This is a genomic window from Luteibacter sp., from assembly GCF_035539195.1.
In the GTDB taxonomy this organism is placed as follows: domain Bacteria; phylum Pseudomonadota; class Gammaproteobacteria; order Xanthomonadales; family Rhodanobacteraceae; genus Luteibacter.
The window spans coordinates 1-56,120 of sequence record NZ_DATLIW010000029.1; the positions used below are offsets into that span (position 1 = coordinate 1).

A 56,120-nucleotide genomic window follows, 5' to 3' on the forward strand; every position below is an offset into this window, starting at 1 on the left:
AGGAAGCCGATTCGGAAACCCCCGGGCGGAGCCCGACCCGGCCCGTAGGGCAATAAGTACACGGCCGCGGCACGCGGCCCTTCCGACGCGGGTCGCCGTAGACGGTGCCCCGAGGGTGAGACCCGCCGGCTCTTGCGACGCAACGCGAGCCAAACGAAGGCGAGGCCAAAGGCGAGCCCGAGTGCGAGCCCGAGCCCCCGTTCCGATAGCAAAAAAAAAGCGCCCCGAAGGACGCTTTTCGTTACGCGGGGTTGCGAGGTTTATTTGTATTCGACCGCGCCGGAGATGACCAGCCCCTTGTCTTCCATGTGCGCTTCGCCGGTGACCTGGACCACGCGGGTGGCCTGGGCCTTCATGGCGTCGAACTGCGCCTTCGAGCGCTGGGCAGCCGCGGTGTCTTCGGCCTGGCTTTCCGGTGCGCCGTCGGCGCCTGCGGCCGTGGTCATCGCGTTGGCGTAGGTCTGCGCCTTATCCGCCATGACGTCAACCCAACTGCGGTACATGTCGCCGTTGAGATGCATGCGGCTGAGGCGGCCGGCATCGCCGGTGCTGGCCATGAGGACTTCATCGAGCTTTGCGTCTTCGCCGGGGCCCACGCCGATCGCAATGGCCTGACCGTTCATCGCGGCCCAGCCTGGCATGCCGAGCATGCCGACGATGTTCGCCGGCAGAGCGGCTGGCTTGCCATCGCCGGCGAGCTTGAAGTCGCCGCCGAGCACGGCCTGGCCCATCGCCAGCAGGCCTGGGGCGTTGCGCGTAGCGAGCACGACGCGACCGGTGACCTGCGGCATCTGCGCCGCGGATGCGGCCGGCTTGAACGTGTCGATGACGATACGGACGCCGCGAATGTCGCCGAACGGCGGAATGGCGGCCTGCTGCATGGTCGAACCGAGCTTGGTGAAACTGTCGTTCATGTTGGCGAACGCGGGGCACTCGAACGGCTTGGCCGCCACGGCTTCCGACTGCGCGGTCATGAACGTGCGGATCTGCTCGACCGGCAGTGCGAGGCTGACGTCGAACGGTGCTGCTGCGTCCTGGCCCAGGCCGGGCAGCTCCACCTTCAGGCCCGAGAAGGCCTTGGTGATGTCGTCGGCAAGAGCGACGTCGACGCGCTGGTCCTGGTGGTGCAGGTCGAGCTTGGTGTAGCCGAAGCTGATCGACGGGATGCGTGCCGCGATGCGCGTGGCTTCGGTCTGGCAGCTCGGCGGCAGCACCGGGGCAGGCTCGCCGGTCTTGGCCGACTGCGCCTTGATGAAGGCGGCGAAGAGGGGATCCTTGCCGGCTGCGATCAGCGGCAGGAGGCGGGTCAGGTCGACCTGGCCGACAGCGTAGTCCTTGTAGCCCTTGTCCTTGGCCAGGTCGGCGAGGCGACCGTCTTCCTGCAGGCTCTTCTCAGGACGGTCCGCGCCCAGGGCCTGGCGGATCGTCGGCTGCGCGGCATCCGCCGGTAGCAGCGAGACCACGGCCTGCTTGCCCACGGTGGCGATGACCATCTGGACGCCGGTATCGGAAAGGGTCACATGACGGTAGGCCTGGCCGCCGGCATCGGCGGTCTCCAGCTTCTTGCCGTAGGCGGTCTCGAGGCGGCCCACGAAGGCCTCCCAGGCGGCCGGATCGGCGAGCGACACACGGGCCACGGGGCTGAGGCCGAGGCCATAGATGGCCGAGCCGGTCTTGATGTCGAGGCCGAGGTTCTTCAGTGCCGCTTCGGCGGTCTTGCCGTCGAACTCGGCGGCGACGGCCTTCATCAGGTGGGAGCCGTCCACGTTGCCCTTGGCTTCCATGTCCTGCGCGAACGCCTTCATCTGGGCGACCTGGCCAGGCAGCTCGGTGTTGACCTGGTTGAGCATCGCCTCATAGGCATCGTCGTCCAGCTTGTCGAGGCTGGCGGCCACGTACGGTGTATCGGCTGGCACGAAGGCCAGTGGGGCGTCCTTGTCCTTGTGGCCGCAGGCCGCCAGCAGCACGCTGGCGACGCCGAGCGCGATGAGTCGCTTCGTCGGTCGCATTTCGTATCCCGTTGTTTGAGTTGTCCCTTGGTCCGACCATTATGCCGGAAGCCGGGCCGAGCGCGGGATCAGCGTCCCATCACTTCCGCCAGGACGGCCATTCGCACGAATACCCCATTGCCGACCTGTTCGAGAATGCGCGACTGAGCCCCGTCGGCGACGTCGCCGGCGATCTCGATGCCCCGATTGATCGGGCCGGGGTGCATGACCAGGCAGCCCTTCGCGGCACGGGCCAGGCGCTTCGTGTCCAGGCCGAAGCGCTCGAAGTAGGCGGCTTCGTCGGGCAGGTCCGTGGTGGCCATGCGTTCTTTCTGAAGGCGCAGCATGATCACTGCGTGGGCGCCTTCGATCGCCTCGTCGAAATCGTCGTGGAGGGTCACACCGTCCAGTTCGCCCTCGGCGGGCAGCAGGGACGACGGCCCCACCAGGCGGACATCCTTCGCACCCAGTGCCGTGAAGGCATGCACATCCGAGCGGGCCACGCGAGAGTGACGTACGTCACCGCAGATGACGATGCGCAGCTTGCGAAAATCCGGATGGTGGTTGCGGATGGTCAGCGCGTCGAGCAGGCCTTGGGTGGGGTGGGCGCGGTTGCCGTCGCCGGCGTTGACCACGGCCACGCCGCTCATCGCGTGCTTCACCAGCGAGTCCGGCGTGCCCGACTCCTTGTGCCTCACGATAATCGTGTCCAGGTGCATCGCTTCGAGCGTATGCAAGGTATCGAACAGTTCTTCGCCTTTGGCCGTGGACGAGAAGCCGATGTCGAAGTTGATGACGTCGGCACCCAGCCGGCGCGCGGCCAGCTCGAACGAGGTACGCGTGCGCGTGGAAGGCTCGAAGAACAGATTGAGCACCGTACGGCCGCTCAGCAGATCGAGCTTGCGCGTGCCATGCGCGGTCGCTTCGCGCATGCTGTTGGCGCGGTCGAGCAAGCGCTCGATGGTGTCGCGCGGCAGGTTCTCGAGGGTGGTCAGGTGGCGCAGGCGTTGTGACATGACGTCGACGTCCTCAAGGTGGATAAAGCGGTTTCAGAACTGGGCGAGATGCGATTCGAGAATCACCGCGGCGGCTTCGGCGTCGATCGATTTCACATCGGATTTCTTGCGCGTGCCGGCCGCGCGCGCCGCGGCAAAGCGGCGTGCCGCCTCCTGCGAACTCATGCGTTCGTCGGCGAAGGCGACAGGCAACCCATAGCGCTCGCCGATCCGCTCGGCGAAGCGGCGCGCGGTGCGTGTCATCGGTTGTTCCTTGCCTTCGTTGTCCAGTGGCAGACCGACAACGAGTTCCGCCGGCAGCCACTCGCGGCGCAGGTTATCCATGACCTGCCAGTCAGGCTCGCCGTCGCGGACGGGCACGGCGGCAAGTGCTCGCGCGGTCCCGGTGAGGCGATTGCCGACAGCGACGCCGACGATCTTCGTCCCGACGTCGAACCCGAACAGACAGCTCATCGCGCCCCGTGCTCAGGCATGGCCGGCATAGCCGGCGATCTGGGAGGGGTCGCTGACACCTAACTTGCGCGTGGCCGCGGTCCAGCGTTCGTCCAGCGGCGTGTCGAAGATGATGCGTTCGTCGGCGCGGGTGGTCAGCCAGGCGTTGTCCATCACTTCCTGCTCGAGCTGGCCGGCTTCCCAGCCCGCATAGCCCAGCGTGACGACGGCACGGCGCGGGCCTTCGCCCTTGGCCATGGCGACGAGGATGTCGCGCGAGGTGGTGACCGACCAGTCTTCGTTCACGCGGTAGCTGGAGTCCCAGTGACCCGGCTCGCGATGAAGCACGAAACCGCGCTCCTGCTGCACGGGGCCACCGATGAGCACCGGATAGTCGGCGATCTCCGGGTCTTCGCACTGCAGTTTCATTTGCGCGAGTACGTCGCCGAGGCGGTATTCGGAGATCTGGTTGATGAGCAGGCCGACCGCGCCGTCTTCGCCGTGCTGGCAGAGAAAGGCGACGCCGCGCGCGAACGGGGGTTCGGCGAGGGTGGGCATCGCGATGAGGAATTGCCCCGCGAAGGTGTTGGCGATCGTCATGGTCTCATTGTAGCCGCTACGAACATGACTCGTGCGCGAATATTCAGCGCCATGCAGCTAGCTTGTGGGCCTATGCCAAAGGAGGCTGTCGGATGAGGAAGATGATGTTTGCAAAGGTTTTTATCGTCGCCGCGGGAGGGCTCGTCGCGTCCTCGGCGCTGGCCTCGTCACCGACCGCCTGGAACGACTACGACCAGCGCCTGACGAAGGCCTGCATCGCAGCCAGCGGCCTGAAGGATGCGAAGCCGGTCGGCGGTCCGATCCGGTACGACGATCGCGTGCCGGTGACGGCGCTGGTACTGGCCGGACGTTATCCGCAGAAGCACATGAACAACCGGCCGGGACGGGAGCTGTGCGTCTGGGATCGCAAGGCCGGCAAGGCGTATATCAGCGAAGCCGACCAGCTGTTGCCCAAATAGAAGCTGTTGCCCAAACAGAAAATGTGGGAGCCGCTTCAGCGGCGAAAAGCCAACGGAGCGGGATAGCCGGAAGCTTCATCCCAAGGCTCGGCTGGCCCGCTGCCGCGGGATCGCCGATGAATCGGCTCCCACAACGATTCAGTAATTCCGCAGCACATTGCCCGGCAAGAACTGCCAGGTGCGCGTGATGTACAGCTCGTCCACTCGTGTCTTGTCCGCCGGCAGGGTGGGGAAGGGCGCGGCGAGGCGCACGATGCGCTGGGCGGCCTCGTCGAGCAGCTTGTGCCCCGAGCTCTTGATCACGTCCATGCTCTTGATCGAGCCGTCGCGGTTGAGGCCCACCGTGAGCACCAGCTCACCGTAGACACCCTGACGCCGGGCCTCATCCGGATAATTCAGGTTGCCGACGCGCTCCACGCGACCGACCCAGCCCTTCATGTAAGCGGCGTAGACGTACTCGCGGGTGTTCGACGAGATGAATTTCTTCTTCGGGCGCTTGGCATATGCCTGCGACTGCTCGCGGACCTCGGCCGACAGCTTCGCCATCTCGAGCTTGCGCTGCACTTCCTCGTCCGAGACCGGCACGGGCCGTTCCTTCCGCTCGACCTGCTCCTTGCTGGAGTCGACGGTGAAGCCCGTCTCCCCGGAGGTGGTCAGCAACTGGGCGGGGGTGCGCTCGGTGGGCGCCGGCGCCTGTGCGTCCCTGGGCTGTGCGGTCAGGCCCTGGTTGGGCGTCGGCAACGGGCCGGACACCGGCTCGGACGGGCGCGCGGCCTTGTCCTGGTCGCCGCCGCCCGAATTGCTCGCCTGGGCAAGGAAGTCGGCCTTGTCCGGCTGCTCCTGGTTGGCGACGTCCACAAGGGTGACGTCGAGCGTGGGAACGCTCGGTTTGGGCTTCTCCGCATCGAAGGTGATGCCGAGGATGACGACACCGTGCAGCAGCAGCGAAAACAGCAGGGTCGCGCCGAACAGGTCGGCGCCGGTGGTACGGGTCGTCATCGGGCCTCGATTGCGTCGAACAGCAGCCCCGCGATGTTAATGCCGAACTGGGCGTCCAGTTCGCGGATACAGGTCGGAGATGTGACGTTGATCTCGGTCAGGTAGTCGCCGATGACGTCCAGGCCGACGAAGCGCAACCCACGGCGGACCAGTTCCGGGCCGACCTGGGCGGCGATCCAGCGGTCGCGGTCGGAGAGCGGTCGGCCTTCGCCCCGTCCGCCGGCGGCCAGGTTGCCGCGGAATTCGTCGCCCTGGGGGATACGGGCCAGGGCATAGGGCACCGGTTCGCCATCGATCAGGAGGATGCGCTTGTCGCCTGCCGTGATTTCGGGAATGTACTTCTGGACCACCGTGAAGTTGCGGGAGCCATCGAGCAGGGTCTCCAGCATGGAGTTGAGGTTGGCGTCGCCGTGCTTGACCCGGAAGATGCCCCGGCCGCCCATGCCGTCCAGCGGCTTGAGGACCACCTCGCCATGCTCGGCGACGAAACGGCGAAGCTCGGCGGCATCGCGCGAGACCAGGGCCGGGACGATGCACTGGGGGAAATCGAGCGAAAAGAGCTTTTCGTTGCAGTCACGCAGGCTGCGCGGGTCGTTGATCACCTTGCAGCCGGCGCGCTGGGCGCGCTCCAGGACCATGGTGTCGTAAATGAACTGGGCGTCCACCGGCGGGTCCTTGCGGGCGAGGACGATGTCGACCTCGGCCAGCGGGCGCCATGTCGGCTCGCCCAGGGTGAACCAGCCGCTCGGATCCTCTTTCACCGTCAGGGGGCGCAGGCGTGCCCAGGCCTCGCCGCTGCGCAATGCCAGGTCGCCCTGCTCCATGTAGAACAAGGTGTGGCCCCGGCGGGAGGCCTCCAGCAACATGGCGAAGGTGGAGTCCTTGGCGATCTTGATGGCGCGGATGGGGTCCATCAGGACCGCAACGGAGAGCGACATGGGAGGTGTCCGGAAGAGCAGGAAAGGTGCCAAGTCTAGTGGGGGAGGGGTCGCAATTTCACAAGGAATTTTCCCTTTAAGAACAATTCATCTTGACGGCGACCCGGCCAACCATTAAACAGCGAACGGGAGGAACGCCGAAGAGCGGACCACCGGAGCCCAGGTTCCGGGAGACGACCCAGCGCACGGATCAGCCGGCATCAAACCAGCTATCCTGCGGTGGGATTTGCGGTTTTTTTGTGCGTGCTACGGGGGCGCAGTGAACGAAAACGGACGTGGTACCGATCTGACCGGCTTGCGGGTCATGGTCATCGACGATTCGAAAACCATCCGACGCACGGCCGAGACCCTGCTGAAGAAGGAAGGCTGCGACGTTCTGACCGCGGTCGATGGGTTCGAGGCGCTGGCAAAGATTTCCGACCAGAAGCCGAACATCATCTTCGTCGACATCATGATGCCGCGCCTGGACGGCTACCAGACCTGTGCGCTGATCAAGAACAACGCCCAATTCCGCGGAACGCCGGTGATCATGCTGTCCTCCAAGGACGGTCTGTTCGACAAGGCGCGCGGACGCATCGTGGGCGCGGAGCAATACCTCACCAAACCATTCACCCGCGACGAGCTCCTCGGCGCGATTCATCGTTACGCGACGGCGAGCTGACCAAAACTCCGCTTATCGACGTCCAGGGGGACGTGTGGCAAAAATTCTGATCATTGACGACTCGCCGACCGACGTACGCGTGTTCACCACGCTGCTGGAGAAGGCGGGTTTCTCCGTTTCCAGCGTCGACAACGCCGAGTCGGGTATCGATAGCATCCGTGCGAGCAAGCCTGACCTGGTCATCATGGACGTCATCATGCCCGGCATGAACGGCTTCCAGGCCACCCGGACGCTTAGCCGCGATCCGGCCACGTCCGACGTGCCCGTGGTGATGATCACGACCAAGTCCATGGAAACGGACCGCGTGTGGGGGCTGCGCCAGGGTGCGAAGGCCTTCATCACCAAGCCGGTGAACGAGAAGGAACTGCTCTCGACCATCGCCAGCCTGCTGCCGAACAAGCATTGAGGGCGCCATGAGCGAGAATGCGGCACAAACGCCTTTCGAACTGCTCGCCCATTACGAACGCGCCTGCCTGGCGCACTCCGCCGGCGCGCCCGAGCGGGTCGAATCGCTGGGCCTGTGGCGTGGCATCGGCTTCCGTATCGGTCGCCGTGCCTTCGTCAGCGGCATCGAGGAGATCAACGAACTGCTCGCCGTGCCGCCGCTGACCAATGTGCCAGGCACGCAGCCCTGGCTGATGGGTGTGGCCAATGTTCGCGGCAACCTGGTTCCGGCGATCGACCTGGGCCGGTTCCTGTTCGACGAGCGCACGCCTTCATCCGAACGTACGCGGTTGCTGCTGGTCCGCCAGCACGGCGGTACGGTGGGACTGCTGGTCGACGAGGTGTTCGGCCAGCGCACCATGGACGAGTCGCAGCGCGGTACCGGTAACGAAGAACTCGATCCGCGCCTGGCGCGGTTCGTCGCGGAAAACGTACAGCTGGGCGAGCAATCGTTCGGGCTTTTCAGCATGAGCCGCCTGGTTCGTGCGCCGGATTTCCGGCAGGCGGCGCTCTAAGCGCTTCCATGGGGGACGGGACGGCCGGGTGGCCGCCCCGCAACAGGATAGGCGGGAGCGGTAACGCGCCTGCGATGGGAACGGAGGGGCGGCCAGTGCGGCCGCTTCGTCATGCCGACGACCTCATTCGGGGCGCGGTGACTAGCTTTGCCAGGTTTGGTCGAGGTGAGTATGAGTACGACAACAGGGGGCGCAGGCCGGGAACGTGGTTACACGATGGTTATCGTGGCCCTGCTTCTGGCTATCGGTTTGGCGTCGGTCGACTTCTGGTGGCTGAACATCAAGAACGGTGAGGATCGCGAGGCCATCGCGCTGACGACCCAGGTGCAGGTGCTTTCGCAGCAGACCGCGAAGTACGCACTCGAGGCATCGGACGGCAACCGCGATTCCTTCCGCGAACTGGCAGCCACGCGTAACACCATCGATTCGGCGGTGCAGCGACTGGTCAAGGGCGATGAGAAGACCGGCATGCCTTCCTACGCGGAGAACGACGCGACGCCGTCGGGTCGCTCGGTGGGCGCCCTGGCCAACGCCTGGCACCAGCTGGACGCGGACATCGGCAAGATCCTCTCGAACAAGGACCTGGTCCTGAGTTCAGGTGAGCGCGCCGACCTGTTCTCCAAGCAGATGCCACTGCTGAACTCGCGTACCGACGAGGTGCTGAACATCGTCCAGCAGAAAAACGCTTCGTCCGAGCAGACCTTCACCATCGCGCGCTGGATGCTGATGGCCGACCGCATGATCCGCCGCGTGCAGGAAATCCTGCAGGGTGGCGACGGTGCGCAGTCCGCGGCCGATGGCTTGTCCCGCGATGCCCAGCTTTACGGTGCGGTGCTCAAGGGCCTCATCGACGGCAACGCCGACGGCGGCGTTCGCGCGATGACCGACACCAACGCGCGCAAGATTCTCGAAGGCATGCAGACCTCGTGGGGCGACTTGGTCGACCCGGTGGCCCAGCTGGTCGCGGCATCGCCCAACCTGCAGGACGTGAAGCGCGCCGGTAACCAGGCATCGCTGGACTCGCAGACCGTTCTGCTCCGCGCGAACGAATCCGCGGACCAGATCGCGAAGAAGTTCCGCCTCTTCCCGAACGTGGGCTGGGGTCTCGTCGGCGCACTCGCCACGGTAGCCTTCGCCCTGCTGCTCGTCGTGACCCTCGTGCGCGACCAGCGTCGCCGCCTCGAGAGCACCTCGGAATTGAACCAGCGCAACCAGACCGCGATTATGCGGTTGCTGGACGAGATGGGTACGCTCGCCGAAGGCGACCTGACCATCAAGGCCACGGTGACCGAAGACATCACCGGCGCGATCGCGGACGCCATGAACTCCGCGGTCGACGAGATGCGCAACCTCGTCACCACGATTAACGAAACGGCGGTTCGCGTCTCCGCGGCGGCACAGGAAACGCAGGCGACCGCCATGCACCTCGCCGACGCGGCCGAGCAGCAGGCGCAGCAGATCACCTCGGCGACGTCGGCCATCAACCAGATCGCGACCTCGATGGATACCGTGTCGAAGGATTCGGCGGAGTCGGCCGACGTGGCGCAGCGCTCGGTGCAGATCGCATCGCGCGGCGCGGAAGTGGTGCGCGAGACGATCCAGGGCATGGACTCGATTCGTGACCAGATCCAGGAAACCTCGAAGCGAATCAAGCGGCTGGGTGAGTCGTCCCAGGAGATCGGCTCGATCGTGGAACTGATCAACGACATTGCCGAGCAGACCAACATCCTCGCACTCAACGCGGCCATCCAGGCGGCCTCGGCCGGCGAGGCGGGTCGCGGTTTCGCGGTCGTCGCGGACGAAGTGCAGCGCCTCGCCGAACGCTCGGCGAGCGCGACCAAGCGAATCGAAACGCTGGTGCAGACCATTCAGTCCGATACCAACGAGGCGGTCAGTTCGATGGAACAGACCACGGCCGAGGTGGTCGCCGGTGCCCGACTGGCCGAGGACGCGGGTACCGCGCTGGGCGACATCGAGCGCGTCTCGAACGATCTGTCGGCACTGATTCAGAACATCTCCGCCGCGGCACGCCAGCAGTCCGCTGCGGCGACCGATACCTCGGCAACGATGAACGTCATCCAGGAGATCACGTCGCAGACGTCGTTGGGCGCGAGCCAGACGGCCGAATCGATCGGCAACCTGGCCCAGCTCGCGAACGACCTGCGCCTGTCCGTCGCGAACTTCAAGCTGCCGGGCTGATGCAGTGAGACTTCAAGACCATACCGATTTCACCACGCTGCATTGGGTCAAGGCGGAGCTCGACGACGCCCTGTCCAAGGCACGCCAGGCCCTCGAGTCGTATGTCGAGGATTCTCGCGACGCCTACGTCATGCACACCTGCGCCGCCGACCTGCACCAGGTCCACGGCACGCTGCGTATGGTCGAGCTTTATGGCGCCGCGATGGTCGTCGGCGAGATGGAGCAGCTGGTCGCCGCATTGATCGACGATCGCGTCGCCCACCGCGATGACGCCTATGCCGCGCTGATGCGCGGCATGATGCAGATGCCCGATTACCTCGAGCGTCTGCAGAGCGGTCATCGCGACGTGCCGATCGTGCTGCTGCCCCTGCTCAACGATCTGCGTGCGAGCCGCGGCGAGCAGTCGTTGCACGAGTCCGCGCTGTTCACGCCCAACCTCGATACCATGCTGCCGATCGGCGCCCCCGGAGCGAGCGACCCGGCCGTGGCCGAGGCGCATCGCGCCGAGTTGGCCGAGTTGCGCGTGCGTTTCCAGCAGCAGTTGCTTGCATGGTTCCGTGGGCAGGGCAACGAGCGTCAGTTGCTCGGCATGCGTGCCACGCTCGACGCGATCGCCGCGCGCTGCTACACCATCGCCGGCCGTCGCCTGTGGTGGATCGCCGCCGGTGTCCTTGAAGGCCTCGAACGCGGGGTATTGCGTGCCCACGAAAAAGACGTCCGCCAGCTGATCGGTCGCGTCGATCGTTCCATTCGCGAGCTCGTGGAAGGCGGTGAGGATGTCCTGCTCACCGGCGAATCCGACGATCTCGCGCGCAAGCTCCTTTATTACGTTGCCCAGGCCAAGACCGGCAGCGACCGGATCGAGGAACTGCGCCAGACCTATCGCCTGGACGGCCTGCTGCCGCGCGCCGCCGAGCTCGAACACGCCCGTGGCTCCATGTCCGGGCACAACCGCGCGCTGCTCGACACGGTGTCGGCGGCGATCAAGGAAGACCTGCTGCGGGTGAAGGAATCGCTCGATCTTTTCCTGCGTCGCCCCGACGGCGACCCCGCACAGCTTGGCCCCCAGGCCGAGGTGCTCGACCGCGTCGGCGATACGCTGGGCATGCTTGCCCTGGGCGTGCCGCGCCGCGTCGTCGGCGAGCAACGCCGGATCCTCGGCGAGATCGCCACCGGGCAGCGTCTGCCCGACGAAGAGTCCTTGCTCGACGTGGCCGGTGCGCTGCTCTATGTCGAAGCCTCGCTGGACGACCATATCGAACGCCTCGGCGCGGAAGGCGAGGGCGACGCCCCGGTTTCCGATTCGGGTCCGTCGCCGCTGCCGCGTAGCGAAGCACGACACATCCTTTCCACGTTGATGCGCGAAGCCACGACCAATACCTCGAAGGTGAAGGACGCGATCGTCGCCTTCGTCGAATCGTCGTGGGATCACGCCCAGCTCGAGGGCACGCCCGAGCTCATGGGCGAGATCGGCGGCGCCATGCGCATGCTCGGCGCGCCGCGCCCGGCCGAGCTCTCCGACGGCATCGGCCTGTTCATTCACCGTGAACTGCTCGGCGACCGCCGCGTGCCCAACGGCGCGCAGATGGATCGCCTCGCCGACGCGCTGGCCGCGCTCGAGTATTACCTGGAAGCCGCGCGCGAACATCGCGGTGGCCTCGAGCACATTCTCGATGTGACCCAGCAGAGCCTTGCCGAACTCGGCTACTGGCCGGTTCCGGTCGTGGACGAGCCGGTATCGCTCGGTGACGCCGCGCTGGAGGCGATCGACACCGCCGCCATCGAACACATCGCCGTGCCCTCGACCAGTGTCGACACTGGCGAGACCGTCTCCAGCTTTGCCGAAACCTTCGACCTTCTCGACGAGCCGCCCACCGAGGCGGAGATCGAAGCGGCGCAGGCGCATGCCAGCGAAGCCGTGGCTCACGATACGGCCGCTGCCGCGACGGGCGAGGAAGACTGGGTCGAGATCGAAGAAGAAGTCGAGCAGGAGGTCGGTGGCAACGGCAATGCCGAGTTCGCTGGCTTCCAGATCACCGTCGATGGTATCGACGACGAGATTCGCGAGATTTTCCTCGAGGAAACCGAGGAAGAGATCGGCAACCTGCTCGCCGCGCAGGGCGCCTGGCTCAAGGATCCGGAACGGATCGAGGCGCTGGTGCCGATCCGTCGTTCGTTCCACACGCTGAAGGGCTCCGGCCGCCTGGTCGGCGCGCGCCTGCTGGGCGAGTTCGCCTGGAAGGTCGAGAACATGCTCAATCGTGTTCTGGACCAGACGATCACCCCGCACGACGGTGTGCAGGCACTCATCCGCCATGCAGTGGATGCGCTTCCGCAGCTCAAGTCCGCGCTGGAAGGCGAGTCGACCCCGGGTGCGCCGATCGCCGCGATCATGGAAACGGCCGATCGCCTGGCCATGGGCGACAGCGCCTTCGTCGAAGACGTGGCGAAGAGCTCGGTCCATACCGTTCGCACCAAGGTCAAGCGTCGTGTCCCGCGCGACACCATCGCCGCTGTGCCGACCGCCGCGTTCGCCGGATACGGCCACACCCCGTCGGAACCGGTCGAGGCGACACCGATGGAGCCGCCGTACGTGGCCCCTCCGCTGCCCCCGGTCGACGCGGTCCTGCTGGATATTCTGCGTACCGAGGTGGCTCAGTACCTGCACGTCATCCGCGCCAACCTCGCCCTTGCCGGCGACGGCGAGCTGCCGGTGGACGACGGCCTGCTGCGTGCCGTGCATACGTTGCACGGTGCTATCGGCATGGTCGACATCCCGGTGCTGATCCAGGTGCTCGCGCCACTCGAGGGCCTGATCAAACGCGTCCGCGCCAGTGGCGTGCCGCTGCGCCCGGCGGGCGTGGACGCGCTCACCGACGCGGCCGATCTGGTCGATCACGTGATGGACCAGTTCGACGCGCCCGATCCGCGCGTCCCCGACGTGTCCGCCCTCGCCGCGCAGATCGTCGCGCTGCGTGACGAACAGCCGGAAGCCACCGTCGCTCATATCCTGTACGAGCCCGACCCGCAGCCGCTGGAAGACGAAGCGGCGGTCGACGACGCACCTGCGGCTCACGAGGTGCTTTCGTTCGAGGAGCCGGCTGGCGAACTCGACGACGCGCTCGCGGACATCACGTTCGAAGAGGACGAGCTGGAAGCATTCCTGCGCGACAGCGCGGCGCCGTTCGCGGAGCCCGCTGCGGATCCCGTCGTGGATCCCGTCGTGGAGCCCGTCTCGGAGCCCGCCATCGAGACCTCGCTCGACGCCGAAGCGCCCGTGCACGACGACCTCGTGCCGACGAACGCCACGCCCGAAAGTCTCGAAGCCGAACTCGAAGCCATGTTGGCCGGCGAGCTCGCCGCACGTGAATCGGCTGCGGCCGAGCACGCGCAGCACGTCGCCGAGGCGCCGGCGGAGCCTGCCACGGCCGCCGATGCGCCGGATGAGAACGATGCCATCCCGGATATCGAACTCACGCCGATCGAAACGGCGGACGCGACGTCCGACCTAACCGCCGAGCTGCTCGCTTCGTTCGAGGGCTTCCAGATCGACAAGCCGGAAGGCGAGGTCAAGCCGATCCTGAAGTACGACGCCGAAGAAGATGCCGCATGGCGTTCGCTCATCGGCGGTCTCGCCGACGAGCCGGCTGTCGAGGAAGCGGCCCTGCCGCAGCCGATGTCGCACGATGGCGACGTTCTGCACACCGACGATGGCCTGGTCGAGCCCCGCCTCGACGATGAGGAAGCGGTCGACGAGACGGCTTCGGAAGAAGAGGGGTTCCTCGCCGACGAAGCGTTCGCGCTGGATGCGTCGACGCCCGTTGCCACCGTCGAGCACACGGAGTCGACGGAACTTGCCGATATCGACGAGCCCGTCGCGGCCCCGGTTCCGGAGCTGTCGCCGTACGCCGATATCGACCCCGACCTTCTCGAGGTCTTCGTCGAAGAGGGGCGCGAGATCCTCGACCACGCCGACGGCGCCCTCGCGGCCTGGCGCACCGATCCGCAGACGGCGGAGCACGTCACCGCTCTCCAGCGTGACCTGCATACGCTCAAGGGCAGTGCGCGCATGGCCGGCCTGGCTGTCGTGGGCGATCTTGCCCACGCCATGGAGGCCCTGCTCGACGCGGTGGCCGGTGGCCAGCGCGAGAGCGACCGCCCGTCCATCGAGGCCACCGAGGTAGGCTTCGACCGCCTTCACGGCATGATCCAGAGCATCGCCCTGGGTCGCGCCATTACCCTCAACGACGCCGACATCGAGCCGTTCGCACGGCTCGCCGGTGCGCCGATCGCCCCGGACACGCTCACGGCGGAAAGTTACCGCGAAGAGCGCGAAGCGGCGATCATGGAGCCATCGCCGATTTCCAGCTTCGAAGCGCTGGACGACGTCGAGACGATTCCCGTCCTCGATCGCGATCTGCCGGAGCTGTTGCCGGAGTTCGAGGAAGAGGAGCTCCAGCGCTCGTCGCAGGAACAGATCCGTGTCCGCGCCGACATGCTCGACACGCTGGTGAACCATGCGGGCGAAGTGTCGATCTACCGTTCGCGCCTGGAACAGCAGACGGCCAGTTTCCGTTCGACGCTCACCGAGCACGAGCAAACGGTCAGCCGCCTGCGCAGCCAGCTGCGCATGCTCGAGATCGAAACCGAGGCGCAGATCATCGCGCGCTACCACCAGGAACACCGTGAGACGGGCGCGACGAACTTCGATCCGCTCGAGCTCGATCGCTTCTCGCAGTTGCAGCAGTACTCGCGGGCGTTGGCCGAGTCGGTGTCCGATCTGGTGTCCCTGCAGACGATCCTCGACGAGCTGACCCGTCAGTCCGAAAACCTCCTGCTCCAGCAGCAGCGAGTGAACGCGGAACTGCAGGAAGGCCTGATGCAGACGCGTATGTTGCCGTTCGACGCCATGGTGCCCAACCTGCGCCGTACGCTGCGCCAGGCGGCCGGCGATGTCGGCAAGCGGGCCCAGCTGGTGGTGGAAGGCGCCAACGGCGAAATGGATCGCAACATGCTCGACCGCATCAAGGCGCCGTTCGAGCACATGCTGCGTAACGCGGTCGCCCACGGTATCGAAGCTCCCGAGGCACGCGAGGCCACCGGCAAGAACCCGGAAGGCACCGTGCGCATCCAGGTGTCGCGCGAAGCCACCGAGGTGGTCGTGCGCCTGTCCGACGACGGCGCCGGCATGGATCGCGACGCGATCCGGGCCAAGGCCATCGAGCGTGGCTTGCTGCGTCCGGACGCCCGTGTCTCCGACGACCAGATCTTCCAGCTCACCCAGGTCCCGGGTTTCTCCACGGCGGAGAAGGTGACCCAGGTCGCGGGTCGCGGTGTCGGCATGGATGTGGTCGCCAACGAGATCAAGCAGCTTGGCGGCACGTTGGGCATCGAATCGCAGAAGGGCGTCGGCACGACGTTCGTGATGCGCCTGCCGTTCACCCTCGCGGTGACCCAGGCACTGATCGTACGCATCGGCGAAACCAACTTCGCGATCCCGATGACCTCCGTGCACGGCGTGGCGCGCGTCGCTCCCAACGAGCTGGCGCACCGCATGGCCGATGCGGAACCGAGCTTCGATTACCTCGGCGACGACTACACCATCCACGACCTTCCGCAGCTGCTCGGCGTGCACGTGGTCTCCTCGCCCGAGGAAGGCGACGTGCCCCTGCTGCTCGCTCGCTCGGGCGACCTGCGCGCCGCGATCCGCGTCGATGCCGTGCTCGGCTCGCGCGAAATCGTGGTCAAGCCGGTCGGGCCGCAGGTCAGCTCGGTGCCGGGCATCCTCGGTGCGACGATCATGGGCGACGGCTCGGTGCTGATGATTCTCGACCTCGCGCCGATGGTGCGCCACGGTGTGGCACGCCGCGCGTTCGAGGCCGAGGCCGCCATCCCGCACGCTCCGCGTGTGCAGGACGAGGTGCGCGTCAAGCCACTGGTCATGGTGGTCGACGATTCGATCACCATGCGCAAGGTCACCGGCCGCGTGCTGGAACGTCACGAGTTCGAAGTGATGACGGCAAAGGACGGCGTGGACGCCCTCGAGAAACTCAACGAGCGCGTGCCGGACCTGATGCTGCTCGACATCGAAATGCCGCGCATGGACGGCTATGAACTGGCGACGCAGATGAAGGCGGACGAACGCCTGGCGGGTGTGCCGATCATCATGATCACCTCGCGTACCGGCGACAAGCATCGCCAGCGCGCGTTCGATATCGGTGTCGAACGCTACATCGGCAAGCCGTACCAGGAGAACGACCTCATCGTGCAGATCAACGACGTGCTCGGAGTGACCCATGGCTGATCGCGAGCCGTCGGTCGCCCTGCTGTTCGACGACGCGGCGCTCGCCGCGCACCTGCGCGACGCCCTCGTCGCTCACGGTGCGCGGATCGTCTACGAGTCGGACCTGCGGGCCTTCGCACCGGCCGAACTGGTCGGCTCCTCCGCCGACGTGGTCGTGGTCGATCTCGACGACCCCAGCGATAGCGACCTGGACCGTCTCTACGACACGGTCGAAGGCGGCCACCCGCGCCTTGTCTTCAACGACGCCGATGCCAGCCGCCATCTCGAAGGCTGGGATCGCGCCCGCTGGGCGCGACATCTGGCCGCCAAGCTGGTTGGCACGACGCCGATGGATCCGCCTCGTCCCGAGGATGCACGTGCCATCGAGCCGCGTATCGAAGCGATCGCCGGCGTCGCCGCGCCGGCCGAGGAAGCGCTCGACGAACCGCTGGTGGACGAGCTCGCCATCACCGGCAGCCACGGCTATGCGGAATCGCCGATGGTGCTCCGTGACGATGGCGGGGCCGTCGCCGCGGTCGACGAAGCGCCTGGCGCAGGTGCCAGCGACGACCTGGACGATTCCATCCGCTTTTCCGAGCCGCCGGCCGATTCGGCGGAAGAAGGCGAGGGGACGGATCCGCTCGCACTCGCTGCCGAACTCGAGGCGCTGCTGGCCGACAGCGACGCGGACTCGATCAATGGATCCGATGGCCTCGAAGATGTTCCCTCCGCGCCGCTGGAGCTCACCGAGCTGGCGTCGCTGGATCTGTCCGGTTTCGAAGTCGTCGACGAGGCACCTCCGCCCGCCCCCGCGGTCGAGCGGGAATTCGACATCGGTCAGTTCAGTTTGTCTGCCGACGCCGAGGGTGCGGCACAGGCACATGAGCTGCGCGAGCCTTCAATACAGATCGAATCGCGCGCCACGCAATACGTACCTCCGCCGGTTCCCGAGTGGGACCTGGTCGACCATGACACGATCGTCATCGAGACGCCGGTCCACGGTAAACCCGCGGATTTCGGGATCGAGACCATGAGCGCCGCGGAATTCCTCGCCCAGGATATCGTCGACGACGGCTCGCACGGTCTCGAGGCAGGCATGTCGCTCCAGCTCGTTTCGATGGAAGAGGCCGTTGCGCCGCGTACCGATGGCGACTTCTCCCATGAGATGTTCCTCGAGGGCAGCAACCGCGCGGTGCGCCGCATCGTCGCCCTGGGTGGCGCGCGCGAGAGCGAAACGACGGTGGCGACTTTCGTCGCCGCGTTACCCAAGCGCATGCCCGCCGTCATCCTGGTCGCGGTGCACCACGACGCCGATCCGAAGGATTTCGCGCAGCGCCTCGGCCGTGCACGCGTAGCCACCGACGGATCGCATACGGAGCACGGGGAGATCCTCGTCGTACCGCGTGGTTCGCACGTGCAGATTCGCCGCGACGGCAGCGTCACGGTGCGCGAGGACGGCAGCCCGAGTTCCGCGGCCGGCCCGTCGATCGACGGCATCTTCAGCACGCTTGCGGGCGGCTTCGGCTCCGACGCCCTGGCGATCGTTTTCGCCGGTCGCGGCAACGACGCGGTGGCCGGTTCGCAGGCGGTGTACGACGCCGGTGGCCGTGTCTGGGTCGAGACGGTCGCCCCCGAGGTCGAAACGGGACATATGGTTGCCGGCATTCGCGAGGAACGCGTGGCGGGCTTCGCCGGCGACGTTCATGCGCTGGCGCAGAAACTGATCGAGGAATTCCCATGAGCGAGCCGTTACCGCGCGAAATCCGCTGCGTCCTGATTCCCAGCGGCGGCGTTCGTCTGCTCCTGCCCAATGCCGCGGTGGCCGAAGTCATCACGCTGACCGGTGTCGAACCCGTCGCCGATGCGCCGCAATGGCTGGTCGGTCGGATTACCTGGCGCGGCTGGCGGGTACCGCTGGTGCGTTTCGACCATGTCGCGGCGCTTCCGGAAGAGGGCAGCGCGCAGGCGCCGCGCGTGGCGGTGCTGAAGGGCGTGAGCAATCATCCCGACATGCCCTATCTCGCGGTCCTGACGCACGGCTTCCCCCGCCTGACCACGCTCAACGCGGAGCTCCTGCTGCCCACGCACGACGGCCACGAGCTTCCCTTTGGCGTCCGCGCGCGCGTCCTTGTCCGCGACGACACGGCGGTGATCCCGGATCTGGAGGCGCTGGAAGAGACCCTGGTAGGCATGCTCGCCGAGGCGTGACCTCTCCTCGCACCTCGATCATGGCTCGCCTTCGGCCTCGCGGGCTCGGCTGCGCCATCGCTCTCTACACTTGGGCGTTTCGCGGGGGAGACCTTGGTGTCCACCCTCGCTGCTCAGACAGTCCTCCGCGCTCGAAAAGGAAGGCCGCTCCGCGGCCGTGTATCTATTTGGCCTACGGCCACTCACTTGTCCGGAACTCGCCTCGAGGGTGGACACCAAGGTCTCTCACGACGATACGGTTGAGTGGAAGGAGAGCCGGCGGCGGGGGGTGGGCACCGACGGTTCTGCGCCGCCGCGTTCACGCCCGAAGCGGCGCATCACAGCGGACCCCAAAGCGGGTCACACAGCGAATGTCTTATCGTTCTTCGTCAGGCTCCACGCACCCTGCGTGATGCCCGCTTGGCCACCATCGATGGTCTGCTTTCGGTATTTCCACTGGATGGCGGCATACCTGAGTGAAATCGTTTCGACAGGTAAAGGACTATCGCCGACCCCGAGCGAGATCTGCGAGATGAGAACACTCTTGAGTTGAATCTCAAGATACTTGACGCGTTTGCCGTCACCGGCGTCGCGGTAGAGATCGATCTGCGCTGACTGAAACGTCGTTCCCCCCGAAAGAGCCTGGTATAGCAGTGGACTCGATGAATCGACTTCCTTGAGCACAGCCATATCGCCGTGCTCGGTGCGGCCTATGGTGTGTCCCCCGGCAGTGGAGGCGTACGCAGAGGAAGGCTGACGCATCTGGTGGCGCAACGCGTTAAGCTCGATCCACTGACTGTGTTCCTTGTCCATGGACTCGCCCAACAAGTCGGGTCCGGACAGTTGTAGATAGACGCTTTTCATGACGTTCCTTTCAGGGGTGTGTGGGCCTTTCAGCGCCTCATGCCGACGCGCTGCATGGGTGGCTTTCTATAGGTTTTCGCTCGCGAAAACATGAGAAGAACGGATGCCGATTTTTCTCGTACGACGTCCGTTCATCCACTCAGCCAGCGTGCATGAATGGCATCCCGTCGATACATGAATGCGCGACATTTACGTGCTTTCGAAACCGATGTCGTCCGACTACTATCCGCGCCGGATCTCGCCCGACCGGTCACGCGGAATGGTGAGAGCATTCGTAGTCGAACAAGGAGCATCACCATGCATGGGAAGTCATCGTGCGAGCGTGCCACCGATATCAAGGGAAGGATCGAAGCTATTCCCGGCGCAATGCGCCAGATGGGCTGGGGTGTATCTGCTGCGCTGATGGAGCGCTGGATTCACTCGCCCGCTTCGGTGCTTCCGAGTGAGTGGAAAGGCAAGGACACGCCCGATCCTCGGGGCCTGTCTTCAGGGCATCTGGACCAACAGATCGTTCGAATGAGTTGGGCTATGGCGAATTCACGCGTACGCATCGCGACGAGTGCCTTGCACGCAAAAATGGCTAACGGCCCGGCGAGAGGATGGTTGGCTGAGCGCGTGGCATCGCTGCCTTGGGGCGCGAATGGCCGTATGCCGTTCGGTAGTCTGAAGGATAGCGCCATCCAGCTGGACAGGACCTGCCAATCGAATTTCGAAGCATTTGGTGACGAGTGGGATACGATGGATGACCTCTACGGAAGCTTGGGCATGGCTACGGTGAAGGTTGCGCTTATCGGTGAAGCGAGGCGCGATGCAGGAACCGGAAGGCTGTCGCTTCAGGTCAGTCACGCCGGGTTCTACATTCGCGACACTTACGACTTCAACGATTTTCAGTACCTCGGAACGTGGACGAAGAACGGCGTGCTCAGTAAGGCGCAGATGGTCATGAATACGGCACTGGACGGGATGGCGTTTCGCTGGGGCGGCGAGCCGATCGGCAACGTGTTCAATCATGATTTCGATACCTACCGATGCGTGACCGGATTCGGCGGCGATTTCGTTATTTACTCCGATGTCCACTGGGAACCGGCGAACCTGCTGCTCCAGCTGACGTGATGGCGATGAAGGCCGTTCTTGCCACGCTAGTCGTTGTCACCGGGTTCGCCCTCTACCAGGCCTCCAACTGGTGGGAGCGCGCCTATGCGGCGTACGATTCTTCGGAGATCAGTCCTGACGGCTGCTTCCGTATCGATACATACGAGCCGTTCTGGATTCTCCCATCGATGTTCCATCGAAGCCCGGATCCAGACCCGACGATTCGTAACCATCTCGGTCGACCATGGGGAGACGCCATCTTTAAGCGTGCCTATCAAATAGGCACCGGTGAGTTACTCGGCGAGACGGTCATTTTCGACCCTGTCGGGCCGCCTGAAATCATCGATTGGGGTCGGGGATCGAAGCCCGGGAGACGTGTCGTCGTCGCCAACGGCTTTCCGCTCTTCGACTCCAATCGCTGCTCTGATGATGCAACTCTGGCGAAACTCGAGGCGTTCTACGAACGCCAAAGAGAGGCCAACCAGCCGGTGGTGGATACGTGGAGGAAGCAACGAATGCAGGAGGCAGCAGAAGATGAGAAGCGATGATTGCAGGACCGGCCTCACGTCGCCTGGTGGGGCCGGCGTCCCGCCGGTTCCCGTTCAGCTGACATGATGGCGATGAAGGCCATTGTTGCCACGCTAGTCGTCGTCACCGGGTTCGCCCTCTACCAGGCCTCCGACTGGTGGGAGCGTGCCTATGCAACCTACGATTCTTCGGAGGTGAGTCCCGACGGCTGCTTCCGTATCGATACGTATGAGCCGTTCTGGATTCTGTCGTCGAAGTTTCACCGAAGCCCGGATCCTGATCCGATGATTCGTAACAGTCTCGGCAGACCATGGGGAGACGCCATCTTTAAGCGCGCCTACGAAATAAGTACCGGTGAGGTTCTCGGAGAAACCGTGGTATTCGACCCCGTGCCCCCCGCCAACCTTGTCTATTGGGGAGACACGGCGGAGCCCGGACGTCGCGTTGTGTTCGCGAACGAGTTTCCGCTGTTCGATTCCAGTCGCTGTTCTGACGATACGACTCTGGCGAAACTCGAGGCGTTCTACGAACGCCAAAGGGAAGCCAACCAGCCGCTGGTGGATGCGTGGAGGAAGCAACGAATGCAGGAGGCCGCAGGAAATGAGAAACCGTGACTATCGGATCGTTCTCAGGTCAGCGGTGGTGCCCTGCCAGACAGTCTCGCGCCCGGCGACGTACTGGGATTGAGATCAGCGCATTACCCCCTTGACGTGTAAATGAGAATCGTTATCATCAGAGCCGAACCCTTTACCGGAGCTCGGCCATGTTGATGAGAACGCTTCCCCTGACCGATAACGGCGGCCGCGACAAGGTCGTCCCGCTGCGGGCCGCCCCCACAGTCGCGCGCCGTATCGAGAGCACGCGTCTGCTCGACGGCTCGCGGGAGCTCGTCATCGAGCATCAGGGCAACGAGTACCACTTGCGTCTCACGCGCAACGACAAGCTCATCCTCACCAAGTAAAAGCACTACTCCCCGACGCCAAGCCACGCGGGGTCTCCCCAGACCGCCCAGCCAGGCATCCCATTCCGGCAGTCACCCGGGAGACGCGCCATGTTCGGCTGGTTAGCCTCGTTCGGCATGCACTCGCGTGCCCGGTCCACCCCCACCACACGTTGGTTGGCGATCACCCCAAGGACGCTGGCGGACGGTCTCGGCCAGCTTGGGGGTGTGTTGTACCTTGCTCCGCGATCCGCCGCCGGGCCACCGCAGGATGGCGCCTCGTCCGCATGCCTGGTCGAGTCGGCGGACCTCGCGCCGCTATTGGCGTCGCATTACGTCGGTCTCACCTGTGCGATCACCGCGGAAGGTCCGCGCGAGTGGATCGACTGCGTGGGCGGGCAGGGCGAAGCGCTGGCCCGGATCTATCTGCTGCCGGACACCGACTATCTCGCCTGGGATGGTCTGTTCGTGGACGCCGCGCCGGTCGACGCACCGGCGTGGCATCGACCCGACCGCGAATGGCTGCGCGCTTCGCGGGCCCGCGTGCTTTCGTTCACGCGGCGGCGCCTGGTCGGTTTCACTGTCCTCGGCGCTCGCGACGTGCTGATCTCGTCGCTTGGGCGCGGCGTGGCACGCGACATCGCCGTCTCCGAATCGGTAGGCATCACCGTCTGAGGGAGCTGTCTGTCCGGTCGCTCCAGTGTCCGGACAGTTTGTCCGCGGACACGGCGTCGATGCCGTGGAATCACGGTAACTCACTGTTTTAAATCGATGTATCGGCTTGGCACGCCGCTTGCTCTCTTCCCTCCAAGTGAATCCAGGGAAGCCAGCATGATCCGCGATACCTCCGCCACGGACCGCCTCGTCGAAGTCGGTTCCAACCGTAACCGCAAGCTGATCTTCATCGGCGCAGGCATTGCCGTGGCCGTCGCGCTCGGCTTTGCGGTCCCCCACGTCGCCACGATGTTCTCGGCCGACAGTTCGGTGAGCGCCTCCCGCCTCAGCTTCGCCACGGTGACGCGCGGACCCTTCGTCCGCGACATCGCCGCCGAAGGCAAGGTCGTGGCCGCGGTGAGTCCGACGCTGTATGCCACCTCCGCCGGTGCGGTGGTGCTTACCGTGCATCCGGGCGACGTAGTGAAGAAGGATCAGGTGCTGGCCGTGATCACCAGCCCCGACCTCGCCGCCAAGCTGGCCCAGGAACGCTCGGCAGCCGATGCCGCGAAGGTGGAATTCCTTCGCGCGCAGATCGACGCGACGAAAAAGCGTTCGGAACTGCAGAAGGCCTACGACAACGCGGTGATCGACCAGACCGCCGGCCAGCGCGACCTCAAACGCTATGAAGGCGCGTTCGCCAAGGGCGCCGTTCCCGTTGCGGACGTCGACAAGGCCAAGTCCACGCTGGACAAGGCGGATGTGACCGTGAAGCACGCCCAGTCAGACCTCGCCACGGATAACGGCAGCCTGACCTTCGACATCCAGGCGAAGAAGCTCGCCTACGACCGCCAGGTGCTGCTCGTGCAGGATCTGGAGCGTCAGGTGGACGAGCTCAATGTGAAGTCCCCGGTCGACGGCCAAGTGGGCCAGGCGTTCATCGCCGAGCGCGCCACGGTCGCGAAGGATGCGCAGCTGCTCAGCGTCATCGACCTTTCCGCCTTGCAGGTTGAAATGAAGGTGCCGGAGAGCTTCGCACGCGACCTCGCCATCGGCATGCCCGGTGAAATCAGCGGCAACGGCAAAGTCTGGAACGGCAAGGTGAGCGCGATTTCGCCCGAAGTGGTCAACGGTGAAGTCGCTGCGCGTCTGCGCTTCGACGGCGCCACGCCCAGCCAGCTCCGCCAGAGCCAGCGTCTCTCGGTGCGCGTGCTTCTGGACAAGCGCGACAACGTGCTCACCGTGCAGCGCGGCTCCTTCGTCGACGAAAGCGCGGGCCGCTATGCCTTCGTCGTTGCCGACGGCATGGCCGATCGTCGCGATATCCGCGTCGGCGCGAGCAGCATCGACAAGGTCGAAATCCTGAGCGGCCTGAAAGAAGGCGACAAGATCGTCATCTCCGGTGCCGACACCTTCGGTGACGCGAAACACGTCGCCATCAGCCGCTGATCCAACCTCATTCCCTTACCAACGAAGGAACCGCCATGCTCAAGATGACCCATCTCGCCAAGGTCTACCGCACGGAAGTCGTCGAGACCTATGCGCTGCGCGATTTCAACATCGACGTGAAGGAGGGCGAGTTCGTCGCCGTCACCGGTCCTTCGGGTTCGGGCAAGACCACCTTCCTCACCATTGCCGGTCTGCTGGAAACCTTCACCGGCGGCCAGTACCACCTCGACGGTGTCGAAGTGAGCCAGCTCGACGACAACGCCCGCTCGCGCATCCGCAACGAGAAGATCGGCTTCATCTTCCAGGCCTTCAACCTGATTCCCGATCTCAACGTGTTCGACAACGTCGAAGTTCCGCTGCGCTATCGCGGCATGAAGGCGGCCGAGCGCAAGCAGCGGATCATGGACGCCCTGGAGCGGGTCGGCCTGGCCTCGCGCGCCAAGCACTATCCGGCCGAACTTTCCGGCGGCCAGCAGCAGCGCGTCGCTATCGCGCGTGCCCTGGCCGGTTCGCCGCGCCTGCTCCTGGCGGATGAGCCGACCGGTAACCTCGACACGCAGATGGCCCGCGGCGTGATGGAACTGCTCGAGGAGATCCACCGCGAAGGCGCGACCATCGTCATGGTGACCCACGATCCCGAGCTTGCCGCGCGCGCCCAGCGCAACGTGCACGTGATCGACGGCCAGGTGGTGGATCTGTCCGAAGAGCCGCGCTTCCACACGCAGCCGAACGTCGCCCTTTCCTGATCCGTCCGCCCAACGTTCCGGGGACATCCATGTTCAGTTACTACCTACAGCTTGGCTTGCGCAGCCTGCGTCGTAACCCGGTACTCACCGGCTTGATGGTGATGGCCATCGGTTTCGGCGTCGCCGCGTCGATGACGACGTACTCGGTGTTCCGCGCCACGTCTCGCGATCCCATTCCGCAGAAGTCGAGCCAGCTGTACAACACCCAGCTGGACAATTGGGGTCCCGACAAGGTCGAGAAGGGCGAACCGCCGCAGGCGCTCAGCTACAAGGATGCGACCGCCCTGTTGCGTGCGCATAAGGCCAAGCGCCAGACCGTCACGTATCCGATCGGCGTCTCGGTGATTCCCGACAATGCGGGCCGCCTGCCGATACGCGAAGGCGCGTACGCCACCGGCGCCGACTTCTTCCCGATGTTCGACGTGCCCTTCCTGCAAGGCACGGGCTGGACGCTCGAGGACGACGAGAAGCACGCCAGCGTCGTGGTCATCACCAAGTCGCTCAACGACAAACTGTTCGACGGTGGACAGAGCGTCGGCAAGCAACTGAACCTGGATGGCCATCTGTATCGCATCACCGGCGTGATCGACGACTGGGCACCGCAACCCCTGTTCTTCGACGTGCCCAATACCGGCGGCTTCGATGAAGGCGCCAAGGTGTACGTTCCCTTCAATCGGGCGGTGGACCTCAAGCTTCCGAATGCAGGCAACAACAGCTGCATCGCGGAGCCGGGCGAGGGCTGGGACAACTACCTGCGCTCGGAATGCATCTGGCTGTCGCTGTGGAGCGAACTGCCGACCAAGGCGGAAGCGGAAACCTACCGCCAGTACATCCAGGGCTACGCCGCCGACCAGCAACGTGCGGGCCGTTTCGCCTGGGCACCGAACACCAAGGTGCGTGACGTGATGACATGGCTGGATGTGCAGCACGTGGTGCCGAAGGAATCGCAGGTCTCGCTCATCGTCTCGCTTGGCTTCCTGGTGATCTGCCTGGTCAACACGATCGGCCTGCTGCTTGCGAAGTTCATGCGCCGTGCTCCGGAGATCGGCGTACGCCGCGCGCTCGGTGCCTCGCGCAAGGACATCTACGCGCAGTTCCTGATCGAGGCGGGCACGATCGGTGTCGCTGGCGGCGTTCTCGGACTCCTCCTCACGGGAGTGGGCATCCTTGGTGTCGGCCTGGTGTTCCCCGAGCCTGTCGCGCGTCTGGCCAAGCTGGACCCGGTACTGATCCTGCTTACGCTGGTCGTCGCGATCGCCGCCTCGCTGATCGCCGCGTTCTATCCCACATGGCGCGCCGCACAGGTCCAGCCGGCCTGGCAGCTGAAATCCAACTGAGGACATGATCATGCAGATCAAGCCCATTCTTTCCGCGCTGCGCCGGCACAAGGCAGGCACGATCCTGATCGCACTGCAGATCGCGCTGACCCTCGCCATCGTGTGCAATGCCCTGTTCATCGTGCATGAGCGTGTCGACAAGGTGAACCGAACGACCGGCCTGGACGAGACGAACCTCATCGCGGTCTCGAACGATTATGTCGGCGCGCCGGAAGACTTCACGCCGATCATGAAGACCGACCTGCAGACGTTGCGCTCGCTTCCCGGCGTCGCCGACGCCTACGTCACCAACTCCTACCCGCTTCGCCAGGGCGGGTGGTCCACCGGCGTGCAGGTCGATCCGGATTCGAAGAAGCAGGGCATCTCTACCGCGCTCTACTTCGGCGACGAGCACACACTGAAGACACTCGGTGTCCGTCTGGTCGCCGGTCGCAACTTCAGTCCGGGCGAAGTCGTCACGGTGGGGCGCCAACAGCAGCCGGGTACCGCCCAGGTGATCGTTACCAAGGCGCTTGCGGACAAGGTCTTCCCGGATGGAAACGCGCTGGGCAAGGTGATTTACCTCGCCAAGGGCAAGCCCTCCACGATCGTCGGTATCATCGAGAAGCTCACGACGCCGTGGATCCAGAATGACTTCGTCGAGGGCGATTACGTCACGATCATGCCGGTGCTTTTCAACAGCAGCTTCCAGCAGTTCCTCGTCCGCACGCAGCCGGGCCAGGAGGATGCCGTCTTCAAGGCCATCCCGCCGGCGCTGTATGCCTCCAATCGTATGCGCGTGCTTCCGGAGAAGGTGGGCATCCGAAAGTTCGAGGAAGTTCGCCGGCGTGCATACGATGCCGACCGTGGAATGGCCATCCTGATGAGCGTGGTCTGCGGCGTACTGCTTGCGATCACGGCGGCAGGCATCGTCGGCCTGTCGAGCTTCTGGGTGGGCCAGCGTCGCAAGCAGATCGGTGTGCGCCGTGCACTCGGTGCGCGGCGCAGCGACATCCTCAGCTACTTCATGACCGAAAACTTCCTGATCGCCCTGGTCGGCGTCATCGTCGGCGTGGTGCTGGCGGTGGGCCTGAGCCAGTGGATGTTCACGCACTTCGAAATGAAGCGTCTGTCGCTGACGTATGTCGCGATCGGCGTCGTCGCCTTGCTCGCCCTGGGTCAGGCGGCGGTGTTCGCACCGGCATTGCGGGCGTCGCGGGTGTCGCCGGTCGAAGCGACGCGCAGCGTCTGACGACGCGCCACGGAGAGCGGAATGTTCGTTTACTACATGGAACTCGCGCTGCGCAGTCTGAGGCGGAGCAGGGCACTGACGGCGCTGATGATCCTCGCGATCGCCTTGGGTATCGGGGCATGCATGACCACGCTCACCGTGCTTCACGTACTATCGGGCGATCCGCTGCCGGGGCGCAGCGGGTCCATCTTCTATCCGCAGATGGATCCGCGCGACATGAAGGACTATGCGTCCGACCAGGCGTCCCCGAGCCAGGAATTCCCGAGGCAGCTGACCTGGGTCGATGGCATGAACCTGTTGCACGCGCGCCGCGCCGATCGTCAGGCCCTGATGGTCGGCGGCCAGGTGGCCATGCAGGCGGCGGACGCACGCACGGATCCCTTCTTCTCATCCGCGCGCTATACCACGGCGGACTTCTTTCCGATGTTCGACACGCCGTTTCGTTACGGTAGGGCATGGACGGCGGCCGACGACGACGCGCACGCCCGCGTGGCCGTGATCGGCAGCGATCTGAACGACAAGCTGTTCCATGGCGAGGACAGCACGGGTCGCACGGTTCGCGCCGACGGGCACGACCTGCGCGTGATCGGCGTGCTCAAGTCCTGGCGCCCGGTTCCGCATTTCTTCGACCTGAACGTGGGCGAGTTTTCGGACAAGGACGATGTTTTCATTCCGCTGTCGACATCTCGCGACTTCCTGCTGGGCCGGGCGGGTGGCGTGCAGTGTTGGGGAAAGGGCTCGGGTGATGAAAGCGCGATGGAGAGCTCCGACTGCGCATGGCTGCAGTTCTGGGTGGAGCTGGACAGTCCGACCAAGGTGGCGGCTTATCGCGATTTCCTCGCCCACTACGCCGCGGAGCAGAAAGCCATCGGTCGCTTCGAGCGACCCGCGAAGACGCGCATGCTCGATGTCATGGGGTGGCTCGACCACGAGAAAGTCGTGCCGAGCGATGTGCGCCTGCAGGTATGGCTGGCGCTCGCGTTCTTCCTGGTCTGCCTCGTCAACACCGTGGGTCTGATGCTGGCGAAGTTCATGCGTCGCTCGGGTGAGGTAGGGGTCCGGCGCGCACTCGGCGCGTCGCGTATCAGCGTGTTCAGCCAGTTGCTCACCGAAGCCGGCATGGTCGGCCTCGTCGGTGGGGTGGCCGGCTTGCTCTTGTCCTGGCTCGGTTTGTGGCTGGTCCGGTTGCAGCCCGTGCCCTACGCGAAGCTGGCTCATCTGGACCTGGCGATGCTCGGGGTTACCTTCGCGATGGCGATCGGCGCGACGGTCGCCGCAGGCGTTCTCCCCGCATGGCGCGCCTGCCGCATCACCCCCGCGCTACAGCTGAAGAGCCAATGATATGTTGAAGGACGTCGGTCCTATCCTTTCCGCCTTGCGCAAGCACCGGCTCACCGCCAGCCTCGTGGTGCTCGAGATCGCGCTGACCTGCGCCATCGTCTGCAATGCCGTCTTCCTCATTGGCGATCGCCTTGCCATGGTCGATCTGCCTAGCGGCATCGACGAGGCGAACGTGGTCCACATCGTTACCTCCGACATCGGCAGGCATGGCGACGGCCATGCCCGCACGGAGGCCGACCTCGCGGCGCTGCGAGCGATTCCCGGCGTGGTGGCGGCCACGATCAGCAACAGCGTGCCTTTTGGCGATATCAGCTGGGGCAGCGGTCTCAACCTTTCGCCCAACCAGCAGACCTCGACCGTCGACGTGAAGAATTTTTACGGCGAGAGGGTTGGCGAGACGCTGGGAACGCATCTCGTGGCAGGACGTTATTTCGATGCGTCCGAATACGTCTGGCTGGATGATCTGGCGACAGGCAAGGTCAAGCCGCCACCGGTCATCATGATCACGCAGGGCCTGGCCCGACACCTCTTCGGCGATGCGTCGGCGCTCAGTCGCTCGGTGTGGGTCGGCAGCGGTAACACCGAGATGCGCGTGATCGGCGTCGTGGATCATCTCGCCAGCGCGGGCGGCGGCATCGACCGCTCCGCGATCGAGTTCACGACGCTGATGCCTTGGCGCGAACCGGGGGGTGGCAACCTCGGCTCCTTCATCATTCGCAGCCAGCCGGGGCAGGCCGACAGGGTACTGGCGCTCGCCGTCGAGAAGCTGAAGCAGATCGACCCGCGACGCGTCATCGTCAAGAAGGAACTTTATAAGGCGATCCGCGACGACCACTTCGCCGGCGATCGTGCCATGGCCGGCTTGTTGGTGGCGGTGTGCGTCATCCTGCTGGTGGTCACGGCGCTGGGCATCGTTGGCCTGGCGAGTTTCTGGGTGGGCCAGCGTCGACGCCAGATCGGCGTGCGTCGCGCCCTTGGTGCCCGCCGCGTGGACGTGCTTCGCTACTTCCAGACTGAGAATTTCCTGCTCGCCAGCATGGGCATCGGACTCGGCATGGCGTTGGCTTATGGCATCAACCTGTTCCTCATGCGGGAGTACGAGCTGCCGCGGCTGCCACGGGTCTACCTGCCGGTGGGCGCCGTGGTTCTGTGGGTCCTGGGCCAGCTGGCGGTGCTCGCGCCGGCCCTCCGTGCCGCATCCGTTCCCCCCGTCGTGGCTACCCGTGGCTAGAATGCGAATGGCTACACGGGAAAAAAGTGCCGGCGGGGTTTCAACCCTTTCGGCGGGGGAAGCATCCATGGCTGCATGCGAAGGGTACCGATGCGCTGCGTATTGATAATCGACGACAACCCCGCCGTGGGCGAGGCGCTTTCGCTCGCGCTTTCGTTGCGGGATATCCGCCCCCTGGTGGCGATGACGCCCGAGGACGGTCTGGCCACGCTGGCGACCGAGCGCGTGGACGTCGTCATCCAGGATATGAACTTCACGGCCGACACCACCTCCGGAGAGGAGGGGGTCGCGCTGTTCAAGGCGATCCGCGGCCGCCATACCGACCTGCCGGTGATTCTGCTCACGGCATGGACGCACCTGGACACGGCGGTGGAGCTGGTCAAGGCCGGTGCCGCCGATTATCTGGCCAAGCCCTGGGACGACACCAAGCTGCTCGCCACGGTGGAGAACCTCCTCGAGCTCTCCGAATCCACCCGCGAAGTCACGCGTGCCCGGGTCGAGCGTCGCAAGCGTCGCGAGGTGCTGGAAGGTCGGTACGACCTCGACGGACTCGTCTTCGCCTCCGAAGCCATGAGCCGCACGATCGAACTGGCCTGCCAGGTCGCGCGCTCCGACGTGCCGGTGCTGATCACGGGCCCCAACGGTTCGGGCAAGGAGCGTATCGCCGCGATCGTGCATGCCAATTCCGCGGTGCGCCGCGGGCCCTTCGTCGCAGTGAACTGTGGCGCGCTGCCCGGTGAACTGATCGAGGCGGAACTGTTCGGCGCCGAAGCGGGTGCCTACACCGGCGCCAACAAGGCGCGGGAAGGCCGTTTCGAAATGGCCGATGGCGGCACGCTGTTCCTCGACGAAATCGGCAACCTGCCGCTGCCCGGCCAGATGAAGCTGCTGCGCGTGCTGGAGACCGGCCAGTTCGAGCGGCTGGGTTCGGGGCGCACGCGGCAGGCTAAGGTGCGCGTGCTCAGCGCGACCAATGCCGATCTCAAGGGAATGATCGCCGCGGGCACGTTCCGTGAGGATCTCTATTACCGCCTCAACGTGATCGACGTGAACCTGCCGGCGCTGGCCGATCGCACGGACGACATCCTGCCGCTGGCCGAGTTCTTCCTCGCCGGCCAGGCCGAGCTGAGCGAGGACGCGCGCGAAGCGCTGCTCGCCCACCCCTGGCCCGGCAACGTACGCGAATTGAAGAACGCGATCGCCCGCGCGGCCCTCCTGGCCAGCGAAGGGCGCATCGAACCGGGTCACCTGAACCTGCCGCCGCCCGCGCCCAGCGCCAGCCGCAACCTCGACGAGCCCAGCCGGGAGTCGGTCGAAGCCGCGCTGGCCTCGGCCGGCGGCGTCGTCAGCCGCGCCGCGAGCAACCTGGGGTTGTCGCGACAGGCGCTGTACCGGCGCATGGAACGTTACGGACTGGCGGTGTGATCTGCTAGCGTCCCCGCCATGAAGACGCTCTCGCTCGAAGGACGGATGACCCTGGTCGTCGCCGGTTCGGCGATCGTCGGTGCGCTGGTCTTCGCCGGCGTATCGATCTGGCCGTTTCCGCAACTGGTGGCGTGGATGCGCGAAGCGCCGGCCAAGGCCGGCAAGCTGCCCGATGTCGTTCCGGTCGAATTCTTCGACGGGGGCACGGCACTGCTTATCTGCCTCCTCGTGCTGATGCCGCTTTCGGTGTGGGTCGCCCATGCGCTGGTCGAACCGCTTCGGCGCCTGATACGCGCTCTGGAAAGTGCCGTGGCCAGTTATCGCGACGGCGATTTCAGCATGTCGATAGGGACCACCCGGCGCGACGAGCTGGGCGACCTGATCCGCATGCACAACGCGCTGGGCCAGACCCTGCGCGATCAGCGACAGCACCTGGCCCAGCGCGAGCTGCTGCTGGATACGGTGGTGCAGAACACGCCGGTCGCCCTGGTGCTCACCGACGCCGCGGACAACATCACCTACGCGAACATCGCCGCGCGGCACTTGTTCAACGAAGGTCGTTCGCTCGCCGGCCTCGATTTCTCCACCGTGCTTGCCGGGATGCCCGAGAGCCTGCGCGAGGCGGCGGCGAGCGGCGAAGACGCCCTGTTCTCGGTCGAGATGGAAGGCTCCGAGGAAACCTTCCACTTGTCGCAGCGTGGGTTCCGCCTGCAAGGACGCCCGCATCGCCTGCAGCTTTATCGGCGCATGACGCGCGAATTGTCTCGCCAGGAAGTCCACACCTGGAAACGGGTGATCCGCGTCATCAGCCATGAGCTCAACAATTCGCTGGCGCCGATCTCGTCGCTCTCGCACTCGGGCGCGGAGCTCGCCCGCCGCGGCGACCTTGCGCGCCTGCCTGGCGTGTTCGCGTCGATCGGCGACCGGGCAAAGCATCTGCACACCTTCATCTCCGGCTATGCGAGCTTCGCCAAACTGCCCACGCCCCAGGCGCGCGCCGTGCCATGGGGGCCATTCCTCGACGCACTCGGCCTGCACGCGTCGTTCCGCCTTGTCGGGACGGCTCCCGAGCAGCCGGGCTGGTTCGACACCACCCAGGTCGAGCAGGTGCTGATCAATCTGATCAAGAATGCCCACGAAGCGGGTGGCGAGTCGAACGAAGTCACCCTTGCCGTGCACGCGCTCGGGCGCGAAACCCTGATCGAGGTGTCCGATCGCGGCCCGGGCATGAGTGAAACCGTCCTGGCCCAGGCGCTGTTGCCCTTTTATTCGACCAAGCGCTCGGGTACGGGGCTGGGGCTCGCTCTGGCACGGGAAATCTCAGAGGCCCACGGTGGCCGCATCGCACTGGCCAACCGCGAAGGCGGCGGCCTACGGGTCACCCTGGTCCTCCCTGCCGGAACCCCCTGACCCGCTTCGCCTATACTCCGGAACATATCCGGATGAGGGAGTGCAAGGGATGGGAAGCGTCGTTGCGTTGATTGTCGTTGTCGTCGTGGTGATCGTGCTCGCCAAACTGATCCGCATCGTGCCCCAGGGCTACGAGTGGACGGTGGAGCTGTTTGGTAAATACACGGGCACTCTGACCCCTGGCCTGCATTTCCTCATTCCGTTCGTCTACGCCATCGGGCGCAAGATGAACATGATGGAGCAGGTGCTCGAAGTCCCTTCGCAGGAGGTCATCACCAAGGACAACGCCGTCGTGCGCGTCGACGGCGTCGTCTTCTACCAGATCCTGGACGCCGCCAAGGCCGCTTACGAGGTTGCCAACCTCGAAGGCGCGGCACTGGCGCTGATCATGACCAATATCCGCACGGTCCTCGGCTCGATGGACCTCGACGAGAGCCTCAGCCAGCGTGACGCGATCAACGCCAAGCTGCTTGGTGTGATCGACGAAGCGACCCATCCCTGGGGTGTGAAGGTCACCCGCATCGAGATCAAGGACATCTCGCCGCCGCGCGACCTCGTCGATGCCATGGCCCGCCAGATGAAAGCCGAGCGCGAGAAGCGCGCCAACATCCTCGATGCCGAAGGCTATCGCCAGGCCGCCATCCTCAAGGCCGAGGGCGAAAAGCAGTCGGCCATTCTCTCCGCCGAGGGCAAGAAGGAAGCCGCCTTCCGCGAGGCCGAGGCACGCGAGCGCCTGGCCGAGGCCGAAGCGAAGGCGACCACCATGGTCTCCAACGCCATCGCCGGCGGCAGTGTCAACGCATTGAATTACTTTGTCGCCAACAACTACGTCGACGCGCTGAAGGAAATGGCGCGTTCGCCGAACCAGAAGATGCTCCTGCTGCCGATGGAATCGGCCGGAATCCTCGGCTCGCTCGCCGGCATCGCCGAGCTGGCCAAGGACTCCCTGACCGCCCAACGTGCACCGACCCCGCCTGTCGCCGGCGGTGACCGCGCACCGCTACCGCCGCGTTGATGTCATGACCGAACTGGCCCTGCACTACTTCTGGTGGGTCGCCGCGCTGGTGCTGATCGGCGGCGAAGTCATCTTGCCCGGTTACTTCATGCTGTGGATCGGCATCGCCGCGGCCGTCATGGGCGGCGTCGTATTCGTCGTGCCCGACATGGGCGCGATCACCCAGGCGGTCGTCTTCGGCGTGCTGGCCTTCGTTTCCTGCTTCGTCTACTGGAAGTTCGTCCGGCCGCGACTCGAGCGCATCGTGCCGGTCGGCAACGAGCGTCTGAACCGTCGGGGCGACCAACTCATCGGGCAGCGCTTCTCCTTATGCGAGCCGATCGTCAACGGTCGCGGCAAGGCACGCGTGGGCGATGGCATGTGGCTGGTCGTCGGCCCGGATCTTCCCCTCGGCGCGACGATCGAAGTCATCGGCATCGACGGCACCACCCTGCGCGTGAAGGCGGTGGACGTTGCCTGAGCCCGTGCCGCTGAGCGTACCGGTGAGCTTCGCCACCACGGCGATCAACACCCGCATCGCTTTCCTGACCGAACTCGCCCGCCGTCTGCATCAGTACGGAACCACCGCGCCTCGCTTGGAAACGGCGATCGCGCGATCGGCCCAGCGCCTGGGTCTCTCCGCCGAAGTGTGGTCGAGCCCCACGGCGATCATCGTCTCCTTCGCCGACCTGGGGCAGGGCGACGACGGCGTGGCCCAGGTCACCCAGGTGATGCGCCTACCGCCAGGCGACGTGAATCTGGCGCGTCTGTGCGAGGCCGATCGCATCGCGGATGCGGTGATCGACGGACAAATGGAATTGCGCGAAGGCTTCCACCTGCTGCGCAAGCTTGGCGCACCGGAAACCTTCCTGGCCCAGTTCGGCGTCATCGCGAGCTACGGCTTGTGCGCAGCCAGCGTCGTCGCCCTGTTGCTGCACAGCGCCTGGCCCGACCTGATCACCGCCGGGGTGATCGGCGTCCTGATCGGCCTGATCACGGTCGCATCCGGGAGCCGGCCGCGCCTGGCGGCGGCCAGCGAGGCGATCAGCGCCATGGTGGCGACGATCATCGCCACGGTGGTCAGCGCCTATGTCGTGCCGCTGGCCCTGAAGTCGGTGATCCTGGGAAGCCTGATCGTGCTGCTGCCCGGCATGGCCCTGACTACCGCCGTCCGCGAGATTTCCAGCCAGCACCTCGTCGCCGGCGTAGCGCGCATGGGCGGTGCGATCGCGACCCTGCTCAAGCTCACGTTCGGCACCGTGGCCGCGAGCCAGCTGTGCGAAGCCGTCGGCATCGTCCCGCGGAACTATGCGCTTCCGCCGTTGCCAGGCTGGGCGGACTGGCCGTCGCTGATTCTCGGCGCCTTCTCCTTCGCCATCCTGTTCCGCGCGGCCAAACGCGACTGGTTGGTGGTGATGGGCTCGGTGGTACTGGGTTATCTCGCCACGCGGTGGGGTGGCAGTATCTCCGGCTCGTTGCCGGGCGCACCGTTCGGCGTATTCGTCGGTGGACTGTTGCTGGGCTCGTTGAGCAACGTGTATGCGCGTTATGCACAGCAGCCTGGGGCGGTGGTGCGCGAGCCCGGGATCATCCTGCTGGTGCCGGGGTCAGTGAGTTTCCGCAGTGTCTCCTATCTGCTGGATCGCGATGCGTCGCTGAGCATGGACACGGGGCTGCTGGGCGTCACCTTGCTGGTCTCGCTCGTTGCAGGGTTGCTCTTTGGTGACCTGATCGTGGCGCCGCGTCGATCGCTTTGATCTAGCGGTTCGGGTGGGCGGGCTCGCCTTTGGCCTCGCGTTCGCGTTGCGTCGCAAGAGCCGGCGGGTGCCACCCTCGGGGCCCCGTCTGCGGCGACCCGCGTCGGAAGGGCCGCGTGCCGCGGCCGTGTACTTATTGCCCTACGGGCCGGGTCGGACTCCGACCGGGGGCGCCTTTACTGTGGGAGCCGCTTCAGCGGCGATGGGTGCTTGCCGCACCCTGGCCCGCTGCCGCGGGATCGCCGATGAATCGGCTCCCACAACATCGTCCTCGTAACGTCGAGGGGCAGCCCCTATCGCGTCGAACGAAGACCCACCCGCCGGCTCTTGCGACGCAACGCGAGCCTTAAACAGGCAATGAGCAAAGGCCGAAAAAAAAGCCCCGCATTAGCAGGGCTTCGATTTTTCAGCTTAATGACAGCGAATCAAACAAGCAGGTCGGTTTCTTTCTTGCCGGCTTTGAGTGCTTCATTGAACCAGCGCGGGCGCTTGCCGCGGCCGGACCAGGTCTGCTCGGCGTTGCCGGGGTTGCGGTACTTCGCGGCGACGGTGGTGCCGGCCCGCTTGGATTTCGGGGCTCGGGCGCCGAATACGTCGTCGAACGTGAATCCCTCGGCCTTGATCAGCGCATTGATCTTTTCACGCAGCTTGGCCACCTTTTCCTTGCGCAGTTCGGTCTGGCGGACCTGTGCCTTGGAAATCAGCTCATTGAGCTGGTTGTGGTTGAGGTTCTTGATATCGACAGCCATGAGGGTCTCCGGTGCAGGATTAACGTGCGCGCCGGGATTTTTAGCTGGTTGCGCGACAAAAAGCAAAATGCCGGATGTCTGTATCCGGCATTCGCGTAAAAAGCCTGGTTGTTACCTACGTGAAATAACGGCAGATAACCACGCCAGTAATGCTCCGATTAGAGGGCGCCGAGAAGTGCCAATAGCTCCTGGCGGGTCACGTTCCGGCTTTCGCTGTCTGTCCGGGCGCGGTATTCAAACGTGCCGGCTTCCAGTCCGCGTGCGCTAACGACGACACGGTGCGGGATGCCGATGAGTTCGATGTCGGCAAACATCGAACCCGGCCGCAGACCGCGATCGTCGAGCACGGTGTCGACGCCAGCCTGCGAAAGTTCTTGGTACAGCGACTCGCCGGCTTCGGCGACGACGGCATCGGCATTCTTCGGGTTGATGACGCATACGGCGACGCGCCACGGCGCCATGGCATCGGTCCAGATCATGCCGGCCTCGTCGTTGCGCTGTTCGATGGCGGCGGCGACGATGCGGCTGACGCCTACGCCGTAGCAGCCCATGTACATGGTGGCTTTCTTGCCGTTGCTGTCGAGCACGTCGGCGCCCATGGCTTCGGCGTATTTCTGGCCGAGCTGGAAGATGTGACCGACTTCGATGCCGCGCGCGAGGCGGATATGTCCCTTGCCATCCGGCGACAGGTCGCCGTCGACCACCTTGCGGATGTCGGCGATGCGGTTGATCCGCGCGTCGCGCTGCCAGTTGGCCCCGGTGAAGTGCGTGCCGTCCTGGTTGCCGCCGCAGACGAAATCGGCGAGCAGGGCCGCGCTGCGATCGACGATGACGGGAATCGCGTCGGGCAGGCCGACCGGACCGATGGAGCCGGGACGGGCGCCCGTGGCGGCGAGGATTTCCTCTTCGCTGGCGAGTTCGGATTCGTCGGGCAGCTCGGGAAGGTGGGCGGCCTTTACTTCGTTGACCTCGTGGTCGCCGCGCACGCAAAGGGCCACCAGGCCGTCGCGGCCACGGACCAGGATGGTCTTGACCAGCTGGCTGGCCGGCACGCCGAGGAAGGCGGTGACCTCGTCGATCGTGCGCTGCTTCGGCGTGTCCACCCGAGTGAGCGCGGCCGACGGAGCGGGGCGTTCCCCCACCGGCGCGAGGGCCTCGGCTTTCTCGATGTTGGCCGCGTACGACGACGCATCCGAGAAGGCGATCGCATCTTCGCCCGAGTCCGCGAGCACCTGGAACTCGTGGCTGGCGCTGCCGCCGATGGCGCCCGTGTCGGCGTCGACGGCGCGAAATTCCAGCCCGAGACGGGTGAAGATGCGCGAGTAGGCGTCGTACATCGCCTGGTAGGTCTCGCCGAGCGATTCCGGGGTGAGATGGAAGGAATAGGCATCCTTCATCAGGAACTCGCGCGCGCGCATCACGCCGAAGCGTGGGCGGATCTCGTCGCGGAACTTGGTCTGGATCTGGAAGAAGTTGAGCGGCAGCTGTTTGTAGCTGTTGAGCTCGTTGCGCGCGAAGTCGGTGATGACTTCCTCATGCGTGGGGCCGTAGCAGAATTCCTGCTCCTTGCGATCCTTGATCTTGAGGAGCTGGCCGCCGAACTTCTCCCAGCGGCCGGTTTCTTCCCACAGTTCGCGCGGCTGCACGGACGGCATCAGTACCTCGATCGCGCCCGCCCGCACCATCTCTTCGCGGACCACATGCTCGACCTTTCGCAGCACGCGCAGGCCCAGCGGGCTCCAGGTGTAGAGGCCCGAAGCCAGCTTGCGGATCATGCCGGCGCGCAGCATCAGCTTGTGGCTGGCGACTTCCGCATCGGCGGGGACTTGCTTGACGGTGGCGAGGTGGAACTGGCTGAGGCGCATGCGGGATGTCTTTCGGGTGAAAGCGGGGATTATAGGCTGGCTACTCGCCCCGCGAGCGGCCCGGTTACTTGCAGTAGAGGGTCATCTGCGCCTGGGTGGTTTCGACCTGGCGCTTACGGCCGGCATCGTCCAGGAGGCGGGTGCCCCCTTTGCCGTCATCCACGGAGACCTCCTTTTCCTTGTTCAGCGTATCGGCGTTCTTGCGCAACTGGTCGCACAGCTTGGCGCGGTTGGCCGGAGTATCGGCAACGGCGCCCGGTGCGGCGGGCGCCGCGGCAGTCGAGGCTTTGGCCGGCGCGGGTACCGGATTGCCTGCCGGCGGGACGACGACGCCGCTGGTCTTGATCTTCTCGACCTTGGTACCTGCCGGCGGCGGGGAATCGGCATAGTGCGTGACGCCCTGGGCGTCCTTCCACTTGTAGGCCTGGCCGAAAGCCAGTGGACAGACCGCGACGAGAAGGGCGAGAACGAGGTAGCGGCGCATGCGGGCCATCCGGCAGGGTGAATAGTGGCGCAAACAACTATCACCGGACGGTACGGCACGCAAGCGACCATGTCGTGTTTCGTGCGGCAGCGCTTACGCCGGCGCCCGACTGACGCTTCACGGCGCCTGGGCTACACTGTCCTCCCACGTCACGGCATTGGCCCATGAGCGATCCGATCCAGGTCCAGGGGCCGCGTCACCGCGGCATTTACCTGCTCCCCAACCTGTTCACCACCGGTGCGATGTTCGCGGGGTTCTACGCGATCGTCTCGGCGATCGGTGGTCACTACCAGACAGCAGCCCTGGCGGTTTTCGTCGCCGCCATCCTGGACGGCATGGATGGTCGCGTCGCGCGCATGACCAACACGCAGAGCGAATTCGGCGTCCAGTACGACTCGCTTTCCGACCTGGTCAGCTTCGGCCTCGCTCCCTCCCTGGTCATGTACACCTGGTCGCTGTCGTCGCTGGCCGCCTATGGCCCGGTGTGGGGCAAGATCGGCTGGGCCGCCGCGTTCATCTATGCGGTGTGCGCCGCCTTGCGCCTGGCACGCTTCAATACGCAGGTCGGTGTGGCCGACAAGCGCTATTTCCAGGGGCTGGCCAGCCCGGCCGCTGCCGGCTTGTGCATGTCCTTCGTCTGGACCATGGAAAAATTCGACATTTCCGGCCCGTCGGTGGCGTTCTTCGCCATGCCGCTGGCCGTGATCGCCGGCCTGCTCATGGTCAGCAACGTGCGCTACTACAGCTTCAAGGCATGGCCGAAGGGCGACCGTGTCCCCTTCATCTGGTTGATCGCCGCGGTGCTCATCGTGGTGCTTCTGCTGATCGATACCGCCCGCGTGTTGTTCGCCGTGGCCGTGATCTACACCATCTCCGGTCCGGTCCACACCCTGTGGGGACGCGCCACTCATCGTCGTCGCGTGCGCCGGCACGCCAAAGCAGCGGAGTAAGAAGATCGCCATGCCAGCCATCGCCAATCGTCGCGAACGCTTGCTCCGGGTCATGGGTGTCACCCCGTGGCGCCTGCGGGTGGGCGACGTGGCCCCGGGCGACGATGCCGTGTCCGCCAATGAGCCGGCCACCGCCGAGCAGGCGGGATGTGTGGTGATCCTTCCGGCCGGCAGCAGTGCCCGTGAACTCGACCTGCTCGGCAAGGCGTTGCGCGCGTTCGGCCCGGTCACCGGTCGCGCCGCTCGCCTCGAAGTCGGCGAACGTGGGCTCGGGCGGGTGCCGGTGGCGGGGGCCTATCTCGTCTTCGGTGAAGCCCAGGCGCGCGCCCTTGGACAGGAACTTCCCGCAGCGGTGCTGAGCGCCGCGCAGATCGTACTGGTCGATCCGCCCTCGGCCATCCTGGCCGATGCGGCTGCCAAGCGTCGTTTGTGGAACGGCCTGCGCGCGCTCGGACGCGCCCTCGCCACGGGCTGACACCATGGTCGCCGTGACCCGTCCCTCCACGGAAGTGCGCGCGATGCGTCGCGAGGATCTCGACGCGGTCGTCGCCATCGAACACGCTTCGTATGAGTTTCCCTGGAGCGCGGGCATTTTCCGCGACTGCCTCCAGGCCGGGCACAATTGCTGGGTGCTGGTACACGAGGGGGAGATCGCCGGCTACGGCATCCTTTCCGTTGCCGCCGGCGAAGCACATGTACTCAACGTCTGTATCGGCGACGCCCATCGCGGCCTCGGCTATGGCCGTCGCATGATGCGCCGGCTGATCGACCTTGCCCGTTGGTACGGGGTGGAACGAATCTTCCTAGAAGTCCGTCCATCGAACCCGGTAGCCAAGACGCTCTACGAGACCCTCGGTTTCACCGAGATCGGTCGCCGCCCCGCGTACTACCCGGCGAAGGGTGGGCGCGAGGAAGCGATCGTCATGTCGCTGGAAATGCGTCTTTCCGGCTAGGTCTCAGCCCTCGCGCAACAGGGCCATCGGCGACGTCCTCAGTACGCGCCGCGTGCCGTACAGGCCGATCGCCATGACCACGAACGCGGCGAGGACGGCAGCGCCGACCAGTGGCCAGACAGGCGGCACGAAGTGTTCGATATGGAATACCGCGTTGCCCAGCCAGAAGCCCGCGCCGCTGGCACCGAGTGCGGCGGTGAGGCCGGCGACCAGGCCCAGCAGGGCGAACTCGCAGGCCGCCGCCGCGCGCAGTTGCGCGCGCGTGGCGCCGAGCGTGCGTAAAAGTGCGGCCTCTTTACGCCGCTCCTGCGCGCTTGCCGCCAATGCCGCGGCAAGCACCAGCGCGCCTGCGAGCAGGCTGAATCCGAGCACCCAGCGCACGGCGCCGCCGACCCGATCGACGATTTCGCGGACACGGTCGAGCAGGGCGTCCACGTCGATCAGGCTGAGGTTGCCGAAGTCGCGCGATACCTTTGCAAGGTCGTCGGCGTGGCCGCGCGGAAGATAGAAGCTGGTCAGCCAGGTGTGCGGCAGGTCGGTGGCGTGTGTCGGATCGATCATCAGGAAGAAGTTGACCCGGAACGAACTCCAGTCGACCTGGCGCACGCTGGTCAGGCGCGCATCCACCGTACCCTCGCCGACCTCGAAGCGCAGGGTGTCGCCCAGTTTGAGGTGAAAACGATCGCGCCACGACGTGTCGACCGATACCTCGGCCTGCGCGGGGGAGGCGCCCGGCCACCTGCCGGCGACGACCTTGTTGGAGGGCGGCAGGTCGGCGCTCCATGACAGGCGCAACTGCCGGTCCGCCGCGTCCTTGGCCTGATCGTCGACGAAGGCGATGCGATCGATCGAGCTGCCGTTGATCGCGGTGAGCTTGCCCACTGCGAGGGGCATCATGTTGGTCTTCGTCGCGCCCATACGCTCCAGCGCACGCGAGAACTCGTCGCGCTGCTCGTCCTGCAGGTTGAGCGCGAACCAGTTCGGCGTATCCACCGGTAGTTCGCGTCGCCAGCCGTCGAGCAGCGAGGGCGCGATGACTGCCAGCAGCAGGAGGGCGCAAAGCCCAAGCGACAACGCCGTGGCCTGCACGAGGGACAGGCCGCGGCGACGCGCGAGCGCGGCAAGGCCCAGCCGCAGCGCGGGATGCGCGCCCGGTGCGACGCGTCGCGCGATGACCAGGAGGAGGCCGGAAAGGAGCGCGGCGACCACGGCGACCCCGGCAAGGCTCGCGGCCAGGATGCCGGCGAGTTTCGCCGAATCGCTCTGCAGCCAGACCAGGGCGACGGCGGTCAGCACCGGCACCAGGTAGAGGGCGTCGAAGCGGCGCACGCGGCGCTGCATGGATTCGCGGAAGACCGCGACCGGCGGCACCTCGGCAAGACGAACCAGCGGCGGCAGGGCGAAGCCGGCCAGGACCGCCAGCCCCATTGCCGCGGCGGCGAACGCGGGGCCCAGGGGCAGCGTGGTCGGGATGTTGTCGAACAGCTGGCTGGCGAAATACCAGGCGCCCTGCGCCAGACCCAGCGCGATCGCCATACCCAGTGCCGCGGCAGGGATGGCCAGGGCGGCAAGCGTCGTTATCAGCAGGGCGGCGATACGTCGACGCGGTGTGCCCAGCGCGCGCAGCAGGGCCACCTCGGCGGCCTTGCGGCGTGCGTAACGCGAGGAGGCCAGGGCGATCGCTACGCCAGCGAGCAGCGCGGAGAGCAGGGCGGTCAGGCGCAGGAACGCGCTGGCGCGATCGAAAGCGGAGCGCATACGTTCCTGCATCTTTTCCGGCGTGATCAACTCGGCGCCGTGGGGCAGCGAGCTTTGCTCCACGCTGGCACGCCAGGCGGCGACGGCGGCCGGCGGCCCGGCGACGAGCAGGCTGTGCCGTGCCCGGCTGCCGACGGAAAGCAGGCCGGCATCGTTCGCGTCGTCGAGGTTCATCAGCGCGCGTGGGGCCAGGGCGAACAATTCGCCGCCGTCGGGCTGGCGAATCAGTTCGGCGGCGACGGTGAGGTCGCGGCCGCCGATCTGCAGCTTCTGTCCCGGCGTGATGCCCAGGCCGACCAGGGCGCGATGGTCGAGGAATACTTCGCCGCGCCCCGGGCCATGGCTGGCATGGTCGCTGCCCTTCGCGTCGAGGACTTCCAGGGTGCCACGCAGCGGGTAGGCCGCGTCGGTCGCCTGCACATCGAGCAGTTGGCTGTGTTCGCCGACGAAGGCGACGCTGCGGAAGGCGGCCCCACGCGTGGTGTGCAGGCCACCGTCCGTGGCCGACTGCACGAGGGGCTCGGGCAGGGGCGCCGGAGCGGACACGCCCATGTCGCCGCCGATCAACTCCGCGGCGCTGGCAAGGATGCCGCGCTCGATGCGGGTGGATAGTGTAGCGACGACGCCCAGTGCGATCACCGCCAGCACCAGCGACGCCGCCAGGGTGCGCAGTTCGACAAGGTGCCATTCGCGCCGGAGCGTGCGCAGGGCCAGCCGGGTCACGTTCACGCGGGTACCCCGAGGCGGCCTTCGTGCAGTTCCGCCGAGCGTGCGCAACGAGCGGCAAGGCGAGCGTCGTGAGTGACCAGGATCAGCGTGGTGTTGTGTTCGCTGTTCATCGCGAAGAGCAGGTCGCCGATGTGCTCCCCGGTGTGCTGGTCGAGGTTGCCCGTGGGTTCGTCTGCAAAGAGGATGCGCGGCCGGTGCACGAAGGCGCGGGCCAGCGCCACGCGCTGCTGCTCGCCGCCCGAGAGCTGGGCCGGGTAATGGCGGCGGCGCGCACCGAGGCCGACCGAGTCCAGCGCGGCATGGGCCCGCTCGCGCGCCGAGTTGTCGCCTTCCAGCTCCAGCGGGAGCATCACGTTTTCCTCGGCGGTCAGTGCCGGCAACAGATGGAACGACTGGAACACGAAACCGACCAGGCGCCGGCGGATGGCCGCGCGGGCTTCCTCGTCGATCGCCTCGAGCGGCTGACCGTCGAGGCGAACGCTGCCTGCCGTCGCGACGTCCAGGCCGGCCAGAAGGCCGAGGAGGGTGGTCTTGCCCGAGCCCGAGGCGCCGACGATGGCGAAGCTCTCGCCCGCCGCCACGCTGAGGTTCACCCCGGACAGGATGTCCAGCCGTCCCTCCGGGCCGAAAACCGACTTGCTAACATCGGTCACTTCAAGAAGACCTCGGGAAGAATCGCTCATGCGTCGTTGCCTGTTCCTGTTGCTGTTGCTCTGGTGCGCCATCGCCTCCGCGGCGGAAACGCCGCGCAAGGTTCTGGTGCTCGGGGACTCGTTGTCGGCGGCGCACAACATCCCGGTGGATGCCGGTTGGGTGCGTTTGCTGGACGCTCGCACTTCGAAGATGGCGACGCCGTGGGCGATGGTCAATGCCAGCATCAGCGGGGAGACCTCACTGAGCGGGCGTAACCGGCTACCCGGCCTGCTGCAGAAACAGCATCCCTCGGTGGTGGTGATCGAACTGGGCGCGAACGATGGGCTGCAAGGGCTGCCGCTGGGGCAACTCGCGGGCAATCTCGACAGCATGATCGACGCCGCGAAGGGGGCGGGGGCGAGGGTCCTGCTGCTGGGTATCGAGCTGCCGGTCAACTATGGCCCGCAGTACCGGGACGGACTGCGCAAGGTGTACGCCGATGCCGCGAAAAAACACAACGTGGGCCTCGTACCGTTCCTGCTCGACGGCGTGGCACTGGACCCGGCCCTGATGCAGGAGGATGGCCTTCATCCCACGGCCCAGGGTGAGCCCCGCGTGGCGGAGAATGTGTGGAAAGCGCTTACGCCCCTGCTTCGTTAAACGACATAACCTCCACGTAGGCGTCCGCAGAATGAATGCTCGTTTTCGGTCTTCACACGGTTCTCACTGGTCCGGCCGTTAACTCTTCACATTTGTGAATCACAGAGGAGTGGCACCGATGAGCAACCGCGACGAACAGGCCGGCCTGATCCTTCTTGTCGAGGACAATCGCCAGATCGCCGAGATGGTGGGCGAGTTCCTTGAGCGTCGGGGCTACTCGGTCGATTATGCCGCCGACGGCGTGAGCGGCCTGCACCTGGCGGTGTCCAACAGCTACGACGTGATCGTGCTCGACCTCATGCTCCCGGGCATGGACGGCCTGGACGTCTGCCGCAAGCTGCGCAAGGACGGCAAGAAATCCACGCCGGTGCTGATGCTCACCGCGCGCGACACCCTGGAAGACAAGCTGGTCGGCCTCGAAGCCGGCGCCGACGACTACCTGGTCAAGCCGTTCGAAGTGCGTGAACTCGAGGCCCGCCTGCGCGCGCTCATCCGCCGCGATCGTCGCCAGGTCTCGTCCGAGGTGCTCAACGTGGGCGACATGACCCTCGACACCGCCACGCTCCGCCTCACCCGCGGCGGTCAGGAACTCACCGTTTCGCCGATCGGCCTGAAGCTGCTCGCGATCCTGATGCGCGAATCGCCGCGCGTGGTCAGCCGCCGCGACATCGAGCGCGAGATCTGGGGCGATACCCTGCCCGATTCGGACACGCTGCGCTCGCACCTGTACAACCTGCGTCGTGTCATCGACAAGCCGTTCGACCGTCCGCTCCTGCATACGATCCATTCGGCGGGTTACCGCCTGGCCGACCTCGATTCCGAAGTCGCGGCGTCGCAGACGGCATGAAGGCTCCGCGGCACCGGATGTAATCGATGGAAGGCAGCAAATCGCAGGGGACAAGGCGTCGGCGCGGATCGTTTCGTGCTCGTGTCGCCATTGTCTTCGCTCTGCAGACCCTGGTCGTCGTCATCGCTTCGCTGATGGCGGCGAAGAACGTCGCGCCGGTCGGTGCGGCGATAGCGATCATGCTGTCGTCGGGCTGCCTGGCGTGGCTGGCCGTGTCTCGCGAGTGGGTGCCGATCGCGGCGCTGGCGCGTCTTCTCGAAGGCTGGGATCCGGACAAGCCGGATATGGCCCAGCTGGACGCCGAGGGCGGCAAGCACTCCAACAACGACGTCGGTTCGCTGATCCGTGGCCTGCACGGGCTGGCGTCGCGGATCGATGGCTTCGGCGAGCGCGAGCGCAATTTCACCCGGGATGCCAGCCATGAGCTGCGCAGCCCGCTGACCGTCATCAAGATGTCCTCGGACATGCTCGCCGACGAGACCGATCTGTCCGACTTCGGTCACCGTTCGCTGGAGCGCATCCGTCGCTCCACGCGCGAGCTGGAAGCGCTTGTCGAGGCCTTCCTCATTCTTTCGCGCGAGTCCGACCAGGGCCTGGCCGAGGAAGACTTCGTCGTCAACAAGGTGCTCCGCCAGGAAGTCGAGTATGCGCGTGAGCTGATCGCCGGTCGTCCCGTGGAGCTGATCCTCGACGAGCCTGCGAGTTTCGCGCTGCATGCGTCGCCCCGGGTGTTCGCCGTGCTTTGCGGACAGTTGATTCGGCACGCGCTGCAGCAGACCGACCAGGGCGTGATCGTCGTGACCGTGATGCCGGGTAGCGTGAGCGTGATCAATCCCGCCGTCGACATGCCGGAGCAGGGCAGTCGTCGTCATGCGTCGGTGGACCGCCACGGTTTCGACCTGGCGATCGCGCGGCGACTCTCCGATCGTTTCCAGTGGCCGCTCGAACTGCGTTCCCTTCCCGGCGCGAACCGCGTCGCCAGCGTGCGTTTCCCGCACCCACAGCCCGTCGAGGCTTGATCCCCCGCTTGTGTGGGAGCCGCTTCACCGGCTGTGTGGGAGCCGATTCATCGGCTGTGTGGGAGCCGATTCATCGGCGATCCCCTGCGCAGCCTCAGTTCACCAGCCTCGAAATCCGCTCGGCACTCAACGCCCCGCTGAACGCCTTCCGCGTGCCATCCGCGCGGATCACCAGCGTACGCGGCGTCTCCCCGCCCCAGGTCGGATCGATCAGGTAATTGATCCGGTCGGGCGTCGCATCGGCGTACGCGCGCGACGGTACCGCATCCAGCCCTGCCGCCTTCAGCCGCGCCGTCAGCGCTTCGCGCTGTCCGATCCCATCCGTGGCGACGAAAACGAGGTCGACGTCGGCGTGCCGTCGCTGCCAGGCAAGCAGTGCCGAGAGATTTTCTTCGCAGTAGGCGCAGTCCAGTGCCCACAATGCGACGACACGCACGCCCTTGGCTGGCGGCGCGACCAACGCCTTCACGTCCGTCGAGGCGAGGGCGACAGGCGGCGCGGCGAACGCCGGTGTCGCCGCCGCCAGGGCGCCAGCCAGTAGCAGTCGCCTCATCAATGCAGCGCTTCCGTCGGCACGAGCCGGAACTGGCCTTGTGGATTCCAGGCCACGAAGGCGCGGTGATCCCAGAGCAGCAGTTTCGGCCAACCGGATGCGTCGGCCGTGTGCGCAATCTGCCTTGCCTCGCCGAAGCTGGCGCCACCATCGGTGGACTCACGCAGCATCAGGTTCAGTCCTTCAGCCGACATCTGGTGATAGGCGATCCAGACGTGTGCGCCATCGGCGAGAAGATCGGCGTGCGATGCCCCGGCGGTGGCGACGGTCGCCAGATGAGCCGGTGGCGCGCCCGGCACCAACTGGCCGTACCAGATCGTCGCCTTTCCGTCGGCGGCGCTGAACCACACGGCGTGGCGAGTGCCCTTCGCGTCGATGGACAACGAGGGACCATGATGGGGGCAGCCTTCAATGTGCCACTGCGTGAACGTCGCACGCTCCACCTTGGGCGATGCGCCGCCAGCAGGCAAGCTGGCAAAGGCATGGTCACGGATGTTGTCACCGTAGATGGCGCGGAAGAAGGCGTCGATGGAACCGTCGGGCGCACGCGCCAGCGCGATGCGGCAGCACTCGCAACTCTCGTCGACGATCTTGCGCTCGGGGGCGAAGTGCGCGCCGCGATCCGTCGACCAGCTGTAATACGTCGCCGCGCCGAGGTACGGCTTGCCCGTCGCCTTGGCGGCTTCGACGTCGCGTTTGTCGATCCAGGCAACGATGACGTCGCCCTTGCCATCCACGGCGAGTGAGTCGAAACGATGGGTGATTTCCGCGCGATCCGTATGCACGGTGGTTGGCAGATCGAAGTGGGCGCCACCATCGAGCGAGCGTGAGAACCGCACGAACCCGGTCCACGGAAGCTTGCGTGGCTGCGACCAGGTGACATACAGCTCACCCTTCGGCCCCAGCGCGATCTTTGGCCGGTTCTCGCCTTCGGCGTAAATGGGCTCGCCGGTGGGGTTGACGATGGTGGAGGCGCTGAAGGTGCGGCCCATGTCTTCGGACCGGCGGGCGCGCACGTGCTCGCCGACGGTATCGACGACCCACAGATGACCGGCGGCATCGATGGCGGCATCGAAGCCCAGTGGCGCTTCGTGGCCCATGGCCATGCCGTGCATGTCGTCGGCATGGGCCGACGTCCCGCTGGCGAGCAGCAGCAAGGCGAGGGAGGCGGGGGAGGCGAGGCGGGGCATGCTCAGCGCTCGTCCGGGCGTTCGCGCACGGGGTGCTTGCTCAGCTTGCGCTGCAAGGTGCGCCGATGCATGCCGAGCCGGCGTGCCGTCTCCGAGATATTGCCTTCGCATTCGGTCAGGACGCGCTGGATATGCTCCCATTCCAGGCGACGCAGCGGCAGCGGCGCATCCGGTGCGTCGACCAGGTCGTCCGGGTCGGCGGGGCCGGAGTCGCCATCGAGCAGCGCGCGGACCACCGCGTCGGCATCGACGGGCTTGGCCAGGTAATCGTGCGCGCCACGCTTGATCGCCTCCACAGCGGTCGCGATCGACGCATAACCGGTGAGCAGCAGGACGCGCATGTCGGGCACCAGTGACTGCAGCTCGGGGATCAGGCGCAGTCCGTTCTCATCGCCCAGCTTGAGGTCGAGCACGCAGTAGCGCGGCTGGTGGCGGCGGGTGAGGGCACGCGCATCGTCGGCGTTATCGGCGGTGATCACCTCGAAGCCGCGCGAGGTCATCGCCCGGCCAAGCACGCGGGCAAACGTCGGGTCGTCGTCGACGATCAACAGAGGGCGACCGCCGGGCGGGACGAGTTCATTCATACCGAATCTCCAATAACCGAAAGAGGCAGGCGCAGGCGCATCTGTGCGCCGTGGCCGGTATTGCTGGCGGCGAGTTCGCCTTCCAGGCGCTCGGCGGTCGCTTCGGCAAGGGCAAGGCCGATGCCGAGGCCGGTCGCCTTCTGCGACAGGCCGAGCGTGCCGAGTTCGTCGAACTCGTCGAAACCGGGACCCTCGTCGGTGACGATGAGTTCCAGCCAGCGGTCGTCACGGCGAATCGCCAGCGAGACGGTGGCGCTGTCGTTCAGCGCCGACGCATCGGCGGCATTGTTGAGCAGGTTGATCAGCGCGTGGCGCAGGCCTGGCGGTGAGCGCAGGCGGAGCCTCGCGGCATCGTCGGAGACGTCGAGCGCCACCTCGGCCTCGGGGCGCAGCAACTGGAAGCGCTCCATGCAGCCGTGGATGAATTCGCCCAGGGTGATCCGCTCCGGCACCTGCGACAGCTGCGCCTGGCCGAAGGCCACCATCTCGCGAAGAATGGTGCGGCAGCGTTCCACTTGACCCTGGAGAAGATCCAGGTCGTCGCCCAGTTCGTTGTCCGCCGCATGCTCGCGGCGGATCTCCGGCAACAGTGTGCGCATGGTGGACAACGGCGTATTGAGTTCATGCGCGGCGCCGGCGGCCTGCGTAGCGATGGCCAGGATGCCTTCGTCGCGCAGTGCGCGCTCCCGGACGCGCTGCACCTCGCCCTGCTGGTGACGGATGGCCTTGGCAAGGTTGCTGATGAACACGCCCAGCAGGATCGCCATGATGACGAAGTTGACACCCATGCCCGCGACGTAGAGGTCGAGATCCAGGCTGCTGTTGCCCAGTGTCGGCAGCGGCAGGTGGTACGGCACGAGCAGCACGTAGGCGACGCCGGTGAGGATCGCCACCAGCGACACGCCGGCGATCGATAGCGCGGCCGCCGACAGCGCAATGGGTACCAGCAGCAGGGTGACGAAGGGATTGCTGGCACCGCCGGTGAAATAGAGCAGGTAGCCCAGCAGTAGCGTATCGGCGGCGATGTGCACGATGGCTTCGCCTTCGGTCACTTTCCATGGCATGCCCAGACGGAACGACGCCCCTGCGGCGAACACCGCGAGGACGCAGACGCCGATCATCAGCGGCAGCAAGGGGACATCGAGATTGAGCAAGGTGACACAGGAGAGAATCGCCACGCTTTGCCCGGCAATGGCGCACAGGCGGAGCCAGGCAAGGGTACGCGCGAGTGCGAAGGGGCCGGAGCGGGATGACGGCGAGTGCAGGTTGTCGCTCACGGTGGTCTCTTCAAAGTGGAAGGGCCGCCACGTGGGCGGCCCTTCGGCGCGTTACAGGTCTTCGTTGTGTACCGGCGGGAACGGCGGCACGTTGGCCAGCGCATGATTGAGCGACAGCTTCTTCATCAGCGGCAGCATGCCCACGGCGATACCCGTGCAGAGGATGCCGACCATGCCGAGCTTGTTGAACAGGCTGGTGTAGATGGTCAGCGACTGCAGCGGATCGGTGATGTTGTCCGGAATGGCTGCGTAGTTGGCGACGACGCTACCCATGTACTGGGCCACGCCCGAGGCGACGTAGTAGGCGCCCATCATGAAGCCACCCATGCGCGCCGGCACGTAGCGCGCGATCATGGCGAGGCCGAGGCCGCTCACCAGCACTTCGCCCAGCGAATACAGGCCGTAACCCCAGACCATGTACCAGGACGAGATCTTGCCGGCGATCGCGGTGGTGGCACCCAGGCCGTACATGAAAAAGCCGGCGGCGACGGCCGCGAAGCCCAGCGCGAACTTGGCGGCGACGGGGAAGTCCTTGCCGCTCCTGCCGAGGGCGTTGTAGATCCAGACGAGGATCGGCGAGAGGATCACGATCCAGATCGCGTTGAGCGACTGGAACTGCTCGGGAATCCACGTGAAGATGTTCCAGCCGAACAGGCTGAATTGCAGATCGACGTTGCGCTGGGCGAACAGGTTCAGCGAGGTCGACATCTGCTGGTAGAAGATGAAGAAGAAGATGGTCTGCACGGTCAGCACGAGCGCGGCGATGAGGCCGGCGCGTTCGCCCAGTTCGCTCGAGCGGATCAGGTGCACGAAGATGCCGAGGATGACGACACCGGCGATATACACGCAGGCCTGTGCGACGCCCTGGTTCTGCAGGATGTAAGCCGAGGCGGCGATGATCAGGATGCCCGCGCCGACGATGGCGAGGATGTTCTTCACCAGCGGCGGGTGTTCGTCCGGCTCGGAGCCGACATGGGCCAGGGTCTGGCGCATGAAGAAATAATTGACCAGGCCGAGGATGAGGCCGATGGAGCAGACACCGAAGGCGGTGTGCCAGCCGAGCGCGTCGCCGTAATGCTGGCCCACGTAATCGCGGATCCACGGGGTCAACAGCATCGAGATGGTCGAGCCGACGTTCACCGCCATGTAGTAGATGGTGAACGCGCTGTCGATCTTGACCTCGTCGCCCTCGTAGATCTTGCGCACGAGGTTGCCGGCGTTCGGTTTGAACAGGCCGTTGCCGAGGATGATCACGCCCAACGCGATGTACAGGAAGTAGGTGCTGTTGGTCGGGATCCAGAGCAGGGCGTAGCCCATCATGAGGACCACGGCGCCGGTCAGCATCGTGCGACGCGTACCGAGGAATTTGTCGCCGATCCAGCCGCCGATCGCGGGTGTGGCATAGATCAGGGCGGAGGCTGCGCCCCAGACCAGGTTGGCGTCGATGTCGGGAAAGCCGAGCTTCTTCACCATGTAGGTGACCATCAGCACCTGCATGCCGTAGAAGCCGAAGCGCTCCCACATCTCGATGAGGAAGACCGTGCTGAATGACTTGGTCTGTGAAACGGGCGGGTTCTGGATTGCCATGTATTTTCCGGAAGCATTGGAAACAGCGAGCCGGGATCGGAACCCTGGCTCCCGTCGCCGTGACCCTGAACGAAGTCACAACCGTTCAAGCGTAATACAAATGTTCCGCCGGGTTGTGCTGCAGCGCCAGAGGGGCGCGGCGATACGCCACGCGGCGCGCTCCAGGCGGCTTCCAGGGCGTGGTATGGCATCATAGGGGGCCTACCGCCACCTCCAGCCCCGACCATGGTCCCGAATCCCGTCCATTTGTCCGCTTCGGCGACCTGACCGCCCATGGCTTCCACGATTCCGCGCGGGCCGCGGCAGGTCTTTACCGCGTTCCAGTGGTCCATGAAGGGACTGAAAGCCTGCTATGAGCACGAGGCGTCCTTCAGGCTTGAGGTTTATCTTGCCGTGATCCTCGTTCCCCTTGGCTTCTGGCTGGGCAATGGCGGTATCGAGAAGATCCTGCTGGTCACCTTTCCCATCCTCGTGCTCGCCGCCGAACTGCTGAATTCGGCGATCGAAGCCGTGGTCGACCTGGTCAGCCCCGAATTCCACGAACTGGCCGGCCGGGCCAAGGATATGGGCTCCGCCGCGGTCTTTTTTCTCCTGGTGATGGTCGGCGTGAGCTGGGCCTTGATCCTGGTCCCTCATTACCTCAACTGAATCCGGCGCTCGGTGGGAGCCGATGCGTCGGCGATGCGCCACGCGATTTCCTGCGGGCCGCCCCGGTTTGGGTTAACTTGTGCCCCGCATCCCAAGGAATCGCCGCCATGAAGACACTCGTCCGTGCTTTTGCCCTCGTCCTGCTCGCCGGCTTTTTGTCCGGTTGCGGTTACAACGCCATCCAGCGCGAAGACGAATCGGTCAAGGCCGCCTGGTCCGAAGTCCTCAACCAGTACCAGCGTCGCGCGGACCTGGTGCCGAACCTGGTCAATACCGTGAAGGGCTACGCCCAGCACGAAGAGCGCGTGCTCACCGAAGTGACCAACGCCCGCGCCAAGGTCGGGCAGATGCAGATCACGCCGGAGCTCGCCAACGATCCCGAGGCCCTGGCCAAGTTCCAGGCGGCCCAGGGCCAGCTGTCCGGCGCGCTCTCGCGCCTGATGGTGGTCAGCGAGAACTACCCGCAGCTCAAGGCCGACGGTTCCTTCCGTGACCTCCAGGCCCAGCTCGAAGGCACCGAGAACCGCATCACCGTCGCGCGCAACCGCTACGTGACGGCCATCCAGTCCTACAACACGCTGATCCGTTCCTTCCCGAACAACCTGACCGCGAAGGTCATGGGCTACAAGGTGAAGCCGAACTTCAGCGTCGAGAACGAGAAGGCGATCTCCACCGCGCCGACCGTGGACTTCGGTTCCACCCCGGCTCCGGCCCAGGCACCGGCTCCCGCGGCCAGCCGCTGATGTTTCGGGTCGCGGCGCGGCTGCTGCTCGCCGTCGCCCTGCTGGCGCCGCCTTGGGCGGCGCTGGCGGCGGACGATGCCGCCGTGCCGACGTTGCAGCGTCACGTAACCGACCTTACCGGTACGTTGAGTGCCGATCAGGTCGGCCAGCTGGATGCGCGGCTGGCCGAGCTGGAAAAGCGCAAGGGTGCCCAGGTGGTCGTACTGATGGTGCCGACGACCCAGCCGGACGACCTCGAAGGCTATTCCCTCAAGGTGGCCGAAGCCAACAAGATTGGCCGCAAGGGGCCGGACGACGGTGTCCTCCTGCTGGTGGCCAAGGACGACCGCAGAGTGCGCATCGAAACCGGCTACGGCCTGGAAGGTGCGCTGCCGGACGCGATCGCCTCACGGATCATCCGGGAGTACATGGCGCCCAAGCTGCGCACCAACGATTACTACGGCGGCATCAGCGATGCGCTGACCGCGATCACCCAGATCGTCGACGGCGAATCCCTGCCGCCACCGGTCAACCCCGATGAGAGCCACGAGCGTCGAAACGGTGGCGGAAGCCTGCTCCTGCCGCTGATCTTCGGCGTCTTGTTCCTCCGCGGCATCCTCGGGCGCGCGCCGCTGTGGGCGCGCATGCCTATCGGCGGCGCGGTCACGGGTGGCCTGGGTTGGCTGTTCATGCATTCCCTGTTCGGCGGGGTCATCGGCCTTGTCGCCGGTGCGCTGTTCATGGCAATTCCGGGCGGGGCCGGGCGCTCCATCGGCGGTGGCGGCTGGGGCGGTTTCGGTGGCTGGGGCGGCGGCGGTGGTTTTGGCGGCGGCGGCTTCGGCGGCGGCGGCGGTGGCGGCGGCTTCAGTGGAGGCGGCGGCAGCTTCGGTGGTGGCGGCGCGTCGGGGAGCTGGTGATGAACATGCAACGGATCGCCGCCAACCTGTTCGGGGCCTGGTTCCAGATCGGTCGCCAGTTCGGCCCGGAAACGCTCGATGCCATCGCCGGCACGGTATCGGCCGGGGAGGCTACGCATCGCGGCGAACTGCGCGTGGCGATCGAGTCGCGCCTGCCGTTCTCCGCCGTGGCATCGGAGGTTACCGCTCGCGACCGAGCGGCCATGCTCTTCGCCCACCTGCGCGTCTGGGACACCGACGACAACTGCGGCGTCCTGCTTTATGTCCTGCTCGCCGAGCACCGTATCGAGATCGTCGCCGACCGCGGCATCGCCAAGGCGGTCACGGCGGCCGAGTGGGAAGCGATCACGGGCCATATGCGTGAGGCTTTCGCGGAAGGCCGTTTTCGCGAAGGCGTGCAGATCGGCGTGGCCGAAGCGGGCGCCTTGCTCGCACGGCATTTCCCGGCCGACGGCCGGGCGCGCGAGAACCAGCTGCCGGATCGGCCATTGGTCCTGTAGCGCTGGCACATCCGAGTAACAGGGCGGCGGACATACACCGTTCGGGGAATGGTCGCCCGGCTCCCGCCGTAGCACCCTTCATGGGTCATCCTCGTCCGGCTCGACGCATGAAGACCTTCCTGTTCCTGATCGTTGCGTTTCTCGGCTCGTCGCTGGTCCAGGCACAGACCGCCAACGACGAGGCGGCACTCACCGCGCTACCCCAGGCTTTTGTCGACGCGTGGAACCGCCACGATGGTCACGGACTCACGGTACTGACCGAGCGCGACGTGGATTTCGTCACCGTCGACGGCAAGTGGATGCGCGGGCAGAAGGATTTCGAAACCTACCACACGCGTATTCTCGGCGACCGCTTCCGCCTCTCGGTGAATCGCGTCATGGGTACGAACGTGCGCTTCCTCGCGGCAGACCTCGCGTCGGTGCATTACACCTGGCAGATCACCGGCGCCACGGATGCCGAGGGGCGCCCCGTTCCACCGCGCTCGGGGATCATGGTGTTCCTCGCGCGCAAGCAGCACGGGCAGTGGTTGATAGCGGTGGGGCAGAACACCAACGGCGCGCCTGCTCGTAGCGAGGGGGCGGATATCGTTTCGCCGCTGGCGGTGGTGCCTTGACGGATGGCATCGCCCAGCGTTCTCTGGTTTCCCTCAAGCGAGCGTAAGTCGAACCTTGTTGCCCATACGCGCAGCGAAGGTAACCAGCATGTCCAAGCTGAACTTCTCGACCTTCCCCCGACGAAGGTCGGATACCCGGCTCTGGCTCACTTTCAGAACCTGGGCCGCTTCAGTCTGCGACAAATGTTTGTCGTCGATCATCTTCTCGATGGCGATCATGAGCTCGGATCGCATCTTGTGGACACTGGCCTCGGGCTCAGAAAATCCAAGGTCAGCGAACACATTTCCGCTGGAATGGGTCAACGTCGTGTCGTCGCGGGTCATTGGGATACGTCCTATCTGGCCTGGGGGAGTTGCTACGCCTGGCACCTGTGGTCCGCGTGTCTAAGGAGCAATCGATTTATATCGTGACCTACCAATCTTGATATCAGAGAGAGGGGTCTTCTGCGTCTTCTTGGCAAAAGCATGGAGCACATAGATCTGGTGTCCGACATGGGTGACGTAGAAAGTCCGGCCGCAGGCCGACGTTCGAACCTCAGAACTTCTGCTGGTATCCCACGTAGACATACCGGTCGACATCGAAGGCCGGGTTGTACGGTGGGCTGCCGCCACCGGCGCTGGACACGTTGTAGTACAGCGGGCCCTTGCGATTGAAGACATTGTTGATGCCGACGCGGAAGTTGCCGTTCCAAGGCGCCTGCCAGCGTAGTTGCGCGTCATGGAACGCGACCGAGCCCTTTCGGCTGATACCGGTTGCGCCGCTGATCGCATTGATCTCGTTGGGGCGGTTGCACTCGACCGTCGCGGACCAGCACGAATCTTTCAAGCCGTCGAAATAGCGTACGGTCCAGGTCGCGCCGAAACGCTTCCATGACCAGTCGAGCGACAGGTTCGAGCGCACGCGGTACAGGCCCTGCACGCCGTTCATATAGCCGGCCAGTTGTCGCGGCGGCGAACCCGGGCTGCTCGATTGCGTGTAGTCCTTCAGATAGGTGCTATCGGAGAGCAGGGTGAACTCGCCGTAGCGCGTCTCCGGGAAGCGGTAGTGCGCGCCGAGGTCATAGCCTGCGGTATGCAGCGTGCCGAGGTTGGCGAGGCTCTCGTCCAGCGACGTGATGTGCCCGTCGGCGGCCCGGGTAAAACGCCCGCAGTAGGTCGGGTCATTGCGCACGTAGCAGAAGTTGAGGATGTCGCCCGCGAG

General features: G+C 65.6%; 55 protein-coding genes (1 of these 55 running past the window's edge). 35 read left to right on the top strand and 20 right to left on the bottom strand.

Annotation, left to right across the window (positions count from 1 at the left end):
* Positions 1-260: 260 nt before the first annotated feature.
* The 4 genes from VM621_RS09105 to VM621_RS09120 form a co-directional block, all read right to left on the bottom strand.
* Complete coding sequence (locus tag VM621_RS09105; protein ID WP_325468653.1) at positions 261-2,009, bottom strand: hypothetical protein; 1,749 nt, start codon at positions 2,007-2,009, stop codon at positions 261-263.
* Positions 2,010-2,077: 68 nt separating this feature from the next.
* Positions 2,078-3,004: an aspartate carbamoyltransferase catalytic subunit gene (locus VM621_RS09110; RefSeq protein ID WP_325468654.1), complete on the bottom strand. Its 927-nt coding sequence runs from the start codon at positions 3,002-3,004 to the stop codon at positions 2,078-2,080.
* A 33-nt stretch (positions 3,005-3,037) separates the two neighbouring features.
* Positions 3,038-3,457 (bottom strand): Holliday junction resolvase RuvX, encoded by a 420-nt coding sequence (ruvX, locus tag VM621_RS09115; protein ID WP_325468655.1) that lies wholly within the window; start codon positions 3,455-3,457, stop codon positions 3,038-3,040.
* A 12-nt stretch (positions 3,458-3,469) separates the two neighbouring features.
* Complete coding sequence (locus VM621_RS09120) at positions 3,470-4,036, bottom strand: YqgE/AlgH family protein (RefSeq protein ID WP_325468656.1); 567 nt, start codon at positions 4,034-4,036, stop codon at positions 3,470-3,472.
* 92 nt (positions 4,037-4,128) lie between these two features.
* Here VM621_RS09120 and VM621_RS09125 point away from each other — a divergent pair, with 92 nt between their 5' ends.
* Positions 4,129-4,455, top strand: coding sequence for a hypothetical protein (locus VM621_RS09125; protein ID WP_325468657.1), 327 nt, complete (start codon positions 4,129-4,131; stop codon positions 4,453-4,455).
* Between the two features lie 138 nt (positions 4,456-4,593).
* Here the strand turns inward: VM621_RS09125 and VM621_RS09130 are convergent, their stop codons facing one another.
* On the bottom strand, positions 4,594-5,454 hold the full coding sequence (locus tag VM621_RS09130) for an energy transducer TonB (protein ID WP_325468658.1): 861 nt from the start codon (positions 5,452-5,454) through the stop codon (positions 4,594-4,596).
* A complete protein-coding gene (gene gshB / locus VM621_RS09135; RefSeq protein ID WP_325468659.1) occupies positions 5,451-6,392 on the bottom strand; it encodes a glutathione synthase in 942 nt (313 codons plus the stop codon). The genes VM621_RS09130 and gshB overlap by 4 nt, the downstream gene beginning before the upstream one ends.
* Before the next feature lie 304 nt (positions 6,393-6,696).
* On the opposite strand from gshB, the gene pilG reads away from it, so the two are divergent.
* The 7 genes from pilG to VM621_RS09170 all read left to right on the top strand — a co-directional run bounded on the left by pilG (position 6,697) and on the right by VM621_RS09170 (position 18,702).
* Positions 6,697-7,053 carry a twitching motility response regulator PilG gene (pilG, locus tag VM621_RS09140; protein WP_051944199.1) on the top strand — a complete coding sequence of 119 codons (357 nt, stop codon included), beginning with the start codon at positions 6,697-6,699 and terminating at the stop codon, positions 7,051-7,053.
* Between the two features lie 34 nt (positions 7,054-7,087).
* Positions 7,088-7,459 (top strand): response regulator, encoded by a 372-nt coding sequence (locus tag VM621_RS09145; RefSeq protein WP_325468660.1) that lies wholly within the window; start codon positions 7,088-7,090, stop codon positions 7,457-7,459.
* A gap of 7 nt (positions 7,460-7,466) precedes the next feature.
* Positions 7,467-8,012 (top strand): chemotaxis protein CheW, encoded by a 546-nt coding sequence (locus VM621_RS09150; RefSeq protein WP_325468661.1) that lies wholly within the window; start codon positions 7,467-7,469, stop codon positions 8,010-8,012.
* A 216-nt stretch (positions 8,013-8,228) separates the two neighbouring features.
* Positions 8,229-10,211 carry a methyl-accepting chemotaxis protein gene (locus tag VM621_RS09155; RefSeq protein WP_325468766.1) on the top strand — a complete coding sequence of 661 codons (1,983 nt, stop codon included), beginning with the start codon at positions 8,229-8,231 and terminating at the stop codon, positions 10,209-10,211.
* A gap of 4 nt (positions 10,212-10,215) precedes the next feature.
* Entirely contained in the window at positions 10,216-16,515 is a 6,300-nt protein-coding gene (locus VM621_RS09160) for an Hpt domain-containing protein (RefSeq protein ID WP_325468662.1), read from the top strand.
* A complete protein-coding gene (locus VM621_RS09165; protein WP_325468663.1) occupies positions 16,508-18,235 on the top strand; it encodes a chemotaxis protein CheB in 1,728 nt (575 codons plus the stop codon). Before VM621_RS09160 ends, VM621_RS09165 begins: the two co-directional genes overlap by 8 nt.
* Positions 18,232-18,702 (top strand): chemotaxis protein CheW, encoded by a 471-nt coding sequence (locus tag VM621_RS09170; protein WP_325468664.1) that lies wholly within the window; start codon positions 18,232-18,234, stop codon positions 18,700-18,702. Before VM621_RS09165 ends, VM621_RS09170 begins: the two co-directional genes overlap by 4 nt.
* A 339-nt stretch (positions 18,703-19,041) precedes the next feature.
* Here VM621_RS09170 and VM621_RS09175 read toward each other — a convergent pair whose 3' ends face one another.
* Positions 19,042-19,545, bottom strand: coding sequence for a type VI secretion system tube protein Hcp (locus tag VM621_RS09175; protein WP_325468665.1), 504 nt, complete (start codon positions 19,543-19,545; stop codon positions 19,042-19,044).
* 297 nt (positions 19,546-19,842) lie between these two features.
* Between VM621_RS09175 and VM621_RS09180 the strand changes: the two genes are divergently transcribed.
* The 16 genes from VM621_RS09180 to VM621_RS09255 all read left to right on the top strand — a co-directional run bounded on the left by VM621_RS09180 (position 19,843) and on the right by VM621_RS09255 (position 35,680).
* Positions 19,843-20,658, top strand: coding sequence for a DUF6402 family protein (locus VM621_RS09180; protein ID WP_325468666.1), 816 nt, complete (start codon positions 19,843-19,845; stop codon positions 20,656-20,658).
* Between the two features lie 5 nt (positions 20,659-20,663).
* Positions 20,664-21,185 carry a hypothetical protein gene (locus VM621_RS09185; protein WP_325468667.1) on the top strand — a complete coding sequence of 174 codons (522 nt, stop codon included), beginning with the start codon at positions 20,664-20,666 and terminating at the stop codon, positions 21,183-21,185.
* A 63-nt stretch (positions 21,186-21,248) separates the two neighbouring features.
* Positions 21,249-21,779 carry a hypothetical protein gene (locus VM621_RS09190; RefSeq protein WP_325468668.1) on the top strand — a complete coding sequence of 177 codons (531 nt, stop codon included), beginning with the start codon at positions 21,249-21,251 and terminating at the stop codon, positions 21,777-21,779.
* A 149-nt stretch (positions 21,780-21,928) separates the two neighbouring features.
* On the top strand, positions 21,929-22,126 hold the full coding sequence (hemP, locus tag VM621_RS09195) for a hemin uptake protein HemP (protein WP_325468669.1): 198 nt from the start codon (positions 21,929-21,931) through the stop codon (positions 22,124-22,126).
* Positions 22,127-22,216: 90 nt separating this feature from the next.
* Positions 22,217-22,780, top strand: a complete 564-nt coding sequence (locus tag VM621_RS09200) for a hypothetical protein (protein ID WP_325468670.1) — start codon at positions 22,217-22,219, stop codon at positions 22,778-22,780.
* Positions 22,781-22,936: 156 nt separating this feature from the next.
* Entirely contained in the window at positions 22,937-24,208 is a 1,272-nt protein-coding gene (locus VM621_RS09205; protein WP_325468671.1) for an efflux RND transporter periplasmic adaptor subunit, read from the top strand.
* 35 nt (positions 24,209-24,243) lie between these two features.
* Entirely contained in the window at positions 24,244-24,954 is a 711-nt protein-coding gene (locus tag VM621_RS09210; RefSeq protein WP_325468672.1) for an ABC transporter ATP-binding protein, read from the top strand.
* Positions 24,955-24,983: 29 nt separating this feature from the next.
* A complete protein-coding gene (locus VM621_RS09215) occupies positions 24,984-26,291 on the top strand; it encodes an ABC transporter permease (protein WP_325468673.1) in 1,308 nt (435 codons plus the stop codon).
* 10 nt (positions 26,292-26,301) lie between these two features.
* A complete protein-coding gene (locus VM621_RS09220) occupies positions 26,302-27,522 on the top strand; it encodes an ABC transporter permease (RefSeq protein ID WP_325468674.1) in 1,221 nt (406 codons plus the stop codon).
* A gap of 21 nt (positions 27,523-27,543) precedes the next feature.
* Entirely contained in the window at positions 27,544-28,863 is a 1,320-nt protein-coding gene (locus VM621_RS09225; RefSeq protein ID WP_325468675.1) for an ABC transporter permease, read from the top strand.
* A 1-nt stretch (position 28,864) separates the two neighbouring features.
* Positions 28,865-30,094 (top strand): ABC transporter permease, encoded by a 1,230-nt coding sequence (locus tag VM621_RS09230; RefSeq protein WP_325468676.1) that lies wholly within the window; start codon positions 28,865-28,867, stop codon positions 30,092-30,094.
* A 90-nt stretch (positions 30,095-30,184) separates the two neighbouring features.
* Positions 30,185-31,519 carry a sigma-54 dependent transcriptional regulator gene (locus tag VM621_RS09235; protein ID WP_325468677.1) on the top strand — a complete coding sequence of 445 codons (1,335 nt, stop codon included), beginning with the start codon at positions 30,185-30,187 and terminating at the stop codon, positions 31,517-31,519.
* Positions 31,520-31,537: 18 nt separating this feature from the next.
* Positions 31,538-32,929, top strand: coding sequence for a sensor histidine kinase (locus VM621_RS09240; protein WP_325468678.1), 1,392 nt, complete (start codon positions 31,538-31,540; stop codon positions 32,927-32,929).
* Between the two features lie 49 nt (positions 32,930-32,978).
* Positions 32,979-33,944 (top strand): SPFH domain-containing protein, encoded by a 966-nt coding sequence (locus VM621_RS09245; protein WP_325468679.1) that lies wholly within the window; start codon positions 32,979-32,981, stop codon positions 33,942-33,944.
* 4 nt (positions 33,945-33,948) lie between these two features.
* Positions 33,949-34,404, top strand: coding sequence for an NfeD family protein (locus tag VM621_RS09250; protein ID WP_325468680.1), 456 nt, complete (start codon positions 33,949-33,951; stop codon positions 34,402-34,404).
* Positions 34,397-35,680: a threonine/serine ThrE exporter family protein gene (locus tag VM621_RS09255; RefSeq protein WP_325468681.1), complete on the top strand. Its 1,284-nt coding sequence runs from the start codon at positions 34,397-34,399 to the stop codon at positions 35,678-35,680. Before VM621_RS09250 ends, VM621_RS09255 begins: the two co-directional genes overlap by 8 nt.
* A gap of 425 nt (positions 35,681-36,105) precedes the next feature.
* Here the strand turns inward: VM621_RS09255 and VM621_RS09260 are convergent, their stop codons facing one another.
* From VM621_RS09260 to VM621_RS09270, 3 genes are all read right to left on the bottom strand, one after another.
* Positions 36,106-36,429, bottom strand: a complete 324-nt coding sequence (locus VM621_RS09260; protein ID WP_325468682.1) for an H-NS histone family protein — start codon at positions 36,427-36,429, stop codon at positions 36,106-36,108.
* Between the two features lie 158 nt (positions 36,430-36,587).
* Complete coding sequence (locus VM621_RS09265; RefSeq protein WP_325468683.1) at positions 36,588-38,294, bottom strand: proline--tRNA ligase; 1,707 nt, start codon at positions 38,292-38,294, stop codon at positions 36,588-36,590.
* Positions 38,295-38,358: 64 nt separating this feature from the next.
* Entirely contained in the window at positions 38,359-38,778 is a 420-nt protein-coding gene (locus VM621_RS09270) for a DUF4124 domain-containing protein (RefSeq protein WP_325468684.1), read from the bottom strand.
* A 164-nt stretch (positions 38,779-38,942) separates the two neighbouring features.
* On the opposite strand from VM621_RS09270, the gene pssA reads away from it, so the two are divergent.
* From pssA to rimI, 3 genes are read left to right on the top strand one after another with little or no spacing between them, the layout of a single operon-like run.
* Positions 38,943-39,728, top strand: a complete 786-nt coding sequence (gene pssA, locus VM621_RS09275; RefSeq protein ID WP_325468685.1) for a CDP-diacylglycerol--serine O-phosphatidyltransferase — start codon at positions 38,943-38,945, stop codon at positions 39,726-39,728.
* A 10-nt stretch (positions 39,729-39,738) separates the two neighbouring features.
* A complete protein-coding gene (locus VM621_RS09280; protein ID WP_325468686.1) occupies positions 39,739-40,203 on the top strand; it encodes a hypothetical protein in 465 nt (154 codons plus the stop codon).
* A gap of 4 nt (positions 40,204-40,207) precedes the next feature.
* Entirely contained in the window at positions 40,208-40,681 is a 474-nt protein-coding gene (gene rimI / locus VM621_RS09285; protein ID WP_325468687.1) for a ribosomal protein S18-alanine N-acetyltransferase, read from the top strand.
* 3 nt (positions 40,682-40,684) lie between these two features.
* Here rimI and VM621_RS09290 read toward each other — a convergent pair whose 3' ends face one another.
* Together VM621_RS09290 and VM621_RS09295 are read right to left on the bottom strand one after the other, a co-directional pair.
* A complete protein-coding gene (locus tag VM621_RS09290) occupies positions 40,685-43,168 on the bottom strand; it encodes an ABC transporter permease (protein ID WP_325468688.1) in 2,484 nt (827 codons plus the stop codon).
* Positions 43,165-43,851 carry an ABC transporter ATP-binding protein gene (locus tag VM621_RS09295; RefSeq protein ID WP_325468689.1) on the bottom strand — a complete coding sequence of 229 codons (687 nt, stop codon included), beginning with the start codon at positions 43,849-43,851 and terminating at the stop codon, positions 43,165-43,167. The genes VM621_RS09290 and VM621_RS09295 overlap by 4 nt, the downstream gene beginning before the upstream one ends.
* On the opposite strand from VM621_RS09295, the gene VM621_RS09300 reads away from it, so the two are divergent.
* The 3 genes from VM621_RS09300 (at position 43,850) to VM621_RS09310 (ending at position 46,327) form a co-directional block, all read left to right on the top strand.
* Entirely contained in the window at positions 43,850-44,461 is a 612-nt protein-coding gene (locus tag VM621_RS09300) for an arylesterase (RefSeq protein ID WP_325468690.1), read from the top strand. The two genes, VM621_RS09295 and VM621_RS09300, sit on opposite strands and share 2 nt — an antisense overlap.
* A 118-nt stretch (positions 44,462-44,579) precedes the next feature.
* Positions 44,580-45,308, top strand: coding sequence for a response regulator transcription factor (locus tag VM621_RS09305; RefSeq protein WP_036111366.1), 729 nt, complete (start codon positions 44,580-44,582; stop codon positions 45,306-45,308).
* 26 nt (positions 45,309-45,334) lie between these two features.
* Positions 45,335-46,327 carry a HAMP domain-containing sensor histidine kinase gene (locus tag VM621_RS09310; protein WP_325468691.1) on the top strand — a complete coding sequence of 331 codons (993 nt, stop codon included), beginning with the start codon at positions 45,335-45,337 and terminating at the stop codon, positions 46,325-46,327.
* 94 nt (positions 46,328-46,421) lie between these two features.
* Here the strand turns inward: VM621_RS09310 and VM621_RS09315 are convergent, their stop codons facing one another.
* From VM621_RS09315 to VM621_RS09335, 5 genes are read right to left on the bottom strand one after another with little or no spacing between them, the layout of a single operon-like run.
* Positions 46,422-46,880 (bottom strand): hypothetical protein, encoded by a 459-nt coding sequence (locus VM621_RS09315; RefSeq protein WP_325468692.1) that lies wholly within the window; start codon positions 46,878-46,880, stop codon positions 46,422-46,424.
* Positions 46,880-48,070, bottom strand: coding sequence for a sialidase family protein (locus tag VM621_RS09320; RefSeq protein ID WP_325468693.1), 1,191 nt, complete (start codon positions 48,068-48,070; stop codon positions 46,880-46,882). Before VM621_RS09320 ends, VM621_RS09315 begins: the two co-directional genes overlap by 1 nt.
* 2 nt (positions 48,071-48,072) lie before the next feature.
* Positions 48,073-48,654: a response regulator transcription factor gene (locus VM621_RS09325; protein WP_325468694.1), complete on the bottom strand. Its 582-nt coding sequence runs from the start codon at positions 48,652-48,654 to the stop codon at positions 48,073-48,075.
* Positions 48,651-49,931 (bottom strand): ATP-binding protein, encoded by a 1,281-nt coding sequence (locus tag VM621_RS09330; protein ID WP_325468695.1) that lies wholly within the window; start codon positions 49,929-49,931, stop codon positions 48,651-48,653. Before VM621_RS09330 ends, VM621_RS09325 begins: the two co-directional genes overlap by 4 nt.
* A gap of 51 nt (positions 49,932-49,982) precedes the next feature.
* On the bottom strand, positions 49,983-51,518 hold the full coding sequence (locus VM621_RS09335) for an oligopeptide:H+ symporter (RefSeq protein WP_325468696.1): 1,536 nt from the start codon (positions 51,516-51,518) through the stop codon (positions 49,983-49,985).
* A 273-nt stretch (positions 51,519-51,791) separates the two neighbouring features.
* On the opposite strand from VM621_RS09335, the gene VM621_RS09340 reads away from it, so the two are divergent.
* The 5 genes from VM621_RS09340 (at position 51,792) to VM621_RS09360 (ending at position 54,919) form a co-directional block, all read left to right on the top strand.
* Entirely contained in the window at positions 51,792-52,166 is a 375-nt protein-coding gene (locus tag VM621_RS09340) for a diacylglycerol kinase (RefSeq protein ID WP_325468697.1), read from the top strand.
* A gap of 107 nt (positions 52,167-52,273) precedes the next feature.
* Positions 52,274-52,909: a LemA family protein gene (locus VM621_RS09345; RefSeq protein ID WP_325468698.1), complete on the top strand. Its 636-nt coding sequence runs from the start codon at positions 52,274-52,276 to the stop codon at positions 52,907-52,909.
* On the top strand, positions 52,909-53,805 hold the full coding sequence (locus tag VM621_RS09350) for a TPM domain-containing protein (RefSeq protein ID WP_325468699.1): 897 nt from the start codon (positions 52,909-52,911) through the stop codon (positions 53,803-53,805). The genes VM621_RS09345 and VM621_RS09350 overlap by 1 nt, the downstream gene beginning before the upstream one ends.
* Positions 53,805-54,305: a TPM domain-containing protein gene (locus VM621_RS09355; protein WP_325468700.1), complete on the top strand. Its 501-nt coding sequence runs from the start codon at positions 53,805-53,807 to the stop codon at positions 54,303-54,305. Before VM621_RS09350 ends, VM621_RS09355 begins: the two co-directional genes overlap by 1 nt.
* Positions 54,306-54,412: 107 nt before the next feature.
* Entirely contained in the window at positions 54,413-54,919 is a 507-nt protein-coding gene (locus VM621_RS09360) for an SgcJ/EcaC family oxidoreductase (RefSeq protein ID WP_325468701.1), read from the top strand.
* Between the two features lie 33 nt (positions 54,920-54,952).
* Here the strand turns inward: VM621_RS09360 and VM621_RS09365 are convergent, their stop codons facing one another.
* The 3 genes in view from VM621_RS09365 to VM621_RS09375 are tightly spaced (at most 60 nt apart) and all read right to left on the bottom strand, a layout consistent with a single transcriptional unit that may run on beyond the window.
* Entirely contained in the window at positions 54,953-55,243 is a 291-nt protein-coding gene (locus VM621_RS09365; RefSeq protein ID WP_325468702.1) for a helix-turn-helix transcriptional regulator, read from the bottom strand.
* Positions 55,244-55,303: 60 nt separating this feature from the next.
* Positions 55,304-55,498, bottom strand: a complete 195-nt coding sequence (locus VM621_RS09370) for a type II toxin-antitoxin system RelE/ParE family toxin (protein ID WP_325468703.1) — start codon at positions 55,496-55,498, stop codon at positions 55,304-55,306.
* Positions 55,455-56,120, bottom strand: partial view of a TonB-dependent receptor domain-containing protein gene (locus VM621_RS09375; RefSeq protein ID WP_325468704.1) — the end only. 2,181 nt of this gene lie beyond the right edge of the window; only the last 666 of its 2,847 coding nucleotides appear in the window; its start codon lies off the right edge, out of view — the gene reads right to left on this strand; its stop codon occupies positions 55,455-55,457. The genes VM621_RS09370 and VM621_RS09375 overlap by 44 nt, the downstream gene beginning before the upstream one ends.

Excerpts from the sequence above, each read along its gene's own strand:
- VM621_RS09325 (WP_325468694.1), bottom strand. The coding sequence starts at position 48,654 with ATGAATGAACTCGTCCCGCCCGGCGGTCGCCCTCTGTTGATCGTCGAC.
- VM621_RS09305 (WP_036111366.1), top strand. The coding sequence starts at position 44,580 with ATGAGCAACCGCGACGAACAGGCCGGCCTGATCCTTCTTGTCGAGGAC.
- VM621_RS09210 (WP_325468672.1), top strand. The coding sequence starts at position 24,244 with ATGCTCAAGATGACCCATCTCGCCAAGGTCTACCGCACGGAAGTCGTC.
- VM621_RS09345 (WP_325468698.1), top strand. The coding sequence starts at position 52,274 with ATGAAGACACTCGTCCGTGCTTTTGCCCTCGTCCTGCTCGCCGGCTTT.
- VM621_RS09335 (WP_325468696.1), bottom strand. The coding sequence starts at position 51,518 with ATGGCAATCCAGAACCCGCCCGTTTCACAGACCAAGTCATTCAGCACG.
- VM621_RS09120 (WP_325468656.1), bottom strand. The coding sequence starts at position 4,036 with ATGACGATCGCCAACACCTTCGCGGGGCAATTCCTCATCGCGATGCCC.
- VM621_RS09300 (WP_325468690.1), top strand. The coding sequence starts at position 43,850 with ATGCGTCGTTGCCTGTTCCTGTTGCTGTTGCTCTGGTGCGCCATCGCC.
- VM621_RS09280 (WP_325468686.1), top strand. The coding sequence starts at position 39,739 with ATGCCAGCCATCGCCAATCGTCGCGAACGCTTGCTCCGGGTCATGGGT.
- VM621_RS09225 (WP_325468675.1), top strand. The coding sequence starts at position 27,544 with ATGTTCGTTTACTACATGGAACTCGCGCTGCGCAGTCTGAGGCGGAGC.
- VM621_RS09235 (WP_325468677.1), top strand. The coding sequence starts at position 30,185 with ATGCGCTGCGTATTGATAATCGACGACAACCCCGCCGTGGGCGAGGCG.
- rimI (WP_325468687.1), top strand. The coding sequence starts at position 40,208 with ATGGTCGCCGTGACCCGTCCCTCCACGGAAGTGCGCGCGATGCGTCGC.
- VM621_RS09370 (WP_325468703.1), bottom strand. The coding sequence starts at position 55,498 with ATGTCGACCGGTATGTCTACGTGGGATACCAGCAGAAGTTCTGAGGTT.
- VM621_RS09125 (WP_325468657.1), top strand. The coding sequence starts at position 4,129 with ATGAGGAAGATGATGTTTGCAAAGGTTTTTATCGTCGCCGCGGGAGGG.
- pssA (WP_325468685.1), top strand. The coding sequence starts at position 38,943 with ATGAGCGATCCGATCCAGGTCCAGGGGCCGCGTCACCGCGGCATTTAC.
- VM621_RS09320 (WP_325468693.1), bottom strand. The coding sequence starts at position 48,070 with ATGCCCCGCCTCGCCTCCCCCGCCTCCCTCGCCTTGCTGCTGCTCGCC.
- VM621_RS09260 (WP_325468682.1), bottom strand. The coding sequence starts at position 36,429 with ATGGCTGTCGATATCAAGAACCTCAACCACAACCAGCTCAATGAGCTG.
- VM621_RS09350 (WP_325468699.1), top strand. The coding sequence starts at position 52,909 with ATGTTTCGGGTCGCGGCGCGGCTGCTGCTCGCCGTCGCCCTGCTGGCG.
- pilG (WP_051944199.1), top strand. The coding sequence starts at position 6,697 with ATGGTCATCGACGATTCGAAAACCATCCGACGCACGGCCGAGACCCTG.
- VM621_RS09240 (WP_325468678.1), top strand. The coding sequence starts at position 31,538 with ATGAAGACGCTCTCGCTCGAAGGACGGATGACCCTGGTCGTCGCCGGT.
- ruvX (WP_325468655.1), bottom strand. The coding sequence starts at position 3,457 with ATGAGCTGTCTGTTCGGGTTCGACGTCGGGACGAAGATCGTCGGCGTC.
- VM621_RS09215 (WP_325468673.1), top strand. The coding sequence starts at position 24,984 with ATGTTCAGTTACTACCTACAGCTTGGCTTGCGCAGCCTGCGTCGTAAC.
- VM621_RS09105 (WP_325468653.1), bottom strand. The coding sequence starts at position 2,009 with ATGCGACCGACGAAGCGACTCATCGCGCTCGGCGTCGCCAGCGTGCTG.
- VM621_RS09340 (WP_325468697.1), top strand. The coding sequence starts at position 51,792 with ATGGCTTCCACGATTCCGCGCGGGCCGCGGCAGGTCTTTACCGCGTTC.
- VM621_RS09250 (WP_325468680.1), top strand. The coding sequence starts at position 33,949 with ATGACCGAACTGGCCCTGCACTACTTCTGGTGGGTCGCCGCGCTGGTG.
- VM621_RS09265 (WP_325468683.1), bottom strand. The coding sequence starts at position 38,294 with ATGCGCCTCAGCCAGTTCCACCTCGCCACCGTCAAGCAAGTCCCCGCC.
- VM621_RS09270 (WP_325468684.1), bottom strand. The coding sequence starts at position 38,778 with ATGCGCCGCTACCTCGTTCTCGCCCTTCTCGTCGCGGTCTGTCCACTG.
- VM621_RS09230 (WP_325468676.1), top strand. The coding sequence starts at position 28,865 with ATGTTGAAGGACGTCGGTCCTATCCTTTCCGCCTTGCGCAAGCACCGG.
- VM621_RS09205 (WP_325468671.1), top strand. The coding sequence starts at position 22,937 with ATGATCCGCGATACCTCCGCCACGGACCGCCTCGTCGAAGTCGGTTCC.
- VM621_RS09200 (WP_325468670.1), top strand. The coding sequence starts at position 22,217 with ATGTTCGGCTGGTTAGCCTCGTTCGGCATGCACTCGCGTGCCCGGTCC.
- VM621_RS09360 (WP_325468701.1), top strand. The coding sequence starts at position 54,413 with ATGAAGACCTTCCTGTTCCTGATCGTTGCGTTTCTCGGCTCGTCGCTG.
- VM621_RS09355 (WP_325468700.1), top strand. The coding sequence starts at position 53,805 with ATGAACATGCAACGGATCGCCGCCAACCTGTTCGGGGCCTGGTTCCAG.
- VM621_RS09315 (WP_325468692.1), bottom strand. The coding sequence starts at position 46,880 with ATGAGGCGACTGCTACTGGCTGGCGCCCTGGCGGCGGCGACACCGGCG.
- VM621_RS09365 (WP_325468702.1), bottom strand. The coding sequence starts at position 55,243 with ATGACCCGCGACGACACGACGTTGACCCATTCCAGCGGAAATGTGTTC.
- VM621_RS09180 (WP_325468666.1), top strand. The coding sequence starts at position 19,843 with ATGCATGGGAAGTCATCGTGCGAGCGTGCCACCGATATCAAGGGAAGG.
- VM621_RS09175 (WP_325468665.1), bottom strand. The coding sequence starts at position 19,545 with ATGAAAAGCGTCTATCTACAACTGTCCGGACCCGACTTGTTGGGCGAG.
- VM621_RS09310 (WP_325468691.1), top strand. The coding sequence starts at position 45,335 with ATGGAAGGCAGCAAATCGCAGGGGACAAGGCGTCGGCGCGGATCGTTT.
- VM621_RS09190 (WP_325468668.1), top strand. The coding sequence starts at position 21,249 with ATGATGGCGATGAAGGCCATTGTTGCCACGCTAGTCGTCGTCACCGGG.
- VM621_RS09165 (WP_325468663.1), top strand. The coding sequence starts at position 16,508 with ATGGCTGATCGCGAGCCGTCGGTCGCCCTGCTGTTCGACGACGCGGCG.
- VM621_RS09170 (WP_325468664.1), top strand. The coding sequence starts at position 18,232 with ATGAGCGAGCCGTTACCGCGCGAAATCCGCTGCGTCCTGATTCCCAGC.
- VM621_RS09155 (WP_325468766.1), top strand. The coding sequence starts at position 8,229 with ATGGTTATCGTGGCCCTGCTTCTGGCTATCGGTTTGGCGTCGGTCGAC.
- VM621_RS09110 (WP_325468654.1), bottom strand. The coding sequence starts at position 3,004 with ATGTCACAACGCCTGCGCCACCTGACCACCCTCGAGAACCTGCCGCGC.
- VM621_RS09185 (WP_325468667.1), top strand. The coding sequence starts at position 20,664 with ATGAAGGCCGTTCTTGCCACGCTAGTCGTTGTCACCGGGTTCGCCCTC.
- VM621_RS09295 (WP_325468689.1), bottom strand. The coding sequence starts at position 43,851 with ATGAGCGATTCTTCCCGAGGTCTTCTTGAAGTGACCGATGTTAGCAAG.
- VM621_RS09130 (WP_325468658.1), bottom strand. The coding sequence starts at position 5,454 with ATGACGACCCGTACCACCGGCGCCGACCTGTTCGGCGCGACCCTGCTG.
- hemP (WP_325468669.1), top strand. The coding sequence starts at position 21,929 with ATGTTGATGAGAACGCTTCCCCTGACCGATAACGGCGGCCGCGACAAG.
- VM621_RS09220 (WP_325468674.1), top strand. The coding sequence starts at position 26,302 with ATGCAGATCAAGCCCATTCTTTCCGCGCTGCGCCGGCACAAGGCAGGC.
- VM621_RS09150 (WP_325468661.1), top strand. The coding sequence starts at position 7,467 with ATGAGCGAGAATGCGGCACAAACGCCTTTCGAACTGCTCGCCCATTAC.
- gshB (WP_325468659.1), bottom strand. The coding sequence starts at position 6,392 with ATGTCGCTCTCCGTTGCGGTCCTGATGGACCCCATCCGCGCCATCAAG.
- VM621_RS09245 (WP_325468679.1), top strand. The coding sequence starts at position 32,979 with ATGGGAAGCGTCGTTGCGTTGATTGTCGTTGTCGTCGTGGTGATCGTG.